The organism is Allosediminivita pacifica (assembly GCF_003054175.1).
GTDB classification, from domain to species: domain Bacteria; phylum Pseudomonadota; class Alphaproteobacteria; order Rhodobacterales; family Rhodobacteraceae; genus Allosediminivita; species Allosediminivita pacifica.
In genome coordinates this window covers 1-54809 of the sequence record NZ_QBKN01000014.1, presented here as the reverse complement: position 1 = coordinate 54809, position 54809 = coordinate 1, and the positions used below count along the sequence as shown (strand labels likewise).

56 protein-coding genes and 2 tRNA genes (1 of these 58 running past the window's edge) are annotated in these 54809 nt (G+C 66.5%); 24 read left to right on the top strand and 34 right to left on the bottom strand.

Going from position 1 to position 54809, the window contains the following annotated elements:
* Positions 1-38, bottom strand: the 5' portion of a protein-coding gene (fabD, locus tag C8N44_RS12245; protein ID WP_107976928.1) for an ACP S-malonyltransferase. Its footprint begins 904 nt before the window's first position; 38 of the gene's 942 nt are visible here — the first part of the coding sequence; the start codon lies at positions 36-38; its stop codon lies beyond the left edge, outside the window.
* Positions 39-309: 271 nt separating this feature from the next.
* Here fabD and rpsF point away from each other — a divergent pair, with 271 nt between their 5' ends.
* From rpsF to rplI, 3 genes are read left to right on the top strand one after another with little or no spacing between them, the layout of a single operon-like run.
* Positions 310-672 (top strand): 30S ribosomal protein S6, encoded by a 363-nt coding sequence (gene rpsF, locus C8N44_RS12240; protein ID WP_107976926.1) that lies wholly within the window; start codon positions 310-312, stop codon positions 670-672.
* A gap of 18 nt (positions 673-690) precedes the next feature.
* Positions 691-918, top strand: a complete 228-nt coding sequence (rpsR, locus tag C8N44_RS12235; protein ID WP_107976923.1) for a 30S ribosomal protein S18 — start codon at positions 691-693, stop codon at positions 916-918.
* A 10-nt stretch (positions 919-928) separates the two neighbouring features.
* Positions 929-1555 carry a 50S ribosomal protein L9 gene (rplI, locus tag C8N44_RS12230; protein ID WP_107976921.1) on the top strand — a complete coding sequence of 209 codons (627 nt, stop codon included), beginning with the start codon at positions 929-931 and terminating at the stop codon, positions 1553-1555.
* A 96-nt stretch (positions 1556-1651) separates the two neighbouring features.
* Here rplI and C8N44_RS12225 read toward each other — a convergent pair whose 3' ends face one another.
* On the bottom strand, positions 1652-2458 hold the full coding sequence (locus tag C8N44_RS12225; RefSeq protein WP_107976919.1) for an LEM-3-like GIY-YIG domain-containing protein: 807 nt from the start codon (positions 2456-2458) through the stop codon (positions 1652-1654).
* Between the two features lie 114 nt (positions 2459-2572).
* Positions 2573-3118 carry a DUF421 domain-containing protein gene (locus C8N44_RS12220; RefSeq protein ID WP_107976917.1) on the bottom strand — a complete coding sequence of 182 codons (546 nt, stop codon included), beginning with the start codon at positions 3116-3118 and terminating at the stop codon, positions 2573-2575.
* A 197-nt stretch (positions 3119-3315) separates the two neighbouring features.
* Here C8N44_RS12220 and C8N44_RS12215 point away from each other — a divergent pair, with 197 nt between their 5' ends.
* Both C8N44_RS12215 and C8N44_RS12210 read left to right on the top strand, forming a co-directional pair.
* Positions 3316-5274, top strand: a complete 1959-nt coding sequence (locus tag C8N44_RS12215; RefSeq protein ID WP_107976915.1) for a bifunctional 2',3'-cyclic-nucleotide 2'-phosphodiesterase/3'-nucleotidase — start codon at positions 3316-3318, stop codon at positions 5272-5274.
* Positions 5275-5426: 152 nt separating this feature from the next.
* Positions 5427-6791, top strand: a complete 1365-nt coding sequence (locus C8N44_RS12210) for a methyl-accepting chemotaxis protein (protein WP_107976913.1) — start codon at positions 5427-5429, stop codon at positions 6789-6791.
* Between the two features lie 181 nt (positions 6792-6972).
* Here C8N44_RS12210 and tig read toward each other — a convergent pair whose 3' ends face one another.
* Complete coding sequence (gene tig / locus C8N44_RS12205; RefSeq protein ID WP_107976911.1) at positions 6973-8304, bottom strand: trigger factor; 1332 nt, start codon at positions 8302-8304, stop codon at positions 6973-6975.
* A 228-nt stretch (positions 8305-8532) separates the two neighbouring features.
* Between tig and C8N44_RS12200 the strand changes: the two genes are divergently transcribed.
* Positions 8533-10086, top strand: coding sequence for an alkaline phosphatase D family protein (locus C8N44_RS12200; protein ID WP_107976909.1), 1554 nt, complete (start codon positions 8533-8535; stop codon positions 10084-10086).
* A 50-nt stretch (positions 10087-10136) separates the two neighbouring features.
* Here C8N44_RS12200 and C8N44_RS12195 read toward each other — a convergent pair whose 3' ends face one another.
* Positions 10137-10775, bottom strand: coding sequence for a TetR/AcrR family transcriptional regulator (locus C8N44_RS12195; protein ID WP_107976907.1), 639 nt, complete (start codon positions 10773-10775; stop codon positions 10137-10139).
* 241 nt (positions 10776-11016) lie between these two features.
* On the opposite strand from C8N44_RS12195, the gene C8N44_RS12190 reads away from it, so the two are divergent.
* Positions 11017-12201, top strand: a complete 1185-nt coding sequence (locus C8N44_RS12190; protein WP_107976904.1) for an MFS transporter — start codon at positions 11017-11019, stop codon at positions 12199-12201.
* A gap of 7 nt (positions 12202-12208) precedes the next feature.
* Here C8N44_RS12190 and C8N44_RS12185 read toward each other — a convergent pair whose 3' ends face one another.
* The 3 genes from C8N44_RS12185 to C8N44_RS12175 all read right to left on the bottom strand — a co-directional run bounded on the left by C8N44_RS12185 (position 12209) and on the right by C8N44_RS12175 (position 16756).
* Entirely contained in the window at positions 12209-13423 is a 1215-nt protein-coding gene (locus C8N44_RS12185; RefSeq protein ID WP_107976902.1) for an MFS transporter, read from the bottom strand.
* A complete protein-coding gene (locus tag C8N44_RS12180; protein ID WP_107976900.1) occupies positions 13423-15498 on the bottom strand; it encodes a TonB-dependent siderophore receptor in 2076 nt (691 codons plus the stop codon). Before C8N44_RS12180 ends, C8N44_RS12185 begins: the two co-directional genes overlap by 1 nt.
* Positions 15499-15760: 262 nt before the next feature.
* Positions 15761-16756, bottom strand: a complete 996-nt coding sequence (locus tag C8N44_RS12175; RefSeq protein WP_107976898.1) for a GNAT family N-acetyltransferase — start codon at positions 16754-16756, stop codon at positions 15761-15763.
* Between the two features lie 657 nt (positions 16757-17413).
* Between C8N44_RS12175 and C8N44_RS12170 the strand changes: the two genes are divergently transcribed.
* The 7 genes from C8N44_RS12170 to C8N44_RS12140 all read left to right on the top strand — a co-directional run bounded on the left by C8N44_RS12170 (position 17414) and on the right by C8N44_RS12140 (position 24813).
* Positions 17414-17599, top strand: a complete 186-nt coding sequence (locus tag C8N44_RS12170) for an ATP-binding protein (protein ID WP_107976896.1) — start codon at positions 17414-17416, stop codon at positions 17597-17599.
* A 420-nt stretch (positions 17600-18019) separates the two neighbouring features.
* Positions 18020-19045, top strand: a complete 1026-nt coding sequence (locus C8N44_RS12165; RefSeq protein WP_107976894.1) for a TRAP transporter substrate-binding protein — start codon at positions 18020-18022, stop codon at positions 19043-19045.
* Positions 19046-19126: 81 nt separating this feature from the next.
* Positions 19127-19705, top strand: a complete 579-nt coding sequence (locus C8N44_RS12160; RefSeq protein ID WP_107976892.1) for a TRAP transporter small permease subunit — start codon at positions 19127-19129, stop codon at positions 19703-19705.
* Between the two features lie 2 nt (positions 19706-19707).
* Positions 19708-21018 (top strand): TRAP transporter large permease, encoded by a 1311-nt coding sequence (locus C8N44_RS12155; RefSeq protein ID WP_107976890.1) that lies wholly within the window; start codon positions 19708-19710, stop codon positions 21016-21018.
* Between the two features lie 28 nt (positions 21019-21046).
* The gene (locus tag C8N44_RS12150; RefSeq protein WP_107976888.1) at positions 21047-21772 is read left to right on the top strand and encodes a FadR/GntR family transcriptional regulator; all 726 of its coding nucleotides are present in this window, start codon (positions 21047-21049) and stop codon (positions 21770-21772) included.
* A 108-nt stretch (positions 21773-21880) separates the two neighbouring features.
* Positions 21881-23047: a fumarylacetoacetate hydrolase family protein gene (locus C8N44_RS12145; protein WP_107976886.1), complete on the top strand. Its 1167-nt coding sequence runs from the start codon at positions 21881-21883 to the stop codon at positions 23045-23047.
* Positions 23044-24813, top strand: coding sequence for an IlvD/Edd family dehydratase (locus C8N44_RS12140; protein WP_107976884.1), 1770 nt, complete (start codon positions 23044-23046; stop codon positions 24811-24813). The genes C8N44_RS12145 and C8N44_RS12140 overlap by 4 nt, the downstream gene beginning before the upstream one ends.
* A 227-nt stretch (positions 24814-25040) precedes the next feature.
* Here the strand turns inward: C8N44_RS12140 and C8N44_RS23385 are convergent, their stop codons facing one another.
* The 4 genes from C8N44_RS23385 to C8N44_RS12125 all read right to left on the bottom strand — a co-directional run bounded on the left by C8N44_RS23385 (position 25041) and on the right by C8N44_RS12125 (position 27800).
* Positions 25041-25178 (bottom strand): hypothetical protein, encoded by a 138-nt coding sequence (locus C8N44_RS23385; RefSeq protein ID WP_158274048.1) that lies wholly within the window; start codon positions 25176-25178, stop codon positions 25041-25043.
* Between the two features lie 138 nt (positions 25179-25316).
* Entirely contained in the window at positions 25317-25520 is a 204-nt protein-coding gene (locus C8N44_RS12135) for a hypothetical protein (RefSeq protein ID WP_107976882.1), read from the bottom strand.
* A 608-nt stretch (positions 25521-26128) separates the two neighbouring features.
* Positions 26129-26212, bottom strand: a tRNA-Leu gene (locus C8N44_RS12130).
* An 88-nt stretch (positions 26213-26300) separates the two neighbouring features.
* The gene (locus C8N44_RS12125; protein ID WP_107976880.1) at positions 26301-27800 is read right to left on the bottom strand and encodes an NAD(P)H-hydrate dehydratase; all 1500 of its coding nucleotides are present in this window, start codon (positions 27798-27800) and stop codon (positions 26301-26303) included.
* Between the two features lie 169 nt (positions 27801-27969).
* On the opposite strand from C8N44_RS12125, the gene C8N44_RS12120 reads away from it, so the two are divergent.
* The 7 genes from C8N44_RS12120 (at position 27970) to C8N44_RS12090 (ending at position 35024) form a co-directional block, all read left to right on the top strand.
* Positions 27970-28308, top strand: coding sequence for a P-II family nitrogen regulator (locus C8N44_RS12120; RefSeq protein ID WP_107976877.1), 339 nt, complete (start codon positions 27970-27972; stop codon positions 28306-28308).
* A 54-nt stretch (positions 28309-28362) separates the two neighbouring features.
* Entirely contained in the window at positions 28363-29769 is a 1407-nt protein-coding gene (gene glnA, locus C8N44_RS12115; protein ID WP_107976875.1) for a type I glutamate--ammonia ligase, read from the top strand.
* Between the two features lie 495 nt (positions 29770-30264).
* Complete coding sequence (locus C8N44_RS12110; protein ID WP_146178840.1) at positions 30265-31002, top strand: hypothetical protein; 738 nt, start codon at positions 30265-30267, stop codon at positions 31000-31002.
* 314 nt (positions 31003-31316) lie between these two features.
* Entirely contained in the window at positions 31317-32414 is a 1098-nt protein-coding gene (locus C8N44_RS12105; RefSeq protein ID WP_107976871.1) for a tRNA-dihydrouridine synthase, read from the top strand.
* A gap of 210 nt (positions 32415-32624) precedes the next feature.
* The gene (locus C8N44_RS12100; RefSeq protein WP_107976869.1) at positions 32625-33125 is read left to right on the top strand and encodes a peptidase associated/transthyretin-like domain-containing protein; all 501 of its coding nucleotides are present in this window, start codon (positions 32625-32627) and stop codon (positions 33123-33125) included.
* The gene (locus C8N44_RS12095; RefSeq protein WP_107976867.1) at positions 33122-33727 is read left to right on the top strand and encodes a ferric reductase-like transmembrane domain-containing protein; all 606 of its coding nucleotides are present in this window, start codon (positions 33122-33124) and stop codon (positions 33725-33727) included. The genes C8N44_RS12100 and C8N44_RS12095 overlap by 4 nt, the downstream gene beginning before the upstream one ends.
* 136 nt (positions 33728-33863) lie before the next feature.
* Entirely contained in the window at positions 33864-35024 is a 1161-nt protein-coding gene (locus C8N44_RS12090; protein WP_107976865.1) for a benzoate/H(+) symporter BenE family transporter, read from the top strand.
* Here the strand turns inward: C8N44_RS12090 and C8N44_RS12085 are convergent.
* The 10 genes from C8N44_RS12085 to C8N44_RS12040 form a co-directional block, all read right to left on the bottom strand.
* A complete protein-coding gene (locus C8N44_RS12085) occupies positions 35011-35736 on the bottom strand; it encodes a heme-dependent oxidative N-demethylase family protein (protein ID WP_107976863.1) in 726 nt (241 codons plus the stop codon). The genes C8N44_RS12090 and C8N44_RS12085 overlap by 14 nt on opposite strands.
* A 58-nt stretch (positions 35737-35794) precedes the next feature.
* Positions 35795-36697, bottom strand: coding sequence for an endonuclease/exonuclease/phosphatase family protein (locus C8N44_RS12080; protein WP_107976861.1), 903 nt, complete (start codon positions 36695-36697; stop codon positions 35795-35797).
* Between the two features lie 24 nt (positions 36698-36721).
* A complete protein-coding gene (locus C8N44_RS12075) occupies positions 36722-37267 on the bottom strand; it encodes a DsbE family thiol:disulfide interchange protein (protein WP_107976859.1) in 546 nt (181 codons plus the stop codon).
* Positions 37260-37424 carry a heme exporter protein CcmD gene (gene ccmD / locus C8N44_RS12070; RefSeq protein ID WP_107976858.1) on the bottom strand — a complete coding sequence of 55 codons (165 nt, stop codon included), beginning with the start codon at positions 37422-37424 and terminating at the stop codon, positions 37260-37262. Before ccmD ends, C8N44_RS12075 begins: the two co-directional genes overlap by 8 nt.
* Complete coding sequence (locus C8N44_RS12065; protein WP_107976856.1) at positions 37421-38152, bottom strand: heme ABC transporter permease; 732 nt, start codon at positions 38150-38152, stop codon at positions 37421-37423. Before C8N44_RS12065 ends, ccmD begins: the two co-directional genes overlap by 4 nt.
* 84 nt (positions 38153-38236) lie before the next feature.
* On the bottom strand, positions 38237-38893 hold the full coding sequence (gene ccmB / locus C8N44_RS12060) for a heme exporter protein CcmB (protein WP_107976854.1): 657 nt from the start codon (positions 38891-38893) through the stop codon (positions 38237-38239).
* Positions 38890-39504 (bottom strand): heme ABC exporter ATP-binding protein CcmA, encoded by a 615-nt coding sequence (gene ccmA / locus C8N44_RS12055; RefSeq protein WP_107976852.1) that lies wholly within the window; start codon positions 39502-39504, stop codon positions 38890-38892. The genes ccmB and ccmA overlap by 4 nt, the downstream gene beginning before the upstream one ends.
* A 97-nt stretch (positions 39505-39601) precedes the next feature.
* A complete protein-coding gene (locus C8N44_RS12050; protein ID WP_107976850.1) occupies positions 39602-41074 on the bottom strand; it encodes a carboxypeptidase M32 in 1473 nt (490 codons plus the stop codon).
* A complete protein-coding gene (ctaA, locus tag C8N44_RS12045) occupies positions 41071-42219 on the bottom strand; it encodes a heme A synthase (RefSeq protein WP_107976848.1) in 1149 nt (382 codons plus the stop codon). Before ctaA ends, C8N44_RS12050 begins: the two co-directional genes overlap by 4 nt.
* 210 nt (positions 42220-42429) lie before the next feature.
* Positions 42430-43179: an RNA methyltransferase gene (locus tag C8N44_RS12040; RefSeq protein WP_107976846.1), complete on the bottom strand. Its 750-nt coding sequence runs from the start codon at positions 43177-43179 to the stop codon at positions 42430-42432.
* A gap of 163 nt (positions 43180-43342) precedes the next feature.
* On the opposite strand from C8N44_RS12040, the gene C8N44_RS12035 reads away from it, so the two are divergent.
* On the top strand, positions 43343-43960 hold the full coding sequence (locus tag C8N44_RS12035; protein ID WP_107976844.1) for a thiamine phosphate synthase: 618 nt from the start codon (positions 43343-43345) through the stop codon (positions 43958-43960).
* A 348-nt stretch (positions 43961-44308) separates the two neighbouring features.
* On the opposite strand, the gene C8N44_RS12030 is transcribed toward C8N44_RS12035, so the two are convergent.
* The 4 genes from C8N44_RS12030 to C8N44_RS12015 all read right to left on the bottom strand — a co-directional run bounded on the left by C8N44_RS12030 (position 44309) and on the right by C8N44_RS12015 (position 47183).
* A complete protein-coding gene (locus C8N44_RS12030; RefSeq protein ID WP_107976842.1) occupies positions 44309-45115 on the bottom strand; it encodes a transglutaminase-like domain-containing protein in 807 nt (268 codons plus the stop codon).
* Between the two features lie 157 nt (positions 45116-45272).
* Positions 45273-46106, bottom strand: coding sequence for a lyso-ornithine lipid O-acyltransferase (gene olsA / locus C8N44_RS12025; RefSeq protein WP_107976840.1), 834 nt, complete (start codon positions 46104-46106; stop codon positions 45273-45275).
* The gene (gene olsB / locus C8N44_RS12020; protein ID WP_244641074.1) at positions 46103-46879 is read right to left on the bottom strand and encodes an L-ornithine N(alpha)-acyltransferase; all 777 of its coding nucleotides are present in this window, start codon (positions 46877-46879) and stop codon (positions 46103-46105) included. Before olsB ends, olsA begins: the two co-directional genes overlap by 4 nt.
* 121 nt (positions 46880-47000) lie before the next feature.
* On the bottom strand, positions 47001-47183 hold the full coding sequence (locus tag C8N44_RS12015; protein ID WP_107976838.1) for a DUF3553 domain-containing protein: 183 nt from the start codon (positions 47181-47183) through the stop codon (positions 47001-47003).
* A gap of 11 nt (positions 47184-47194) precedes the next feature.
* On the opposite strand from C8N44_RS12015, the gene C8N44_RS12010 reads away from it, so the two are divergent.
* Positions 47195-47818: a histidine phosphotransferase family protein gene (locus C8N44_RS12010; protein ID WP_107976836.1), complete on the top strand. Its 624-nt coding sequence runs from the start codon at positions 47195-47197 to the stop codon at positions 47816-47818.
* Between the two features lie 10 nt (positions 47819-47828).
* On the opposite strand, the gene C8N44_RS12005 is transcribed toward C8N44_RS12010, so the two are convergent.
* From C8N44_RS12005 to C8N44_RS11975, 7 genes are all read right to left on the bottom strand, one after another.
* Entirely contained in the window at positions 47829-49094 is a 1266-nt protein-coding gene (locus C8N44_RS12005) for a glutamate-5-semialdehyde dehydrogenase (protein WP_107976834.1), read from the bottom strand.
* Between the two features lie 46 nt (positions 49095-49140).
* Entirely contained in the window at positions 49141-50268 is a 1128-nt protein-coding gene (gene proB / locus C8N44_RS12000; protein WP_107976832.1) for a glutamate 5-kinase, read from the bottom strand.
* Positions 50256-51296 (bottom strand): GTPase ObgE, encoded by a 1041-nt coding sequence (obgE, locus tag C8N44_RS11995; protein ID WP_107976830.1) that lies wholly within the window; start codon positions 51294-51296, stop codon positions 50256-50258. Before obgE ends, proB begins: the two co-directional genes overlap by 13 nt.
* A 119-nt stretch (positions 51297-51415) precedes the next feature.
* Positions 51416-51958 (bottom strand): GNAT family N-acetyltransferase, encoded by a 543-nt coding sequence (locus tag C8N44_RS11990; protein WP_107976828.1) that lies wholly within the window; start codon positions 51956-51958, stop codon positions 51416-51418.
* Positions 51959-52148: 190 nt separating this feature from the next.
* Positions 52149-52418, bottom strand: coding sequence for a 50S ribosomal protein L27 (gene rpmA / locus C8N44_RS11985; protein WP_107976826.1), 270 nt, complete (start codon positions 52416-52418; stop codon positions 52149-52151).
* Between the two features lie 18 nt (positions 52419-52436).
* The gene (locus tag C8N44_RS11980; protein WP_107976824.1) at positions 52437-53090 is read right to left on the bottom strand and encodes a 50S ribosomal protein L21; all 654 of its coding nucleotides are present in this window, start codon (positions 53088-53090) and stop codon (positions 52437-52439) included.
* 220 nt (positions 53091-53310) lie between these two features.
* The gene (locus tag C8N44_RS11975) at positions 53311-54123 is read right to left on the bottom strand and encodes a hypothetical protein (RefSeq protein WP_107976822.1); all 813 of its coding nucleotides are present in this window, start codon (positions 54121-54123) and stop codon (positions 53311-53313) included.
* Between the two features lie 140 nt (positions 54124-54263).
* Between C8N44_RS11975 and C8N44_RS11970 the strand changes: the two genes are divergently transcribed.
* Positions 54264-54353: transfer RNA gene (locus C8N44_RS11970), tRNA-Ser, on the top strand.
* 164 nt (positions 54354-54517) lie between these two features.
* Here C8N44_RS11970 and C8N44_RS23380 read toward each other — a convergent pair.
* Positions 54518-54809, bottom strand: a 292-nt coding sequence (locus C8N44_RS23380; protein ID WP_158274047.1) for a hypothetical protein, incomplete at its 5' end; no start/stop codon positions are given.

Below are 54809 nucleotides of genomic sequence, written 5' to 3'. Positions count from 1 at the left end.
TGGGCTCCCTGCCCGGGAAAGATGAACGCGCGGGGCATGCGGGCCTCCCTAAAAGTCCGTGACTGTCCTGCGGCAGCCCCTTACAGCCCCCGCGCGAGCGGCGCAACGGTGCGCCCCGCCCCCCACCAACCGGCAGAGATCGGCCCCGCATCGCCCGCGTCCCTTCCACCCTTGCAAATGCGCCACAGATCGTTATACCCCGCGAACCTTCCGCGGAGTATCGACAACCGCGCAGTCTCTCGTGGACCGGGGCGGAAGGCATGAACCCGCGTCCTTTGAAATGCGCCCAGACAGAAGAACGGAGATAACATGCCGCTCTATGAGCATGTTTTTATCGCGCGTCAGGACCTGTCCAACGCGCAGGCCGAAGGCCTGATCGAACACTTCTCGACCGTGCTTTCCGACAACGGCGGCCAGCTCGTGGACAGCGAGTACTGGGGCGTCAAGACGATGGCCTACAAGATCAACAAGAACCGCAAGGGGCACTACGCCTTCCTGAAGACCGACGCACCCGCGACGGCCATTCACGAGATGGAACGCCTCATGCGCCTGCACGACGACGTGATGCGCGTGCTCACCATCAAGGTGGAAGAGCACGAAGGCGGTCCGTCGATCCAGATGCAGAAGAAAGACGAGCGCGACGGCCGGCGCGAACGCCGCGACCGTAGCTGATAGAAGGAGATATAACCAATGGCAGCCAAACCGTTTTTCCGCCGCCGCAAGGTGTGTCCCTTCTCGGGTGCCAACGCGCCCAAGATCGACTACAAGGACACCAAGCTGCTGCAGCGCTACATTTCCGAGCGCGGCAAGATCGTGCCCTCGCGCATCACCGCAGTCTCTTCCAAGAAGCAGCGTGAACTGGCCCGTGCAATCAAGCGTGCCCGTTTCCTCGCCCTGCTCCCCTACGCCGTGAAGTAAGGAGAACACCATGCAGGTCATTCTTCTCGAACGCGTGGCCAAGCTGGGCCAGATGGGCGACATCGTCGATGTCAAACCCGGCTTTGCACGCAACTACCTGCTGCTGCAGGGCAAGGCGCTGACCGCGTCCAAGGAAAACGTCGACCGGTTCGAAGCCCAGAAGGCCGATCTGGAAGCCCGCAACCTCGAAACCCGCAAGGAAGCCGAGGCGCTGGCACAGAAGATCGAAGGCGAACAGTTCGTCGTGATTCGCCAGGCCTCCGACGGCGGCAACCTCTACGGCTCCGTCACCACCCGTGACGCCGCCAACGTGGCCACCGAGAACGGCTTCAGCGTCGACCGCAAGCAGGTCATCATCCGCCAGCCGATCAAGGAACTGGGCCTCCACGAGGTCGAGCTCCACCTCCACCCCGAGGTGATCGTGGCGATCACGCTGAACGTCGCACGCTCGCCCGAGGAAGCCGAGCTTCAGGCCTCCGGCAAGTCTATTCAGGACCAGCAGGCCGAGGAAGAGGCGCAGGCCGAATTCGAGGTCAGCCAGCTCTTCGACGACATCGGCGGCGCAGCCTCCGATGACGACGACGACACCCCCGCCCGGGGCGGTGACGCAGAGGAAGCCGAGCAGCAGCCCAGCTGATCCGGCCTTCGGACAAGAACAGAAGACGCCGCGCAGCCCCGCTGCGCGGCGTTTTTGTTTGGGCCCCAGCTATCGCGCGACGCTGGCCACGCATCCTTAGCAGTTATGGTAGCGTATCGGGTTCTGACCGCGATGGCGTAGCTCTTCCGGCAGTCTTCTTCCCCGTTTGCCGACGAACCTGTTCCACGTTTCATCGTCGGCAATACGTCCCTTGAACCCCGACCTGGTGGGCGAAGTCTCATCCGTGTGTATTTCGGGGAAATTCTCTGGGGTCGCCGCGAGCCAGCAATCTGGTTTGAAGATCCCTCTCACCACCCCATGGATGACCGCGAGCACGTAGTCAGCCTTTTCGGCTCTGGCACGAGAAATCCGCCAAGCATACCTGACCCGGTCAAGCAACTCGTCGGGGGAATAGTTGGAAGGGTTCAGATTGATCAGGATCAGCTTTTCCCCTCCGAGTTCCACAACAGGGAGAGAGTACTTGTCCAGGATCTGCTGAACGTGCATCGGACCACGGTCGTTGCTGTGGTGACCACTGGCGACGTTCGTCAACCCGCCATAGGCATCGATCAGGGCAGCCTCTACCTCGTAAGCTGTCCGTGCATCCTGAATCCCGTGCCGGTGCACGACATGGAGCACCCGTAGGTTCGCAAGGCGAATGTCGTTGATCCGGTGAAGCTTCAGGCTCAGTTCGTCCTCCCTGACGACCTCCCCCTCGACCTCCCGATCGGCGTCATTCTCGACCTCCTCCGGATTCGTCGCGGTGACGTGCTGGAAGATGCGGTTCCCCTTCCCCTTTCCGATGTAGAAGGTCTCGCCGTTTCTCGGATCGATAAGACGATAGACGTAGTATTTCAGGTGGTCTCCGACGCCCGCCGGGAAGGCCTGGATCTCAGTTTCCATTTTGGCATCCAGTATTGCTCTGCAGATACCAGAGGCTGGCATCAAACAGGTGCCGGCAACAAGATCATGTCGCGACGAACGAGCAGGCTCGGCTCGGCAAACCAATCGCGCGTCTCAGTCCACGTCGTAGTCCCGCACGTCCTCGAAGACCCACCGGCCCTCCACGGCATCCCGTCCGTGCCCGTGCACCACGTTGATTTTGCCGGTCCCTTCGATCACCACCGCCTGCACCTCGGAGAGGTCCAGCACGTTGTGCGCCCGAAGCTGCGAGCGCAGATCGCTCTCGGTCACGCGCGCGCGCTGCATCCCCTTCGGCTTCAGCCTACCCCCGGGACCGACCAGCAGGATCGGCGTGTTGTCGGTCGCCTCGGTCACGCGCGGATACCGGATCCGCAGCCACGAGGCCCCCAGCTGGACCGCGAACAGCGTCCCCAGAGCCACCGCGCCCTGCAGCACCGACGGCGACGGCGTCGCCACCGTTGTTGCCAACAGCGAGCCCACCGCGATGGTCACGGCGATGTCGAAGGCCGACATCTCGGCAAAACTGCGCACCCCCGCGAGCCGCGCGAAGCCCAGAAGCACGAGGTACATCGCCAGAGATCCGACCACGACCCAGAGCAGGGCCGAGGCCGAGCCGGGATAGAACCACTCCGTCCACATGGGATCTCCTTCCCTCTCCGGCCGGCCGGGGATGCGGCCCGCACGCCGCCGAGGCTGTCACCGATGTCCCCCGGCCTCAAGGCGAAGGTGACGTTGCCTCCCCCGCGTTCCGCCACATCCCCCTTGTCATGAGACCGTCACGCGGGTCTGGTGCAGAAAACGCCAAGAAACGATCCCACCCGACAAGGAGGTCCCCCATGTCCCTCAAGATCAACCGCCGCGGCTTTCTCGCCAGCACCGCCGGCTTCATCGCCCTGCACCCCTTCTCCGCCCGCGCCGCAGCCGGCCAGGCCCACCTGCGGATCATGGAGACCACGGACATCCACGTCCACGTCTACCCCTACGACTACTACGCCGACCGCGAGATCGACACCGTCGGCCTCTCGCGCACGGCAAGCCTGATCCAGGGCATCCGCAACGAGGCCACCAACTCGATCCTGCTCGACAACGGCGACTTCCTGCAGGGCAACCCCATGGGCGACTACATCGCCTACGAGCGGGGCATGAGCGAGGGCGACCCCCATCCGGTCATCACCGCCATGAACACGCTCGGCGTCGACGCCTCGACCCTCGGCAACCACGAATTCAACTACGGCCTCAGCTTCCTCGACAAGTCGCTGGCGGGGGCCGAGTATCCCATCGTCTGCGCCAACATCGTCACCCAGCGCGGCGCCTCCCCGCGCGAGGACCAGACCCTCCTGCCCCCCTACGTGATCCTCAAGCGCGAGATCACCGACGGCGCCGGCGAAAGCTACCCCATCCGCATCGGCCTCATCGGCTTCGTGCCGCCGCAGGTCATGAATTGGGACCGCAAGCACCTCGAAGGCAACGTCGAGGCCCGCGACATCGTCGAGACCGCCCGCGCCTGGGTGCCGCAGATGCGCGAGGAAGGCGCCGACATCGTGATCGCGCTGGCGCACTCGGGCATCGGCGCCGCCGACCACACCGACGGGATGGAGAACGCCGCCGTGCCGCTGGCCGGGATCGACGGCATCGACGCCGTGCTGACCGGGCACTCGCACCTCGTCTTCCCCTCCTCGACCTACGAGGGCTGGGCCGGCGTGGATGCCGCCAACGGCACCCTCATGGGCAAGCCCGCCGTCATGGCCGGCTACTGGGGCAGCCACATGGGCCTCATCGACCTGATGATCGAGCGCGACGGCAACTCCTGGCGCATCGCCTCCCACAGCGCCGAGGCCCGCCCGATCTACCAGCGCGAAGAGGACCGCTCCATCACGCCGCTGGTCGACGACCACGAGCCCATCATCGAGGCGGTCGCGCAGGAGCACGAGGCCACCCTCGCCTACGTCCGCCGCGCCGTGGGCAAGACCGACGCGCCGCTGCACAGCTACTTTGCCCTGGTGGCCGACGACCCCTCGGTCCAGATCGTGTCGAACGCCCAAGAATGGTACATCGAACAGATGATGGCCGGCACCGAGAACGAGGGCCTTCCCATCCTCTCCGCCGCCGCCCCCTTCAAGGCCGGCGGACGCGGCGGCCCGGAATACTACACCGACGTGCCGGTGGGCGATGTGGCCATCAAGAACGTGGCCGATCTCTATCTCTACCCGAACACCGTCCGCGCGGTGAAGATCAAGGGCGGCGCCGTGCGCGAATGGCTCGAACGCTCGGCGGGCATGTTCAACCGGATCGAGCCCGGTTCCGAGGATGCGCGTCTGCTGAATCCCGACTTCCCGTCCTACAACTTCGACGTGATCGACGGCGTGACCTATCAGATCGACCTCAGCCAGCCCTCGCGCTACGACAGCGAGGGCGAGCTGGTGAACCCCGACGCGCAGCGCATCGTGGACCTGCGCTACCAGGGCGAGCCCATCGACGAGGATCAGGACTTCATCGTCGCCACCAACAACTACCGCGCCTCGGGCGGCGGCAACTTCCCCGGCAACGACGGCTCCACCATCATCTTCGAGGGGCCTGACACAAACCGTGACGTGCTGGTGCGCTACATCGTCGAACAGGGCACCGTCAGCCCTTCGGCAGATGCCAACTGGACCTTCAAGCCGATGGAAGACACCACGGTGCTGTTCGAGACCGGCCCCGCCGGCGCGAAATACGCCGAGAGCATCGAAAGCGTCGACATCGCCCCCGCGGGCGAAACCGACGAGGGCTTCGCGCTCTTCCGCATGACGCTCTGATGCCCCGGGCCCGGGCGCTTGCGCCCGGGCCACGCGAAGCCACCGGCATGAAACGGGGCCTTCCTCGCAAACTGCCGGAAAATCTTCATCAACCGTAAAATTGTTGGCTCTAGGGTCCGCATCGTTGTTGCCTTCCAGCTAAGGATCGCCGGATGCCTCTTTTTGCCCGCCGGGCCCCTGCCCCAACTCAAGATGCCGCTGACGCTGCGCTCCTGCAGATGGTCATGAACACGCAGGCGGTGATCCATTTCACCCCCGACGGAACGATCCTGCAGGCGAACGACAACTTCCTCAACGCACTGGAATACACCTCCGCGGAAATCGTCGGCAAGCATCACTCGATGTTCGTCGAGGAACAGTTCCGCGACACGGACGAATATCGCCAGTTCTGGTCACGACTCGCGGCAGGCGAAAGCTTCTCCGACAACTTCCCACGCAGGACGAAATCCGGTGGGCGCATCTGGATCCAGGCGACCTACGCCCCCGTCACCGACGCCGCGGGCAATGTCACACGCGTGGTCAAGGTCGCCTCGGACGTCACCGAACGCACGACCTGCGTCTTCGGGCTTGCGCGCGGGCTCTACCACCTGCGCGAGGGTGACCTGACCCACCGTGTCCCAGGGAGCAGCCTGCCCGACATGGACAAGCTCGCCACCGCCTACAATGCCGCCGCCGAACAGATGGCCGACATGGTCGGCAACGTGAAGGCGATCACCGCCACGATCGGTGCCACCTCCGGCGCGCTCGGCCAGTCATCCGACGATCTCTCGGCGCGGACCGAAACCCAGGCCGCCACCCTCGAGGAAAGCGCCGCCGCCGTGCAGGAGCTCACCAGCAGCGCCAGCGAAGCCGCCGAGAACGCGCGCAACGTCACTGAGGTCGCCCGCCAGACCAGCGCCGCCGCGGAATCCAGCGGCGATCTCGTAGCGCAGGTCACCGCCGCCATGGAGCGGATCGAACAGTCCTCGGGCAAGATCTCGCAGATCGTCACCGTCATCGACGACATCGCCTTCCAGACCAACCTGCTCGCCCTCAACGCCGGGGTCGAGGCCGCCCGCGCGGGCGAGGCCGGACGCGGCTTCGCCGTCGTCGCCTCCGAGGTGCGCGGTCTCGCCCAGCGCTCCGCCGAATCCGCCCAGGAGATCAAGGCCCTCATCCGCGAAAGCTCCGAGCATGTGACCGAGGGCGCCGAGCTCGTGAACAACGGCAGCGCCGAACTCTCCCGCATCTTCGAGGGCGTGAGCGAGATCACGGGCCGCATCACCGAGGTCGCCCGCAGCCTCTCGGACCAGTCCGGCACCCTCAGCGAGATCAACACCGCCATCTCGCAGCTCGACAAGGTCACCCAGCAGAACGCCGCCATGGTCTCCGAGACGACGGATGCCAGCCGCTCTCTCGCCAATGACGCCCAGTCGCTCAACAACGAGGTCGCGCACTTCCGCACCTCCCCCGAGGAGCCGGGCGGCTGGAAGGTCGGCGACCCGCCGATGCAGGGGGCCGGCAAGCGCCGCGCGTGATCGGGTCGACTCCGCAGACTCGGGGACATTCCTAACAGAGGGTTAAGTAGCCTACTTAACCCATTGATTTCCCTTATCCGAAAGGATGTCCCGGCCCGGGACACCCCTGTCCCGCGTCATCCGAGCAAAGAAAAAGGGCCGCCCCGAAGGGCGGCCCTCATTACGTCCGGATCCGGCGGGATCACTCCTCGTCGAGCTGCTCGACCGCCTTTTCCAGCTCTTCCTTGGTGACCTCGGTCTCGGTCACGGTCGCCTGCTCGGCGATGTGGTCGATGACCTTGTCCTCGAAGATCGGCGCGCGCATCTGCTGCTGCATCTGCGGGTTCTGGCGCACGAAGTCGAAGAAGGCGCGCTCCTGGCCCGGGTACTGCCGTGCCTGGTTCATGATCGCCTGCGTCATCTCGGCGTCGGTCACCTCGATCTCGGCCTTCTGACCCAGCTCGGCCAGCAGCAGCCCAAGACGCACGCGGCGCTCGGCCAGCTTCTTGTGCTCGTCGGTGGGCTCGATCTCGCCGTGGTCGTGGCCGTGATCGTCCGGGTGCTCGTCGTGGTAGAGCTGGTGCGCGATCTGCTTGGCCTCGGCCTCGACAAGGCTCGGCGGCAGCTCGAAGCTCACCATCTCGTCCAGCTTGTCGAGCAGGTTGCGCTTCATCACCTGACGCGCAGCACCGGCATACTCGGCTTCCAGCCGCTCGCGGATCTGGCCCTTCAGAGACTCGAGATCCTCGGCACCGTATTTCTTGGCCAGCTCGTCGTCGACCTCGGCGGCCTTCGGCGCCTTCACGGCCTTCACGGTCACATCGAAGACCGCGTCCTTGCCGGCAAGGTTCTCGGCGCCGTATTCCTCGGGGAACTTGACCTCGACGGCCTTCTCGTCGCCGGCCTTCACACCCGTCAGCTGCTCCTCGAAACCGGGGATGAAGCTGTTGGAGCCCAGCGTCAGCGGGTAATCCTCGGCAGCGCCGCCCTCGAAGGCCTCGCCGTCGATCTTGCCGACAAAGTCGATGACCACCTGATCGCCGTCCTGGGCAGCCTCGCCCTCGGCGCGGTCCTCGAAGTCCTGCGCGTTCTCGGCAAGGCTCTTGAGCGCGTCGTCGACCGCGGCGTCATCTGCCTTCACGGTCATCTTGCCCACTTCGATCTGCGAGTAGTCGAGATCCGGCACGTCGGGCAGCGCCTCGTAGCTCATCTCGACGTGCACGTCGTCGCCGGCCTTCCATTCCTCGTTGGTCATCTTGACCTCGGGCTGGGCCGCGGGGCGGTCGCCGGTCTGCTCGAAGTGCTCGTTCATGGCACCGTCGATGGCTTCCTGCATCGACTCGCCCAGCAGGCGCTCGCCGAACTGCTTCTTCAGCAGCGCCATCGGCACCTTGCCCTTGCGAAAGCCCTTCATCTCGATCTCGGGCTGGGCTTCGGTCAGCTTTTCGTTGACCTTGGCGTCCAGCTCGTCGGCGGTGACGGTGATCGCGTAGGCCCGTTTCAGACCCTCGTTCTGCTTCTCGGTGACCTGCATTCGAGTCCTCGTGATTGCGGTTCGGCGGACATACTCGGGCCGCCCGGATGAATTTGGGGTCTTCTATGCAAGGGGTCCGGCTCGTGCAAGGCGGATTCGGGGCGCCCCGGCAGGCACCTGTCACAAAGCTTTCGTCAAACCGTCAGATATCGCACGCGCTGCCGTTACATCCGCGACGGATCTCCTGCGGGCGTTTGCAGCTTCCAGCAACATCCGAGTGAGAGATCCATGCCCCGTATGACCCTGTCCCGCCGCCGCTTCCTTGCCAGCGGCACCGCCATGACCGCAGCACTGGCAACGCCCTCCATCCTGCGCGCCCAGTCCGCCCCGATCTTCGAACACGGGGTGCAGTCCGGCGATGTGCGCACCGGCTCGGGCATGATCTGGACCCGCACCGACCGCCCGGCCAAGGTGATGATGGAAGTCTCCACCACCGAAGACTTCGCCAACGCCCGCCGCCTGCCCCCGATGGACGCACTGCCGCAAAGCGACTTCGCCGTGAAGCGCCTGGTCGACGGCCTGCCCTCCGACCAGGACATCTTCTACCGCTTCACCGCGCAGGATCTGTCGGACGTCAACGCCATCTCCGATCCCGTCACCGGCCACTTCCGCACCGCGCCGACCGCGCGCCGCGACGTGCGCTTCGTCTGGTCCGGCGACACCGCGGGCCAGGGCTACGGCATCGACGAGGCCGGCATGCGCACCTACGCGACGATGCACCAGCACGAGCCCGATTTCTTCATCCACTCCGGCGACACCATCTATGCCGACGGCCCGCTGCACGAGGACGAGGTGACCGCCGCCGACGGCGCCACCTTCAAGAACACCGTGCTGACCGAGGCCAAGTCCAAGGTGGCCGAGACTCTCGACGAATTCCGCGGCCAGTGGAAGTACAACATGATGGACGAACACGTGCGCGCCCTCAGCGCCGCCGTGCCGACCTTCTACCAGTGGGACGACCACGAGGTGACCAACAACTGGTCCGCCTCCAAGGTGCTGGGCGACGCCTATACCGAAAAGAACATCGCCCTGCTGGCCGCCCGCTCGGCCCGCGCCTTTCACGAACTGACGCCGATTTCCTACACCCCCGCCGAGCCGGGCCGGATCTACCGCAAGATCAACTACGGCCCCATGCTCGACATCTTCTTCCTCGACCTGCGCAGCTACCGCGGGCCCAACAACGACGGCATGTCGGGCGAGATCACCGAGGAAAGCCGTGTGCTCGGCGCTGAGCAGCTCGCCTGGCTCAAGCGCGAACTCGCCAATTCCACCGCCACCTGGAAGGTCATCGCCTGCGACATGCCCATCGGTGTGGTGGTCTGGGACAACTGGGCCGACCAGTCCGGCGTCGAGGCCGTGGCCAATGGTGACGGCGGCGCCCCCAAGGGCCGCGAGCTGGAATTCGCAGAGCTGCTGCGGTTCATCAAGGTGGCCAACATCCGCAACACCGTCTGGCTCACCGCCGACGTGCACTACACCGCGGCGCACTACTACAACCCCGAAAAGGCGCAATTCCAGGATTTCGAACCGTTCTGGGAATTCGTCTCGGGCCCGCTGCACGCGGGCACCTTCGGGCCCAACGCGCTCGACATGACCTTCGGCCCCGAGGAACGCTTCGTGAAGGCCCCTGCCGAGGGTCAGGCCAACCTGCCGCCCTCGTCCGGCCTCCAGTTCTTCGGCCTCGTCGACATCGACGGCGATACCGAGCAGATGACCGTGCGGCTGATGGATGTGGCCGATACCGAGCTCTGGTCGATCACTCTGGATCCGCAGCGCGCCTGACGGCGCGCTGACCCTGCGCAAAAGTAGCCGCCCCGGCCCGGGCTTCCGGCTCAGGCCGAGGCGGCGAACCGTCCGACACCGGTGGGCGACGGCGTGGCCTGCCCCGCCTCACGCGACATGCCGTCAAGCACATGCGCCAGGATCCGGCGCAGCCGCGGGGTCCGGTCCTCGCCGATTGTCTCGACGACAAGCTTCGGGTGGTGAAAGGCCGCCATCGCGTCGAGCAGGAAATCCGCCGCCGCGGCAGGCTCCGCGCCGCCGAGCCCCGCCTCGACAAGCAGGTCGGCAAGCTGATCGCGAAGACGCTCCAGATAGCCAGCCACCACAGGGCTGCGCCGGGCGGTCGCGGCATCGAAGGTGCGGTAAAGCTCTGCGTCCAGCGCCGCCCGTTCGGAGATCATCGCGTAGCGCCTCAGGAACCAGCGCTCGATGCGGTCGCGCGGCGCGCCGGCGCCCTGCGCCTCGGCGGTCAGCATCGCTTCGGCCTCGGCAAACCAGCGCGCCTTGACCGCATCCTTGAGCGCCGCCTTGCAGGTGAAATGCGCGTAGAGCGCGGCATGGCTGATGTCGAGCTCGCGCGCCACCTCGGTCAGGTGCAGCTTGCCGAAGCCGTCGCGGCGGACCTTTTCCAGCGTGATGCCGATCGCCTTTTCGCGCAGTTCGTCCGCGGACAGTCCGGTACGGGGCATGAATGACCTCCTTGACGAAAGGGGAGTTACAAGTTACACAGTGATGTAAGTTGTAAGTTTCAGCCCCGCAAGCCCGCAGCGATGCCGTGACGTCGCAGGGCCGGGACATCGCCAAAGCACGCCGCCCGGGTACCGGACGGCGTGCTTCGTTCGTCTGTGCCCGCCGGGCTTCGCCGGCGGCCTCCTTCCGGAATACCGGGGCCACCCGCCGTGTCCCCGCTCATCGAGAAAGCCCTCCGAGATGCTCTCTTTGTTCAAGGATGCACGGGTCGTGGCGCTGCTGCTCGCCGCCACCCTGACGATCCTGTCCAATTCCATCATTTCACCCGCCCTGCCCGGGATCGAAGCGGCCTTCGATGGCACGCCCAACGCCGCTCTAATCGTACGGCTCCTTGTGACAGCGCCGGCCCTGCTGGTCGCGGCAGTCGCCCCCTTCGCCGGCGCCCTCGCCGACCGCTTCGGCAAGCGCCGGCAACTCCTGATCGGCGTGGTGCTCTTCGCGCTGACCGGCAGCGCCGGGCTCTGGCTGGACTCGCTCCCCGCCATCCTCGTCAGCCGCATGATGCTCGGCATCGCCGTGGCCTTCATCATGACCGCCCAGACCGCACTCATCGGCGACTACTTCGACGGCCCGATGCGCGGCCGCTTCATGGGCATCCAGATCGCTGCCACCAACCTCGGCGGCTTCGTCTTCCTGCTGATCGCCGGTGCGCTGGCCGACCGGTCGCCATTCTTTCCCTTCGCCATCTACCTTATCGCGCTGGTCTACCTGCCCGTCTTCTGGATCTCGCTGACCGAACCGAGGCGCCCGACCGCGGAAGAGCGCGCCCAGATGCCTGCGGACGACGGCGAAGAAGGCTGGATGGCCAAGCTGATCGCCGTTGTCACCCTGGGCGGCCTGACCTTCGTCTGCTTCTACCTGATCCCGACGCAGGCGCCCTACTTCCTGGCCACGATCGGGCATCCCGAGCCCACGGCCGCGGCGCTCTTGCTGGCAGTGATGATGCTTTCCGGCGGGATCTTCTCGCTGCTCTACGGCCGTGTCCGCATGCGGCTCGGTCGAGCCATGACGCCCGCGCTCGGGTATCTCGGCTACGCCGCAGCCTTTGGCGTGCTCGCGATCTCCGGCAACCTTGCCATGGCGCTTGTCGGCGCACTGCTGCTGGGGCTGGCCGTGGGCTTCGTCATGCCGGCACTGATCTCGATCGTCCTGGACGTCGCGCCCGCGCACCGGCGCGGCTTTGCCTCCGGTGCGGTCGCCACGAGCATCTTCCTCGGCCAGTTCCTCTCGCCGCTGGCCAGCGCACCGATCATCGCGGCGGTGGGATACTCCGAGACCTTCGCGATTGTCGCGGTCCTGATGGTGTGCCTCAGCGCCATGACCGTGGCCTTTTTCCGCGAACGCCGCTACCCGGCCTACGCCTGAGACCCGGTCAGGCCCGCGCGTGCTGCGCGGGCCGGCTCACCCGCATCACCAGCGGGATCGCGCCCAGCGCCAGCGCGGCCGCCACGGCGAAGAAGACGCCGTAGCCGAAGTGCTCGGCCACGAAGCCCGCCGCACTCCCCGAGACCATGCTGACGCCCCCGTCCATGCACTGGAACAGGGTAAAGTCGACGCCCGCCTGCCGCGGGTCCGACCACTTCATGAAAAGCGCGTAAAGCGCCACGAAGCCCAGTGCCATGATCGCCGGGCTGATGACCACGGCGACGGGCGCGATCACCTGCGGCGTCAGCCACGCGGCGAGCGAGGACAGCGCCACCAGCGCCAGCAGGCAGACCTGAACGGCGATCGCCCCAACGAGCACCACCCGGCTCCCGAAACGCCGCACCAATGCGCCGCCGCAGAGCGCCCCTGCAAGGCCAAGCCCCAATGACCCCGCGCCGCCCAGCACGCCCAGCGCCGACAGGCTGAAGCCCGCGTCCACAAAGAACGGCCCGACCATGCCCATCGCGGTCTTCTGCGCAACGACGTAAAGCGCCGCCAGCAGCAACCCGCTGCGCACCTCGGGCCGCGCAAGCGCACTGCGCAGCCGCGGCATGTGGCTGCGCTCCTCGGCGACGTCCGACCGCGCCATCAGCACGAAGGGCAGCCCCAGCAGGCAGACCGCCCCTGCCATTGTCCAGACGCCCAGACCCCAGCCGAAGTGATCCACCAGCACCAGGAACACCCCGCCGCCCAGCGCCGAGCCCACGTAGGCCCCGCCCACCTGCGCCGCGTTGCCCCAGCCGTACTGCGTACCCTGCAAAGCGCCAACGGCGTAGCCGTCGCAGGCGATGTCCACCGTGGCCGTCGACAGCGCCACGCCGAACAACAGCGCCAAAACCGCCACGACCGGCACCGGCCCCACCAGCCCCGCCAGCGTCAGCCCGCAGACCGACACCAGCCCGCCGATCAGCACCACCTCGGCCGAGCGGTTGCGCCCCGAGGCGGGCAGCCGGTAGCGCTCCACCGCCGGCGCCCAGAGGAACTTCAGCGCCCAGGGCAGCACCAGCAACGACAGGAGGCCAATCCGGTCCAGCGGCAGCCCCTGCGCCCGCAGAACGCCCGGAAGGCCCGACCACGTCAGCCCCCCGATCACGCTTTGCGCGACGTAGACCCCGCCGATGGCCCCAACCACCGGCAGCGTGCCCCGGGCCGTCCCCGCCATCAGAAGCGGTACCGCAGGCTGGCCGTCGCCGTCCGGCCCTCATAGCGATAGCAGTAGTCCGCCGTGCAGGTCTGGCTGGTGTCGTCGAAGACGTTCTTCACGTTCACCTGCAACTGCATCCCGTCGAACCCGTGCCGCCCGAAGTCGTAGGACGCCGCGAGATCCGCAAACACCCTGTCGTCGTTGCGATAGGTGTTCGCATCATCACCCCAGCTTTCGCCGACATAGCGTAGCCCGCCACCGAACCCGATGCCCTTCAGAGGACCGCTCTCGGGCGCGTAGAAGGCCCAGACCGAGGCCTGGTTCTCCGGGATCGATGACAGGAAGTTGCCCTCTGTCCCCTCGGCACCTTCCTCGATCTCGACGAAGGTCCGGGTAAAGCTGCCCGTCAAATTCAGCCCGCTGGCATAGCTCGCCTGCGCCTCGATCTCGAAGCCCCGCGAATGCATGTCCTGCTGCACCTGCCGGTTTTCCCCTGCCGAAGCATCCAGCACCACGCCGTCTTCCTGCCGGATGTCGAAGAGCGAGGCGGTGATCAGGCTTTCGGTGCCCGGAAGGCGGTACTTCACGCCGACCTCGGCCTGCCGCGCCAGCGTAGGCTCGGCCGGGCTGCTCTCATCGACAGCCGGATCCTCGTAGACGCGCCCGATGTTCGGCGAGAAGGAGGTGGCGTAGTTGGCGAAGGGCGTCACGCCATTCCCGAACTCGTAGGACAGCGCGACACGCCCCGAGAAGGCCTCGTCATCCGTGTCGGTTTCACTGCGGTCCGCCGCGATCGACGTCGTCTCCACCCAGTCGTAGCGCGCGCTCAGGAAGGCCTTCAGCGGCCCGCGCGTCACCTGGTCGTGCAGGTAGATGCCCCATTGCTCCGTCTCCTGCCCGCCGGCGTAGGGCGGATCCATGGCGTCGGTGGCTGCAGCCGACACGTATTGCGTCCCGGTCGAATAGGCATCGTAGATCGCCTCGGTATAGTCGAGCCCGACAACGACCTCGTGAGACACACTCCCCGTGGCCAACTGGAACTCGGCGGTGTTGTCGACGGTAAACACCTCGAGATCCTCGAGGTAGTGCCCCCAGTACCGGAAGAAGCCGGGCGTATCGGTGACCTCGTAGAACCCGGAATACTCCAGATCCGCTTCAACTTCGGCATAGCGCAGCTTCTGGCGCAGTGTGACGCTATCGGTCAGCTCGTGCGCCAGTTCGTATCCCACGCGCCACTGGGTCTGATCGAAATCGTTGTAGTCGGGATCGCCGTTGTAGCGCCGCGACACCGATCCTGGCCCGTCATTGTAGTAGGATGCGGTGCCACCCACCGTCGCCTCGGTGTATTCGCCCAGGAAAGTGAAGGTGGTCCGGTCCGTCAGTTCGTAGGTGAAGCTCGGCGCGATCATCACCTTGTCATCGGGATAGCCCTCGAGCGGCGTGCCCGAATTGCGCACGAGCCCCGTCAGGCGGTACTTGAAGCGCCCCTCTTCATCCACCGGCCCGGAAAAGTCGAAGGCCATTTCCTTGCGGTCATCGGTGCCCGTGGTCACCTTGATCTCGCGGAAGGTGTACTCCAGCGGGCGCTTGCTGACCACGTTCACGAGGCCACCGGGCCCGCTCACACCGTAGAGCGACGACGACGGGCCCTTGAGCAGCGCGACCCCCTCGTAGCTGTAGGGATCGTTGCGGAACCATGCGGACGGCCCGTTGTACTGGCGCAGTCCGTCTCGGAAGAGACCGGTGTAGTAGGCCGGAAATCCGCGCAGGTAGATCGCATCGTAGCGGGTGTCGAAGGCAAAGTTCGACACGGTGGTGCCGCTGGAATAGCCCACGGTTTCCAGCAGCGTGCGCGGCGCCTGATCCTCGATCTGGTCCTGCGTCACGACGCTGATGTTCTGCGGGATCAGCTTCACGTCGGTATCCACCTTGGTGGCCTGGCGGCCGCTTTGGGCGACGTAGCCTTCCTGCACGAGCGTGGTGTTGCTCTCCGATTCAAGCACGAGCGTGCCCAGATCGACCGCGCCCCCCTCCTGCGCGGCCGCAGGCAGCCCCACACCGATCGCCGCGGCGATCACAAAACCTCGTTTCATCACGACTGGCAACTCCTGTCTGCTCCGGCGTGGGGCCGCGAGGACGCAGCACGCGGCAGACGGAAGGCGCCCCCAGGCAAGGCCAACACGCACCGCGGGCGCCGCCGCCTGCGGGCCCGATCACCGGAATTCGATATGTGTTGGCTGGCCTGGAAAGCTTGCTTCGACAATACCGCTGACAGAAACAGTCGGGTTACGCAAGGCGGCCTGCACGGCAAGCGCAACGCGGCTTCCGCACCGTTGCCTGCATGTCAGACCGCGGTCAGCGGCGGATGCGCCAGACCAGCACAACCCCATGCCCGAGGCGTTCCAGCATGGCCCGCTTGGACTGCCAGGCCGCCGGGCAGACGATCAGCATCGCCGCGTTGCCCCGCGCGTTCAGCGCCGTCTCGCCCCTCACGAAAAGCCCATCAGCCGCGCTGGCAATGCCGGGGTCTGCACCGGGGTCGGACAGGGCAACGTGATAGAAGTCATCGACGAAACCGGTCGTTGCGATGTCATGGGCGTAGGGGAAATGCAGCGGCGTCGCAGGCTGCGTGACCAGGTAGCCGTCGACTTCCACGCCGCGCGCGGCGACGAACATGTCGCGATCAGCCAGCGTCAAACTTTTCTTCATCCACGCCCCGAAGCGCGCATCCGCATCCGGGTGCGTTTCCCAGAAATCTTCCAGACCATGCAGGATGTCGCGATGCTCGGCGCTGCGCGCCACGATGCCCGGGATGTCCGCCTCCGTAGCGCGACGCACGCCCTCCGGCGCCTCGGACTCGCGCAGGCTGCTCCGGGCGAGATAGAGCGTCAGCGGCGCGTAGCCCGCGGTCTCGTGCACCCTCTCCCAGTCGCCACCCGGTACCGAAGAGGCCAGGAGCACCTCGGCCCCCGCCTCGTGCAGGTCGCGCTCGGCCGCTTCCAGCAAGGCCTGTGGCGTGTCTTCCGGTGCGTTGTCCGAAACCGCGCTGTCTTCCATGATCAGCCCCGGCGGTCCGAACCGCCCGGCATAGATTGGCGGCACGGGCAGGAGGATGCTGTGTACCACCCCCACGACCGAGCCATCGTTCTCGGCCAGAAGCCATTGCTGTCGGAATGGTGGCGCCTCGGCCTCCATTGCAGCACGCAGGGCTGCGCCCACAGCACCGGCGGGGTCGGCCTTGAGTTTCCAAAGCACCGGCTCGCGACCGGCGCGGATCCGGGCGTCGCCCACCATGAGTTCGGTCATGGCTTCAATATCGTCGGGATTTGCAGGGCGAATCGAGACGGTCATGGCAGTCCTCCGGGGCACCTTCCCCGAGACACACTGGCACGCCCCGAATGGCTGCAAAAGGAGGCCCTGTCCCGGGACTAGCCTAACAAGCGGTTAAAGTGTCCCCTGTAAGTCATTGATTTATATGATGCACAAAGATGTCCCGGCCCGGGACACCCTCCCGGGGACCGGTCCGAAGGCGGCGAGGGCCCGAGCACGCCGCCAAGCTTCGAGGCGACGCTCAGGGAGGACCGGAGCCCGTTCGCGAGATCGGCAACTATGTCCGCGGCCTCGTGCGTGTCCTAGGCGGTCTGCAGGACGCCGATGCCCGCATCGACAGATGCGTCGCACGTGTCGCCGTGCGGTCAAATCGCTGCCGAGGTGGCGCAGGCCTTTGGCGCTTCCGTCCGCAAGGTGCGCAGGTGGCTGGCTCGGCTCCGCGAGGGCTAACCTGCGGCGCTTCAGAACCGTTCGAGCTTACAACGCCGGGTCAGCGCACCGGCTGCCACAGCGCGTACTCGTTCTGATCGGCTGGCTGCGTCAGCGGTTGCGACTGACTGGCGCGGTCATTGCCCGCAAGCTGGACCCGCCGCACTCGACGATAGCGCGCTGGCTGACCCGGTCCGGGCTCGGTGGGCCGACAGACCATGAGCCCCCAGCCCGTGCGGCGCTACCAGCGTGATCATCAACACGAACCTCAGGTTCGGCGAGTGGACCACAGTGTTCGGTGACGCCAAGATGACCATCGTGCTCGTCAATCGGCTGACCCATCGCTGCCAATTCTTCGAAACCGGAAACGACAGATTCCGCGTCAATAACAGCGCGACTGCAGCAACGCATAAAGGAAGGGAAGCCGAGTCTTGACCCAAACATGACCCGCTCAGCGTAGTCCAAGGTGGGTCAGCTCTCGATCCCGGTTCACACGCGATTCCGCTTAACTCATCGCGAACCAAGCCTTTCGGCTACGCTTCTGTAAAGATCCCCAGAAACTGCGAAAAAGGAAAACGACTATTCGCGCCGCGGATGGCCGAAAGCATTCATATTGTAGGGCCAGAATCGAGTACCCCCCTCGCCGTCCCGTGCCCGAGCTGGAGACTGCGAGATAGTCTCGTGAATTATCCTTTGTTTACGGTTTTTGCAGAGGAAATCTGCTCTCCGCAAGTATCGAAGATTGATCTTGATCTCGACCCATGCCTTATTTGTCCTACCAGAGGGGCGGACAGCCCCGCCTGGTTCTCTGGAGGAGATGAACCGGGCCTGGATTTGGATCTGAGGGAGGACACCATGACTTTCATCAAGAGGTTTGCCGGCTTGGCGGCAGTGTCGTTTGCGGCTTTCGGCCTTGCCAGCGCCGCCGTGGCGCAAGACTACAACTGGACATTCCAGACATCGGAAACCGCGGGCGAGCCCGGGTTCGTCAACAAGCAGAAATGGGCTGACAATGTCGGCACGCTGTCCGAGGGCAGGATCGAGATCGAGATCCTGCCCATCGGCGCCGTCGTGCCCCATACCGACACGCTCGAGGCGGTCGGGGCTGGGATCCTGCAGGGTCACTTGACCGATCCCAGCTATTTCGCGGGCAAGGATCCAGCTTTCGCGATGATGGGCAACCTCGTCGGTGCATGGAGCGATCCGTTCGAGCTTCTGGGCTTCATGGAAAGCGGCGGCGGCAACGAGCTTTATGCCGAACTGGTCGAGCCCTACGGCGTGCAGTTCATCGGCGCCGCGGCGACCGAGCCGGAGGCCTTCGTCTCGCGCGTGCCGATCCGGTCGGTAGAGGACCTGGAGGGCGTGAAGCTGCGGGCCCCCGAGGGCATGGTCTACGAGATCTTCTCGAAGGCCGGGGCCTCGCCGGTGTCGCTGCCAGGGTCCGAGATCTTCTCTGCGCTCGACAAGGGCGTGGTGGATGCCGCGGACAACACCGTCTTTGCCACGAACCAGTCGCTGGGCATGAACGACATCGCGCCCTATCCGCTCTACCCCGGGTTCCACTCGCTGCCGCTCATCGACATTTCGATGAACAAGGCGACCTGGGATGGCCTGCCGGACGACCTGAAGGGGATTCTGAAGGTCTCGGTCACGCAGTTCGCCTTCGATCACATCTACTCTGTCCGGGAACTCGACGCGGCCGCCGTCGAGGAGGCCCGGGAGAACCCGGAGATCGAGATCATCAACTGGTCGGGTGACGAGCGCGCCAAGTTCCGCCGCATCGCGCAGGAGGAATGGCAGAACTGGGCCGAGAAGAGCGAGATGACGCAACGCTACTACGATGCCGTGACCTCCTACCTCAAGGGGCGAAATCTGCTCTGATCCGCTGAGGGAAAAGGCAGCCTACCGCGCCCGGCTGGCCATCGGCCGGGCGCGACCACGACAGGCAGGAGGAGCGCCAAAATGGCCGGCCAAGGCGGCACTACAGACACAGTGGAAGGCGAGAACGACGAGATCCGCACCGGGCTGGATCGTGCAGTTTCCAGATCCACCAAGATCCTGGCCTGGGGGATCTTCGTGGCCTTCCTGATCACCGTCATCGAGGTTTTCGCGCGGTACGTCTTCAACAGTCCGACATTCTGGGCGCACGAGACGACGGGGTTCCTGATTGCCGCGATTTTCCTGATCGGCGGCCCGGTTGCGCTGGCGCGCGACAAGCACATCCGGGTGCGGATGATCTACGATTCCGTCAGGCCGCGGCGGAAGCGTGTGCTCGATATCATCAACTCTGTGATCGCGCTGATCTTCTTCGCGGGCCTGACCTACGCGAGCTGGGTCATGGTGGGCAAATCCTGGTTCACGCCGGGCGGCGAGCTGCATCTGGAAGGGACGGGGACCTCGTGGAACCCGCCGACACCGGCGCTGCTGAAGCTGCTGGTACTGATCTGCGTGGCGGTGATGTTCGTGCAGACCTGCTTTCACCTGATCGCGGCCCTGAGGCGCGATACCTCCGACGACCGTGCAACCAACGGGGAGCGGTGACCATGGATCTCAGTGCAATCGGTATCGAATACGGGTCCTACCTGCTTGTCGGGGCGATCTTCGTCCTGCTTCTGACCGGGCAGCCGCTGGCATGGGTGACGGGCCTTGTCGCGCTCATCTTCACCTTCGGCTGGTTCGGCCCCATGGCCCTGCCGCTGGTGACCTCGCGGATCTTCGGCTTCATTACGGAATACTCCCTTATCGCCATCCCGATGTTCATCCTGATGGCCGCGCTGCTGGACCGGTCGGGCATTGCGAAGTCGCTGTTCAACGGGATGCGCATCCTGGCCGGGCGCCTGCCCGGGGGCGTCGCCGTCCAGACACTGATCGTCGCGATCCTGATGGCGGCCATGTCGGGCGTGATCGGCGGCGAGATTGTCTTGCTGGGCATCCTGGCGCTGCCGCAGATGTTGCGGCTGGGCTATGACCGCAAGCTGTCCATCGGGGTGGTCTGTGCCGGCGGGTCGCTGGGGACGATGATGCCGCCCTCCATCGTGCTCATCATCTACGGGCTGGTGGCCAACACCTCCATCGCCGACCTTTTCATAGCCGCGATCGCGCCTGCGCTGCTGCTGCTGGGGTTCTACGTGGCCTATGTCCTGTTCCTGTGTTGGCGCAACCCGCAGCTTGGCCCGCCGATGTCGCGCGAGGAAGCGGCGGAGGAATCCGTCTTTTCGGCGCTTCGCGCGTTAGCGGCCCCGCTGTTCATCGTCTTTGTCGTGCTGGGCTCGATCTACGGCGGCATCGCCTCGATCACCGAGGCGGCGGCCATGGGCGTCTCGGCAGTGCTGATCATCGCGATCCTGCGGCGTGAGCTGACGTTCAAGATGTTGCAGGACAGCCTCGTACATACCTTGGAAACCTGCGGCATGATCATCTGGATCGGCATCGCCGCGGCCGTGCTGGTGGGGGTCTACAACCTGATGGGCGGCAACCGCTTCGTCGCGCAGACGATCCTGGGGATCGACGCGGCACCAGTGGTGATCATCATGGTCATGATGCTGATCCTGCTGGTGCTGGGCATGTTCCTCGACTGGATCGGGATCGCGCTGCTGACCCTGCCGATCTTCGTGCCCATCGTCGTGCAACTTGGCTACGACCCGATCTGGTTCGGCATCCTTTTCGCGGTGAACATGCAGGTGTCCTACCTGACACCGCCCTTCGGGCCCGCCGCCTTCTACCTCAAGAGTGTCGCGCCGAAGGAGATCACGCTGAAGCACATCTACATGGCGCTTCTTCCCTTCATCGCCCTTCAGATGATCGTGCTGGCGACGATACTGTTCTTCCCGCCGATCGCCACCTGGCCGGTATGAGGGGTATCGTGACGAGAAGAGTCGGGGCGTGACATTGGACGATATAACCGAAGATGCTGGTGGCGGATCGGCTGTCGATCAGGTGGTGGATCAGATCCGCGCCCTGATCGATGCCGACGGGCTGACCGTGGGCGACAGGCTTCCGACCGAGCGCGAACTTTGCGATCGGTTCGCGATCAGCCGCAACACCGTGCGCGAGGCGATGCGGATGCTGAAAGCCTATGGCATCGTGGACGTGCGGCCCAAGGTAGGTGCAACGATCATCGACCAGCGGATGAACCGCGCACTGGACATCTTCTCGTTCAACGTGGCCGAGATCTCGCGCCAAACCTTCCAGGATATCCAGGGGTTTCGCGAACTAATCGAGATGGGCATCGCGCTCTCCGTATTCCATGCCGTCGAAGCGGAGGATCTGGCCGAGCTGCGCGAGATCAACCAGCGGATGGTGCGGGCGGACAGCATCGTCGAGGCATCTGAGTTCGATTTCGAGTTCCACACCAAGCTGATCTCGCTGACCGGGAACCGGTCGATCCTGGATGTCTACGGGATCATGAAACCGGTGATCCTGCGGATCATGCAGCACGGCAAGACGCTCAGGATCATCGAGGGGGAAACCTCCATGGAGCACGATGCGATCGTGCGGGCAGTCGAGGCCGCGGACCATCTGGCCTTTCAATACCTCATGCGCACGCATCTCAAACAGGGGCTTGCGACGTTTCCCAAGGCCTCGGGCGTGGCCGAGGCGGGGCACTGAAACGGCCGGGCCAAGGCACGTCCGGCCCGTGCGGAAGACGGCGCCTTCGGGCGCAACTGGCGGCGGGAGGTCGCGCGGCCGACTTTGAACAAGAGTGAGAGACTTACGATGACGAAGCCAGTGGCACTGACCGCCAATGACATCCTGCCCGAGGACGCGGGCGCCATCCTCCTTGGCCGGGTCTGGTCGAATGCCGCGAACGGGCCCTGTCCGGTGCTGATCCGGGAGGGGCAAGTTCTGGACCTCACGCACGTGGCCCCGACGATGTCGGAGCTTCTGGAGATCGAGGATCTGGCTGGGGCGCTGCGCGACGGCGGGCCGTCCCTCGGGGCGCTCGACGATTATCTCGACGCGGATGGCAGGGGCCGGTTCGGGGCCTTGCTGGCGCCTTGCGATCTGCAGGCGATCAAGGCGGCGGGCGTGACCTTTGCCGGCTCCATGGTCGAACGGGTGATCGAGGAACGCGCCAAGGGCGATCCGGCGCTGGCCGAGTCGATCCGGGACGAGCTTGCCGAAATCCTTGGCGGAAGCCTCCGCGGGCTGGTGCCGGGTTCTGACAAGGCGGCGGAGGTGAAGGCGCACCTGCAGGAGGCAGGGCTTTGGTCCCAGTACCTGGAGGTGGGCATCGGCCCGGATGCCGAGTTATTCACCAAGGCGCAGCCGATGTCGGCTGTCGGGTGCGGCGCGCAGATCGGCGTGCATCCCCGGTCGCAATGGAACAACCCCGAACCCGAGGTCGCGCTTGCGATCAATTCGCGCGGACAAATCCGTGGCGCGATGCTTGGCAACGACGTGAACCTGCGGGATTTCGAGGGGCGCTCCGCGCTGCTTCTGGGCAAGGCCAAGGACAACAACGCCTCGGCGTCGCTGGGGCCGTTCATCCGTATCTTCGACGAAGCCTTCACGCTCGAGGGGCTTAGCACCCTGCGCGTGGGGCTGGAGGTCACCGGAGAGGACGGTTTCGAACTCTCCGATCATTCCGACATGAGCCAGATTTCGCGCCAGCCCGCCGATCTGGCGGGGCAGCTTCTGAACGACACGCACCAGTATCCGGACGGCGCGGTGCTTTATCTTGGCACGATGTTCGCGCCGACGCAGGACCGTGACGGGGCAGGGATGGGCTTTACCCACAAGGCGGGGGATGTGGTCTCGGTGTTCTCGGCCGGGCTCGGGCGGCTTGTGAACCGGGTGCAGCCCTGTGACGAGGTGGCGCCCTGGACCTTCGGAACCGGCGCCTTGATGCGCAATCTCGCGGCAAGGGGAGTGCTGAAATGAGCAAGCGGCGTCTGAGAAGCCAGGATTGGTTCGACAACCCGGATCACGCCGACATGACGGCGCTCTACCTCGAGCGCTTCATGAACTACGGGCTGACGCCCGAGGAGCTGACCGAGGGGCGCCCGATCATCGGCATCGCGCAGTCGGGCAGCGACCTGTCGCCCTGCAACCGCCATCACATCGACCTGGCCAAGCGGGTGCGGGACGGGATCCGCGATGCGGGTGGAATTCCCATCGAGTTTCCCACCCATCCGATCTTTGAAAACTGCCGCCGTCCCACGGCGGCGCTGGACCGCAACCTGGCGTATCTCGGGCTGGTGGAACTGCTGCACGGCTATCCGCTGGACGGGGTCGTGCTGACCACCGGCTGTGACAAGACCACGCCGGCGGCGATCATGGCGGCGGCGACGGTCGATATCCCGGCCATTGTGCTGTCTGGTGGCGCCATGCTCGACTCGGTCCACGAGGGGCGGCTGTCGGGCTCTGGCACGGTCATCTGGAAATCGCGCCGCCGCTATGCCGCGGGCGAAATCGACCGGGCGCAATTCCTGGAGGCGGCGCTCGAATCCGCGCCCTCCATCGGCCATTGCAACACCATGGGCACCGCCTCGACGCTGAACGCCCTGGCCGAGGCCATAGGACTGTCGCTCACCGGGTGCGCGGCCATTCCCGCCGCCTACCGCGAGCGCGGCCAGATGGCCTATCGTACCGGCAAGCGTGCGGTGGAGCTTGTCGAGGAAGACCTGCTGCCGTCGAAGATCCTGACGCGCGACGCGATCCTGAACGCGGTTCGGGTGAATGCGGCAATCGGCGGGTCGACCAACGCGCAGCCGCATCTTGCCGCCATCGCCGAGGCTGCGGGCGTTGAGTTGCGCCACGAGGACTGGCAGATCCACGGCTACGACATCCCGCTTCTGGCGGACGTGCAGCCCGCCGGGCGCTTCCTGTCGGAGCGGTTCCACCGCGCGGGCGGCGTGCCCGCGATCATGTGGGAGCTTGCCGAGGCAGGCGTGCTGGAGACAGGCTGTGCGACCGTCACCGGTCAGACCATCGGCGAGAACCTGAAGGGCCGCGAGGCCAGGGACCGGGAGGTCATCCGGGCCTACAACACGCCACTGATGGAGCGCGCGGGGTTCAGGGTGCTTTCGGGGAATCTCTTCGATTTCGCGATCATGAAGACCAGCGTGATTTCCGAGGACTTCCGCCGCCGGTTCCTGTCGGAGCCCGGCCAGGAGAACTGCTTCGAGGGGCAAGCGGTGGTCTTCGACGGTTCCGAGGATTACCACGCCCGGATCAACGATCCCGCGCTGGAGATCGACGAGCGCTCGATCCTGGTCATTCGCGGATCGGGTCCGCTTGGCTGGCCCGGCGCCGCGGAGGTGGTGAACATGCAGCCACCCGACCGGCTGATCCGCGCCGGGATTTCCAGCCTGCCGACCATCGGTGACGGTCGGCAGTCGGGCACCTCGGACAGCCCTTCGATTGTCCACGCCTCGCCCGAAAGTGCGGATGGCGGCGGGCTTGCCGTCCTGCAGACCGGCGACACGATCCGAATCGATCTCAATTCCGGGCGCTGCGACATGCTCCTCGACGAGGCAGAGTTGAACCGACGCAGGCAGGAGACGCAGCCGCAGGTTCCCGTCTCGCAGACGCCCTGGCAGAAGATCTTCCGGCAGGAGGCCTCGCAGCTCAGTGACGGGGCGGGGCTGCGGTCGGCCAAGGGCTTCCACCGGATCGCGCGGACCCTTCCAAGGCACAACCACTGAGGGTTTGGGCGAGCACCCCCCGCCCTTCAGATCACGGTGCATGTTGGCCATGCCGCCGCGGAAGGATAGGTCGCGAATTTATTTGGACAGTTTTCTCATTCCGGCTGGGCGTCGGGGCCAGCACCATCTCTCCCACCCATGTCCGACGGATCATCTGGGTGTAGATCGGATCCGGGGGAAGGCAGCAAGTCGCGCCTCATGCGTGACCTGCGGCTTCCCGCCTCCCGTCACTGGTTGCGCGCGCCGTAGACGTGCAGGGTGCTCTTGGCGGTATAACCGGTCAGCGCGGCGGCCGCGTGGAGCTCCATGGCAGGCTTTGCCGGCCTCACGAAGGAATGCCGGAAGGCGTAGAGTTTCAGTTTCATGCCCTCAAAGCGCTCATCGAAGCTGGCACGTTGGGATGTCCTTGAGTATCTGCATCCGCCAGTCGGCATTGCGGTTGGAGTTCGGGTTCTTGGTCTTGGAGTTGCGGATAGCCAGATCGCTTGGGGCACCGCTCTTGTTCAAGGCGTTCCAGACCGCCACGCCGACGGAATCCCCCGTGATGGCCGCGCCTGATCTACCGGCATCAGCACGTTTTCGTTCACCGCCATGACCGGGTTGCGCTCGGTCATCCAAATCAGCCAGGGGCTGCATGTGATGTCGACCAGCGCGACCATCAGGAACCAGTTCCAGACCTCGGCCTGACACATGCCGGTGAACCACATGACGTTGGTTAAGAGGCGCAGGGTGCCCTTGAGCCTTTCAGTCCCGTTTTAATCTTCAGGTTGTTCTGGTTGTTGGCCGTGTCATTGTAGCTCCGGGCCATCTCGAGGCCGTCAGGTCGCGCTCAGTCAGCTAGCGCTGAACCTGCTAATCGGTCCGCGCACTGTTCCCGCTTCGTAAGCCCGCTTCACCCAGGGTCGCACCACCACCCCAGTTGTCCAGACAAAGCGTCCGTCGACGTTGTCGGCCGTGGCGAAGACCTTCTTCAGCCTCGCGAGGCGTTGTTGCAGAACCTGGGCCTATGAGGATTCACAGCGTCCTCTCCGGGAAGGATCGTCTAGTGCCTGATGGGTTGCGATACACCGCGGCGACCCAGCTGGCCGACGCGGGCGTTGATATGCGCGACTCCAAGCCGTGAATGACCATTAGACACTCTCGATAGTTCAGAAATCTACCGCCTAGGCGAACCGGAAAGCGACCTCCTCCAAGAGGGCAAAGACCATCTGGAACATAGCGAAAACGAGATGGGAAAGTGCTAACGAAGTGCGAAACTCGACCGATCGGTCGGGGTACGAGATCGCTGCTTTAGGAGTTTTCCTTGAAATCAACATGGTGCGGGTGGAGGGACTTGAACCCCCACGCCTGAGGCGCCAGAACCTAAATCTGGTGCGTCTACCAATTCCGCCACACCCGCACACGGCCGGGTGCGAGGCACCCGGCTCGAACGGCTCTCTAGCAAAGCCTCGGGGCCAGCGGTAGGGGAAAAATCCCCTCTCCGCGCGTCACAGGCCCAGCTCGAAGAAGACCTCCGGCAGCATCTCGGGCAGGTCCGTGGCGATCAGGCCCGGCCCGAACATGAGCGCCGCCTCGACGTGCAGCCAGGCCGCCGCCTGCGCCGCCTCGAAGCCCTCCATGCCGCGCGCCATGAGCCCGCAGATGAGACCCGCGAGGACATCCCCGGCGCCCGCTGTCGCGAGCCAGGGCGCGGCCCTTTCGCCTGTCGCGGCATGCACCGCCACGCGGCCGTCGGGCGCCGCGATCACCGTGTCGGGGCCTTTCAGCAGCACAACCGCCCCGGCCCGCGCCGCCGCGATCCGCGCCGCATCGATGCGCGAAAATCCCGGGCCTTCCTTCAGCGGGCCATTCAGGCGCTCGCCGAGGTCCGGGAACACACGCGCAAATTCTCCGTCGTGTGGGGTCAGCACGCAGTTGTCGTGCAGCAGCTTGAAAAGCTCCTCGGGCGTCTCCGAGAACCCCGTGATGCCGTCGGCATCAAGCACCAGCGCCCGGCCCGCCTTGGCCGCAACCGGCACCAGCTCTGCCGCCCGTTCGGCGCCCAGGCCCGGGCCGATGCAGAGCGCGTTGAGCCTGTCATCCTCGAGCACCGACTCGAGGTCGGCGGCCCCGTCCACGCGCCACAGCATCTCGGCCGTAACCTGGCAGGCGATCTCCTGCTGTGCGGATCCGGGCACGCCGAGCGTGACCAGCCCTGCCCCGCTTCGCAGCGCAGCCCGCGCGGCCATCCGGGCCGCGCCGGTCCGCCCGGATCCGCCGGTCAGGACAAGCGCGTGCCCACTGACATACTTGTGCCCCCCGGCCTTGCCGAGCGCGCCCTCGGGAAGATCGACCAGCGTGACATGGCCGTCGGAGGGCGCCTCAGTGTCCTCGAGGCCGATATCGACGATGTCGATCACCCCGCAGTGCGCCGGCCCCTCGGCCAACACGTGCCCGGGTTTGAGGCTGTGGAACGTCACGGTGAGATCGGCGGCCATGGCCAGATCGCCGATCACACGCCCGCTGTCGCTGCAGAGGCCCGAGGGCATGTCGACGGCGACCACGCGGGGCGCCTCGTAGCTGTCGAGCGGCAGGTCTACCGGCCGCGTCAGCCCGGTCCCGAAGAGCGCATCGACCAGCAGGTCCGCCTCGCCCGGCTCCGTCTTGCCGGTCAGGGGAAATACCTCGCCCAAGGCGGCCCAGAGATCGTGGTTCGCGCGAGCATCGGGCGGGAGCTTGTCGGCATCGCCGTAGAGATAGAGATCCACGGCCCATCCGCGCGCATGCATGAGCCGCGCCACCACGAACCCGTCGCCGCCGTTGTTTCCGGGGCCGCACAGGACAACGGCCCGGCGCACGCCGTTCTCGAGCTCGGGCCAGGCCTCGGCCACGGCGCCGACCACGCCCTGGCCGGCCCGCATCATCAGCATCGCCCCCGAAACCTCGCCGGTCCGGATCGCGCTACCCTCTGTCGATCGCATCTGCTCGGCGGTCAGAAGTTCGGTCATGAAGCCCCTCGATTCAGTTCTGCACACATTTTGCCCGCACTGCCCAATTTTTGAACTCGCCTAATTTTCCGGCAAGGCCTGCACGGCTTGGCCGACCCTATCGGATTGTGGCTCCAACGCAGAAGTGTTCTCCAAGGGTCCAACGATCCGGATGAGGAGGGACTGGGGCATGAAAAAGATCGAAGCGATCATCAAGCCATTCAAGCTCGACGAAGTGAAAGAGGGGCTGCAAGAAGCCGGCATTCAAGGTCTTTCCGTCGTGGAGGTGAAGGGTTTCGGCCGCCAGAAAGGGCACACCGAGTTGTATCGGGGTGCAGAATACGTTGTCGATTTCCTTCCAAAGGTGAAGATCGAGGTCGTGCTTGACGACGATCAGGTCGAGGCCGCAGTCGAGGCTATCGTGGCCGCAGCCAAGACCGACAAGATCGGTGACGGCAAGATTTTCGTGAGCCCCGTCGAGCAGGCCATCCGAATTCGTACCGGCGAGACGGGCTCGGACGCTCTCTGAGCCAAGGCCGCCGCAAAGTTACGCCCTAACAATATGCAGAAAGGGAAGTAGAGAATGAGCAAGGACGCAGTTCTCAAATTGATCAAGGACGAGGACGTCGCCTACGTCGACATCCGCTTCACGGACCCGCGCGGCAAGCTGCAGCACGTGACGGTGATGGCGGACCAAGTCGACGAGGATTTCCTTGACGAAGGTTTCATGTTCGACGGCTCCTCGATCGCCGGCTGGAAATCGATCGAGGCTTCCGACATGAAGCTTCTTCCGGACACCGAGAGTGTCTACATCGACCCCTTCTACGCCGAGAAGACCATCTGCCTGCACTGCACCGTGGTCGAGCCCGATACCAACGAGCCCTACAACCGCGACCCGCGCGGCACGGCGCTGCTGGCCGAGGCCTACCTGAAGTCCTCCGGCATCGGTGACGCGGCCTTCTTCGGCCCCGAGGCCGAGTTCTTCATCTTCGACGATGTCCGCTACTCGAACACCATGAACAAGGTGTCCTACGAGGTTGACGCGCTCGACGCGGCTTGGAACACTGACACTGAGTACGAAGTCGGCAACACCGGCCACCGTCCCGGCATCAAGGGCGGCTACTTCCCGGTGAACCCGGTCGACCACGGCCAGGATATTCGCTCGGAAATGCTGTCGACCATGAAGCGCATGGGCATGAAGGTCGACAAACACCACCACGAGGTGGCGTCGTGCCAGCACGAGCTTGGCCTGATTTTCTCGAGCCTCACCGATCAGGGTGACCAGCTGCAGAAGTACAAGTACGTCATCCATAACGTGGCCGAGGCCTACGGTAAGTCGGCGACCTTCATGCCGAAGCCGATCTACGGCGACAACGGCACCGGCATGCACGTGAACATGTCGATCTGGAAGGACGGCAAGCCGCTCTTCGCCGGCGACAAGTACGCCGACCTCAGCGACGAGGCCCTGTGGTTCATCGGCGGCATCCTGAAGCACGCCAAGACCCTCAACGCCTTCACCAACCCGTCCACCAACTCCTACAAGCGCCTGATCCCCGGCTTCGAAGCCCCGGTCCTGCGCGCCTACTCGGCCCGCAACCGCTCGGGCTGCGTGCGTATTCCGTGGACGGAGAGCCCCAAGGCCAAGCGCGTCGAGGCCCGCTTCCCCGATCCGTCGGCAAACCCCTACCTGTGCTTCGCCGCACTCCTGATGGCCGGTCTCGACGGCATCAAGAACAAGATCGACCCGGGCGAGGCGATGGACAAGAACCTCTACGACCTTCCGCCGGAAGAGCTCGAAGGGATCCCGACCGTCTGCGGCTCGCTGCGCGAAGCCATGGACAGCCTGAAGGCCGACCACGAGTTCCTTCTGGCCGGCGACGTGTTCACGAAAGACCAGATCGAAGGCTACATCGATCTGAAAATGGAAGAGATCGAACTCTTCGAACACACGCCGCACCCGGTCGAGTTCGGCATGTACTACAGCTGCTGATCTTTCCCATCGGGACAGTGAAGAGAGGGGCGCCTTCGGGCGTCCCTTTTTTCGTGGGATTGGCCCCTGACCCGCGGGACAATCGGATGTCCCGGGCCGGGACATCCTCGCACTCTATATGAATCAATGGGTTAGTAAGCTGGCGTTAACCAACTGTTAAGAGTGTCCCGCGGCGCGCGGGCTATTGGCGCGAAGCTGCTCTGGGCGCGCAGCAGGTGCTGACTGTCGAATGCCAATCTAGATCTCGGGCCAATTTCGCACCATCGTCCGCGGGGAAGCTCTGGTGAGAGCGCCGCCAGTATCCGGCTGCGATACATTGGTCCTTCTTGTGCCAACCACCGATCTGGGTCACCTTTCTCCCGATACCACGATTGAAGTGGATCGATGCGCGTTGGATCCCGAATGACCGAAGAGCACTCACATGGAGGTGAAGCTCGGCGCGGCCTCTGGCGCATGATGGGCCGGTGCAGCATCTCGAACTTTGCGGTCCTCCTGATGGCCACCTTGATCCCCGGATTCGGCCCCGCCCTCGCCGGCTCTTCTCAACAGGGCCTACACTGGCAGCAGGGGCACTGGTTCAGCTACCCGCTCGAATATCGTACGCCGTGGATCCCAGAGGTGGACGTGCCTTTGATTACCTCGCGCCCGGCCATGGAGCGCGCCTTGGCCGCGGCGCCGGGGCGAACTGGCTACGTGGCCGATGGGGCCTACGACCCTACGCTTGTGACCGGGACCGAGGCGACGATGGCTTTCGCATTCCACGTCGACGACCTTCGCCCCGTGGATCGGAATCTCTTCTTCGATCCTGACTTCGTCACCGGCGGGCCAGTCGTGCAAGCGGAGATCCTGTGGGCAGGCCCCCTTGTCCCGTCACCGGATTCCATCCGTCGGTTCGAGGTCGCGGAGGCGCGTGGCCTACAGCCTGCCCCTATGGGTGAGGGACGGCTCGCTCCCTACGGGAATGTCCCATTCGAGGGCGATCCGGCCCATGCCGACTATCGCCTCCTTGAGCAAGCGGGAGCGCTCCGCGCAATGCTGCGCTGCAATGTCGCCAACGAGGATACCGGAGGCCCTGTGATCCAGCCGATCTGTGACGGCCCGGTCTGGAACACGGAGACGAACACGGTGCTCTACCTGACCTTTCCCGCCCACCTTGCCACCGCTTCTGACGGCTGGGCGAAGCCAGCAAACCAGGCCCTGAAACTCATCGATAGCTGGCGTCTGGACGACTGACGAAACGGGGAATTGATCTAGGCCGGTGATCACATCGGCACCACGCGGCTGTTCGCCGCTTGTGGCTTGAACGGCAGTCTTCCCTTCGGCGGGAAAAGCTTTCAGACCCTTGCCACCTGCCCTCTTGGCGACACCGGTCCCTCGTCCTGGGAGGATCAGCCTGCGCGAGCAACGCGCCCGCTTGCCCATCTTTACATCAAAACGCGGCGCCTTTTGTGCCTTTTGCACCTCGGCTGACTGCGGGCTCAGAGAATTATTGACTAAATGGTCAAAAAAGTCGGTGCTGGTTTCCACAGCAGCAGGAGGGATGCGCCATGACGATAGACTTGACGACACAGTTCACCGGACTCGACTTTGTTAACCCCTTCATCCTGGCCTCCGCGCCGCCGACGGAGAGCAAGCGTAAGATCCTCAAGGCCTTCGAGGCGGGCTGGGGCGGCGTGGTCACCAAGACCATCGGCCTGCACCCGGTGGAGAACGTCGCGGGGCCCAAGACGATCTACCAGCGCACCAGCGAGACGAAGCCCTACGTCTCGCGCGAGAAGCGGCCCGACACGGTGTCGCATTCCTCGTGGAACTGGGAGCTTATCTCGGACCAACCGCTGGAGCAGTGGCTGCCGGACCTGAAAGAGATCAAGGAGACCTACCCCGACCGGATGGTGATCGCCTCGATCATGGCGGGCGCGGGCAGCGAGGAGGAGATGCAGAACTGGCAGACGCTGGCGAAAGCCTGCGTCGGCGTCGGCTGCGACGCGCTGGAACTGAACCTGTCGTGCCCGCACATGGACCGCAAGGACATGGGGGCGCATATCGCCAACGACGAAGAGATCATCCAGTCGGTGCTGAAGGCGGTGAAGGCCGCGGTGGACGTGCCGATCTGGGTCAAGCTCACGCCGTCGTCCTCGTCGCTGATCGACGGGGCGGGCGCGGCCTATGCGGCGGGGGCGTCGTCGATCTCGCTCTGCAACACCTTCCCGTCGCTGCCGCTGATGGACCCCGAGACAATGAAGTTCGAGGTCGAGGTGGACGGGCTGGTGACGTCCGGCGGCCAGGGCGGCCTTGCCATCCTGCACCAGGCGCTGGACCGGGTGTCGTCGCTGTCGCGCGCCTACCCGGACAAGTCGATCTCGGGGATCGGCGGGATCAAGGGCTTTCGCGAGGCCTTCAACTTCATCGTGCACGGGGCGGGCAACCTTCAGATCTGCACCGCGGCGATGGAGGAAAAGGGCAGCGGCGGCGTGGGCGTGAAGCTCATCAAGGAGCTGACGGACGACCTTGCCGACTATCTCGAGCGGAAGGGCTATTCCTCGATCGAGGAGTTCCGGGGCGTCGCGCGCGAGCGGATCGTGGAGCATTCGCAGATCCGCCGGAAGAGCGAGGATTACAACGGCGGCTACGCGCAGTCGGCCTGAGGCCAGGGGGTGCGGGCATGCCCGCACCCTTTGCATCGCGCTCCGGACGCTCTCAGCCCTTTCCGGGAAGGTTTGCCAAAGACCGTCACTCACGTGCTGGCGCCGCGCATCGGCAGCGCCGTCTCACGATTTCTTGCGCTACGTTCCTTTGCGCATCGGGCAATCTAGGTCATCATCCTATTTGGGAATTCGAAGCGAAGGAGACCCGACATGACACTTATCGCCTCCCGCCGCATGATGATCGCAGGCGCCGCAGCCGCGAGTGCGGGCCTTTTCGCGCCCGCCATATTCCGCCCGGCCCGGGCACAAGGTTTGGCCCCCACTCCGACGATGCGGGGCGGGGCCAACAACTATCGACCCGGTGCGCCGATCGTTGACCGGATCGGCAGCGGCGGCTTCCGGATGACCGGTACCGTGCGCCGCGCCGGGGACGGCGCACCCATCGAAGGCGCCCGCATCCAGATCTGGGCCCACACGACCGAGGGCTACGAGAGCGACCCCGAGAGCCACGGCGCCACACTGACAGATGCCACCGGGGCGTTCCTGATGGACATGCCACAGATCGTGCCCACCTTCGGGCAGCCGCACGGGCACCTGGCCTATGACGCCGAGTTCGCCGGCGGCGGCTTCAAGACAGTGTTCCTGCGTCCGGTGATGTCGTCGGCCCGCGACACGCGCCTCGAGGCGCACTTCGTGCTTGCCGAGGCTTGACCCTTAGCCGGACGATCCTCGCCTGGGGCGCGCTGGCGTTGTTCGTCGCGGTTCCGGTCCTCGTCGCGGCCCTGAGCCCACTTCACGCCTATCGCCCGCCCTCCTATGTCGCGGCAAGCCTTGCGGGGGTGCTGGCGCTCGGGGTGCTTCTGATCCAGCCGCTGCTGAAGACGCGGCCACCGGGCGTGGCGCCTGCACGGTTGCGCCGCTGGCACCGGCGCACGGGCTTTGTGCTGGTCGTCCTGGTCGCCGTGCATGTCGGCGGGCTGCTGATCGCGAGCCCCCCGGATGCCATCGACGCCCTGCTTTTGCGCTCGCCCACGCCGTTCTCGGTCTGGGGCGTGACCTCCATGTGGGCCGTGGTGCTGAGCGCGGTCCTGGTGGCGCTGCGGCGCAAGATGCGGCTCAGGCCCGCGACATGGGCCGCGATCCACAACGTGCTCGCTCTGGTTGTGGTTCTGGGGACCGTGATCCACGCGGTGCAGATCGAAGGCACGATGGGCACGGTCAGCAAGTGGGCGCTTTGCCTTGCTGCCCTGGCTGCCGCGATCGCCGCCGTGGCGCGTGCCCGGTTTCCGGGAATTTCACGCCGAGGGACGTGAGCCTCTTTCACGCGGCCTGCACGTGCGGGTGCACAGTGGCGCGCATTCGCCTCGCCTGCCCCGGCGGCTTGCTGTAGTCAAACCGCGACACCCGGGCCAACCCGGGGGAACGGGGCAGCGAGAGGGGATCGGCGCGATGGTCCGGCAGGTATCTTTTTCAGCAATCTACATGGGTGTTCTGGCGGCCTTCGTGGGCTATGCCGCGTCCTTTGCCATCGTGCTGTCGGGGATCTCGGCCGTGGGGGCGAGCGAGGCGCAGGTGGCCACGGGGCTCTTCTTTGCCACGCTGGCCATGGGGCTTTGCAGCATCGTGCTGCCCGCGTTGTCGCGCATCCCGGCGGCGGTGGCGTGGTCGACGCCGGGCGCGGCCTTCCTTGCCTCGGCCCACGTCCTGCCCGGCGGCTTTGCCGAGGCGGTGGGCGCGCTGGCGGTCTGTGCGGCGCTGATCGTGCTGACGGGTTTCGTGCCCGCGCTGGGGCGGCTGGTGGCGGCGATCCCCAAGCCGCTGGCCAACGCGCTGCTGGCGGGGGTTCTGCTGCGGCTTTGCCTTGCGCCCGCGCAGGCGCTTGGCACGGCGCCGGCACTGATCCTGCCGCTGGTACTGGCCTGGGGCGCGGGGCTGGCGTGGCACCGGATGGCGGCCATGCCGTTGACGATCCTTGCCTTTCTGGTCGTGACCTTCCTTTCGGTGGACGTCACGGCGGGCATGGCGGCGGGTGGCTTCGGCCTGCCCGCGCTCGAGGCCGTCATGCCGGTCTTCAGCCTGCAGGGGGCGATCTCCGTGGGCCTGCCGCTGTACCTGGTGACCATGGCGGGGCAGAACATCCCCGGCTTTGCCGTGCTGGAGCTGAACGGCTACGCGGTCGAGCGGCAGCCGATGATCCGGCGCACGGGGCTGGCTAGCCTGCTGATCGCGCCCTTCGGCGGCATCCCGGTGAACATGTCGGCGATCACGGCGGCCATGATGGCGGGCGAGGACGCGGGCCGCGATCCGGCGCAGCGCTACTGGGCGGCGATCACCTCGGGCGTGACCTATGTCGCCATCGCCTTCTGCTCGGAGCCGATCGTGGCGCTGGCGGGCGTGGCGCCGCCGGAGCTGATCACCGCCGTTGCGGGGCTGGCGCTGGTGCCGGCGCTGGTCTCGGCGCTGTCGGGGGCGTTCAGCGTGGCTGACCGGCTGGAGGCACCGGCGCTGACCTTCCTGTTTGCCGCCAGCGGCATGACCCTGCTGGGGATCAGCGGGGCCTTCTGGGGGACACTCGCGGGCGTGCTGGTCTGGGTCGTCAAGCGTCGCTGACGCGGACCACGAAGGTGTGGATGGAGAAGACCACCGCGCCGGTTTGCGGCAGGCGCAGGATGCATTGGCGTTCGGAGCGCAGGAAGGGCGCGTCGTCGGGGTGGTCGAGCGCCTTGGGCGCGCTCTCAGTGCGCGGGTGGTGGAGCGAGGGGTCGTCGTAGCGCAGCGCGTTGAAGCGCCAGAGCGGGCGGCCGGGTTTCACCCCGTCGAAGAGCCGCTGCACCCGGCGGGCGATGTCGGCATCGTATTCGGGCACGGGCACGTGGATCGCGGTGAGGGGCTTGAGGACCTTCTCGGAAAGCGTCCAGCTGGCGGGGAAGCAGAGCACGGCCCCGGTGAGCACGTGTTCCTCGCCGCGTTTTTCCAGCAGGCAGAGGTCCTCCTGTACGAGGTGGCCAAGGGTGCCCATCGGGTCGGTCCGGTCGAGGGTGACGCGGGCGCAGTCGGGGCGGGTGATGGCGGTGTCTGTGGCGTGGAAGTCCTCGGGCAGCGCGGCAATGACCGTGTCGAGCAGCTCCAGCGCGGCGGGCATGGCGGCGGGGTCGAGGCGGAGGACATCGTCGCGACGGTCCCGCAGGAGGGTTTCGCGCAGGGCCATCTGGTCGGCGAAGGCCTCGTCAACCATGAGCCAGTCGGCGGGATCGAGCGGCGCGATGCCCGGCAGCTTGCGGGCGGCGTCGATGTCGTAGGGAAGGCGCGATTGCAGGATCATGCCCCTGCCCTAGCCCGCCGCGCGGCGCTTGGACAGAGGGCTGGTGTGACGCGGCCTGCTACTGTGGCGCGCGATCCAGCCACGCGAGCACCCCGCGGTGATCCGAGCCGAGCCGCGACATCACCTTTGCACCGCCGTCGAAGCCTTCCGGCGCAAGGATGTGGTCGATGGTGACCGGCAGGTGGATGAACGGCAGGACAAAGCTGGCGCGGCCGGGACCGGCGCGGCGGGCCCCTGCGGCGCGGCCCATCCGGCGCACGGCGTGCGACCAGGGCACAGCGTTGAAATCGCCCGCCAGAAGCACCGCCCCCTCGAGCCCCTCGAGAACCGGCAGGAGCTCGTCCACCTCGATCGCCTGACCGCGCGGCCAGGGCCAGTTGAGGTGCACAGAACCGATCCACATTGGCCCGGCCCCGGTCCGGACGCGCAGCAGGGCGAGACCGCCGTCCGGCAGGCACTCGACGCTGCCCTCCTCGACCGGCAGGCGCGTAAGCACGGCCTCGCCGAACCTGTCGCCCACGGGACAGAAATGCTGGTGCGGATAGAGGTCGGAAAGCGCATCGATGATCGCGACGTTCTGCTTGGAGACCTCCTGCAGGGTGATGACGTCGGGCGCCTGCCTGCGGATCTCGGCCAGGAAGGCCTCGTGGTCGGTTCGGGAATAGAGCAGGTTCTGCTGGTAGAGTGTCAGCATGGGCTCTGCAGGTTCCTCCGGCGCAAGCCCCGGCAGGTGCGGAATGAGAGCCGCCGCGGCGATGAGCGCAGCCGGCACCGTCGCGGTCAGCGGGCGCCAGAGCAGCAGCGCGCCCGCAATCGTAACCACGGCCAAGGGGATACGGAAGACACCGATGGTGTCGCCCGCCGGGTGCAGCCGCGCGCCGAAGCCCGCCAGCAACAGCAGGAAGGCAAGCGCCGTGACGACCACCAGGACGCGCCGCAGGGCGCCCCCCTCAGGCGGCACGATCTGTCCCGGAATGACGTGGCATCAGGAGCCCGAAAGCGCCGCGTTCAGGGCCGGGACAAAGCGCTGCTCGTAGTCCGTGCCCACGAGCGGCCCGGCAAAGCGAAAGAGCACCTCGCCCTCGCCGTTCACGATGAAGGTCTCGGGCGGGGCGGTCACACCCCAGTCGATGGCGGTGCGCCCGCGCGGATCGAAAGGCACGGCCATGAAGGGATTTTCATATTCTTCAAGGTACTGGCGGGCGTTCCCCTCCTGATCCTTGAAGTTCACGCCGACGATGCGCAGGCCCTCGTCCTCGGCCATCTCCATCAGGCGCGGATGCTCGGCCCGGCAGGGCGGGCACCAGCTGGCCCAGAAGTTCACAAGCGTGAGCTCGCCCGAGCGGAGGTCCTCGGCCGTGACGCCCGGGTAGCCCGGCAAGGCGGTCTCGGTGATCGGCGGGGCCTCCTGCCCGACGCGGGTCGAGGGCAGCCCGTCGGGGTCCTCGCGCAGCATGCCGAAGTAGACCAGCGCCGCGAAGCCCGCGAAGATCACCGGCGGCAGCGCCATGAGCGGCGAAATCCTAGCCATGATGCTGTCTCCCCTGCCGGTCCTCGACGCGCGCAAGCTGCGCCTTCACGCGGCGGGCGCGGGCCACGCTGAGCCCCACGAGCACCGCCAGAAGCCCCAGCGAGACGCCGTAGGCGCTGAGCACGGAAACCGCGTATTTGCCAAGTTCGGGCATCAGTAAGCCCCTTCCCTTGCGATGAGCGCGCGCATCCGGCGGGCCCGGATCTCGGTCTGGGTGCGCAGGAAGACGAGCGCGACGAACAGCAGGATGAAGCCCGCCATGCAGACGAGCAGCGGGTACCAGAAGACGTCAGCCACGTTCTCCTCGGCGTCCATCGACAGCGACGCGCCCTGGTGCAGGCCCTGGTTCCAGAACAGCACCGCGTAGCGCGACAGCAGCGCGAAAACCGACCCGACAAGGCAGAGGATCGCGGTCAGGTCGGCGGCGGTGTCGTCATTCTCGATCGCCTCCCAGAGCGCCATGTAGCCGAGGTAGAACAGGAACAGGATCAGGAAGGAGGTCAGCCGCGGGTCCCAAGCCCACCAGGTGCCCCACATGGGCTGGCCCCAGATGGCGCCGGTGGCCAGCGCGATGAGCGTCATGACCGCGCCCACGGGGGCGGCGGCACGTGCGGCCAGCGCGCTCACGTGGTGGCGGCGCACGATCCAGACGAGCGAGGCCACGAGCATCATAAGCCACGCGTTGATCGCCATGAGAGCGGCGGGCACGTGCAGGTAGATGATCTTGACGGTTGAACCCTGACGATAGTCCTCGGGCGTGAAGAAGAATCCCCAGACCAGCCCCACGGCAAGACAGGCCACCGCCGCCACCGAGATCCACGGCAGCAGGCGGTCCGTCGTGCGGATGAACTTTACCGGATTGGCGTATTCCCAGATCGATGCCATGCCTCGGCCCTGTCGTTTGGTCCCCCGGTTACACCTCAAATCGCGGCCCGAGGCAACGGCACCGGGCTGCGACTGAAAGGCCCTTCAGCGCAGGTTGATGCGCAGCACCGCCGCGCTGGCGAAGGGCAAAAGCGCCAGCGTGCCGAAGCTGATCCCAGCCAACATCAAAAGCGGCGCCTCGACCTCCAGCCCCGCGGCGCCGCGGCGGGCCAGTTCGGCGCCGAAGATCAGGGTCGGCACGTAGAGCGGCAGCACCAGCAGCGACAGCAGCAGCCCGCCACGCTTCAGCCCCACGGTGAGCGCCGCGCCGAAGGTGCCGATGACCGACAGCGCCGGGGTGCCGAGCGCGAGGCTCACCAGCACCCAGAGGTAGGCGCCCTGCGGCAGGCTCAGCAGCACGCCGAGCGCAGGCGCGGCCAGAACCAGCGGTAGCCCGGTGGTGAGCCAATGCGCGGCGGCCTTGATCGTCACGATGGCCTCGAGCGGCAGGGGCGCCGTGGCCAGCAGGTCGAGCGATCCGTCCTCCCAGTCGAGCGCGAAGATCCGGTCGAGCGAGAGCAGGCAGGCCAGCAGCGCCCCGATCCAGAGCACGCCGGGCGCGATACGCGACAGAAGCTCGGTCTCGGGGCCGACGCCGAAGGGGATGAGGACGGTGACGATCAGGAAGAAGGCGAGGCCCAGGCCAAAGCCCCCGCCCGCCCGCACGGCGAGCTTGAGGTCCCGAGACAGTAGCGCGATCACAGGAAGGCCTCGTCCTGCACGGCGGCGCGGGGACGCGCGCGCAGGGACGTGACGTCGAAGATCCCGGCCTCCGGGATGCCGAGGTCGATGTGCGTGGCCATGAGCGCCGAGCCCCCCTGCCCGAGATGCGCGCGCACGGCGTCGGCAAACAGCGCGACCGAGGCCGCGTCGAGCGACACGGTCGGCTCGTCCAGCACCCAGAGCGGCCGCCCCGTCACCATGAGCCGCGCCAGCCCCAGCCGGCGCTTCTGCCCGGCCGAGAGGTTCCCCGCCAGCCGATCCTCCAGCCGTTCGAGGTCGAAGGCCGCGAGCGCCGCGCCAATCTCGCTCAGCCCAAAGACCCGCGCCCAGAAGCGCAGGTTTTCGCCCACGCTGAGCATAGCCTTCAGCCCGTCGGCATGGGCGGCATAGGCCACCCGCTCGCCCGCGCCCTCGATCGTGCCTGAAAGCTCGGGTTGCAGCCCCGCCACCGTGCGCAGAAGCGTGGTCTTGCCCGACCCATTCGGCCCGCGCAGCACCAGCGCCCGGCCGGGCGCGAGCGAGAAGCTCACCCCCTCCAGCACCGGCACGCCGCCGCGCGCCACGGTCACGTCCGCAAGCGTCAGGTCCAAGACAGCCCCCTGCGCTTCTTCTCGCTGAAAATACCTCGGGGGAGTCGCGGCGCAGCCGCGGCGGGGGCAGAGCCCCCTTGCCCTCCCCGAAAAGCCATCACAGCCCGTAGATCCCCGCGAACTTCGCCTCGAGGTAATCCAGCAGCGGCCCCTCGCTGGGCGCCGCACCACAGGCGCGGGTCACGACCTCGCGCGGCTCGTAAAGCCCGCCGTGGCGTTGCAGGTTCTCGCGCAGCCAGCCGGTGGCGCCGGAGGTGTCACCGCGGGCCAGCTGGTCGTCGAGATCGGGCACCGCGCCGCGCAGCGCCTCGTTCAGGCAACCGGCGTAGACGTTGCCGAGGCTGTAGGTCGGGAAATAGCCGATGAGGCCGAGCGACCAGTGCACGTCCTGCAGCACCCCGTCCGAGGCCTTTTCGACGGGGTAGCCGAAGTCCGCGAGGAAGCGCGCGTTCCAGGCCTCCTCGAGGTCGTCCACGTCGAGCGTGCCGGCGATGAGCTGGCGTTCGAGATCGAAGCGCAGGAAGATGTGCAGGTTGTACTGCACCTCGTCGGACTCCGTCCGGATGTAGCCGTTCTGCACGCGGTTCACGGCGGCGTAGAAGGCCTCCGGATCCATGCCGAGATCGCCGAAGCTCTCGGTCATCATGCCGTGCAGGTGGCCGCAGAAGGCTCGGCCGCGGCCGAGCTGGTTCTCGTAGATGCGCGACTGGCTTTCGTGCACGCCCATGGAGACGCCCTGCCCCAGCGGCGTGAGGCGATAGGCCGGGTCGATGCCCTGCTCGTAGGAGGCGTGGCCGGTCTCGTGAATGGTCGAGAAGATGCAGTTGAACGGGTCGAGCGGGTTGGTGCGCGTGGTGATGCGCACGTCGTCGCCGCTGCCCGAGCTGAAGGGGTGCACCGCCTTGTCGACGCGGCCGCGGCTGAAGTCGTAGCCGAAGGTGGCCGCGATCCTCCGGGTGAGCTCCATCTGGGCGTCGTCGTCGTAGGTGCCCTCGAGGCCCCGCGGCATGGGCTTGCCAAGCACCTTCTCGCGCAGCGCCACGAGGCGCGGGCGCAGGGCGCCGAACATGGCCTCGAGGTCGGCGGCGGTGGCGCCGGGCTCATAATCGTCCATGAGCGCGTCGTAGGGATCGCCACCATCGGCCAGCGCCGCACCCTCCTCGCGCTTGAGGCGCACGACCTCTTTCAGCATGGGGGCGAAGGCGGCGAAATCGTCTTCGGCGCGGGCCTGTGCCCAGACCGCGTGGCTGCGCGAGGTGGTGCGCGCGATCTCGGCGGCGAGCTTGACCGGCAAGCGGCGGGTGCGCTCGTAGCTGCGGCGGATGTGGCGCAGGTTGGCGCGGCCGACCTCGTCGAGGCTCGCCTCGTCGATGGCGGCAAGCCAGTCGCCGATGCGCGGCTCGGTCTTGCGGGCGTGCAGGACGTGCTCCATCGCGGCGAGCTCGTCGCTGCGCTGGTCGCCGGCGCCCTTGGGCATCACCGTTTCCATGTCCCAGTGCAGCCGCCCGGCCACCTGTCCCAGCGCCTCGGTGTCGCGCTGGTATTCCATCAACTCGTCGTAGGCACTCATGCGCGGGCTCCGCGGATCGTCGTTTGAATGGGGTAGCGCGCGGCGAAACGCGCGCGCAGGATCAGCGCCCAGAGCACGACCGCACCGAGCTGGTGCAGGATCGCGATCTGAAGGGGCGCCATGTAGAGGACGGTCACGATGCCGAGCAGCATCTGCACCACCATCATGGCCGCGACGGCGTTGAAGCGGAAGCGCGTGTCGGGGTGCGAGGACTTGCGCCCGCGCAGCCAGACGACGACGCCGAAGACGAACAGCAGGTAGCCCGCCATGCGGTGCATGAACTGCACGGTGCCGTCATTTTCAAAGAAGTTGCGCCAGAGGGGTTCGATCTGGAGCGGATCGGGCGGCAGGAAGCCCCCAGCCATGAGCGGCCAGTCGGAGTAGTTCCGCCCAGCGTCGATGCCCGCCACCAGCGCGCCCAGCAGGATCTGCAGGAAGGCGAAGTGCAGAAGCCCCGTCGACATCGAGAAGAGCTTGGGCTCGGCAAGCCTGCGGGCCTGCATGAGCTGGCGCTCCTCGCGGCCCAGAGCGTAGACATACCACGCGATGAAGCCGAGGATCACGAAGGCCAGCCCCAGGTGCGAGGCCAGCCGGTAGGAGGCGACCGAGACCATCTCGCCCGAGAGGCCCGAGTAGACCATCCACCAGCCGATGGCCCCCTGCAGCCCGCCGAGCACGCCGATGCCGAGCAGGCGTCCGGTCCACCCCGGGGGGATCTTCCGGGTCACGAGGAAGCCCAGGAAGCCGAGCGCCCAGACCAGACCGATGGCGCGGCCAAGCTGCCGGTGGCCCCATTCCCACCAGTAGATGAACTGGAACTCGGTCAGGGTCATGCCCTTGTTGAGCAGTTCGTACTGCGGGATCTGGCGGTATTTCTCGAACTCCGTTTCCCAGTCGGCGGCATTCATGGGGGGCAGCGCGCCGGTGACCGGGCGCCATTCGGTGATCGAGAGGCCGGATTCGGTGAGACGGGTCAGCCCTCCGACGGCGATCATGACGACCACCATGGCGAAAAGCACCATCAGCCAGACGCGCACCGCCCCGCGTGCGCCGCGCCGTCCGGCGTCGATCATGCCGCCCTTGGGTACCTCGCGCGAGGCGCCGGTTTCCGTCACATCCTCGAAAAGCTTGCGTTTTTCCGCCATCCGACCCTCCGGTTTGCGGCGGACACTAGACCCCGGCCCCTGCCGCTTCAAGCGGGACGGGTTGGCGCAGGGAGGGGGCAGAAACGTCAGGCAAACCTTACTATCGCTAATGGCGAGTTCCGCGCTATACTTTCATGGAAAGCGCGTTTCAGCAGTCCGAGTTTCCACGGTCCTCCCTGTGCCTTGACCGGCACCACCTCCGGGCAGAGTTCACTCTGCCCGGTCTTTTCTTCTGCGCACCATCTGCCGAAGCATGCCGTGCAGCATCCGCACGTCGGCCTGTGTCAGTGGCATCCGCGACCACATGTTGCGCAGGTTGACCTTCATGCCCTCTGCCTTGGTCTCGGGGAAGAAGAAGCCGGCCTCGTCCAGCACCTCTTCGTAGTGCGTGGACAGGTGGTCGCGCTCGACGGCACTGGCCCATTCCGTGCCGCCCATCTCGGTCACCATGTCGGGGGCCTCGGCGCTGGCGCGGCGCCATTCGTAGGCCACCAGCAGCACGCACTGGGCGAGGTTCAGCGAAGGGAACTCGGGGTTCACGGGCACCGAGATGATCGCGTTGGCCTGGGCGATGTCGGCATTCTCGAGCCCGGCGCGTTCGGGGCCGAACATGACCGAGACCCGGCCGCCTTGGGCGATGTGCTCCTGCGCGGCGCGCATGGCGGCCTCGGGCGAGTAGACGGGTTTCGTCATGCCGCGGGGCCGCGCGGTGGTGGCGAAGGTGAGCGTGCTGTCGTCGAGCGCCTCGGGCAGCGTACCGCTGAGGATCGCGTTGTCGAGCAGCCGCCCCGCCCCACTGGCCATGGCGGTCGCCTTGGGATTGGGCCAGCCGTCGCGGGGGCTCACCAGCCGCATCCGGTCGAGCCCGAAGTTCCACATGGCGCGCGACGCCGCGCCGATGTTCTCGCCCATCTGGGGGCGCACCAGCACGAAGGCCGGGCCTGCCTGTTGCGTGTACATGACACCCCTCCGGTTCTGCGTGCGCCCCTCTAGGCCGCGCGGTGGCGTGGTGCAAGGCTTGGCGGTGGCAGGACGACGGCGGGGCGCAGAAACCCGATGGTCAAAGCCCGAAGGGCGCGGTATGAGACCGGCCCAAAGAATGATAGAGCCTTACGGAGCCTTCATGCCCGAGCAGGACGCCCCCCAGATCTACCTCATCACGCCGACCGAGATCGATCTCGGCAGCTTTCCCGACACGCTTGCACGCGTGCTCGACCGGGTGGAGGTCGCCTGCCTGCGCCTCGCGCTGGCAAGCCACGACGAGGACGTGCTGGTGCGCGCCGCCGACGCGGTGCGCGAGGTGGCGCATCAGCGCGACATCGCCACGGTGATCGACACGCACGTGGTGTTGGCCGAACGGCTGGGGCTGGACGGGGTGCACCTGTCGGGATCGCGGGGCGTGCGCGCGGCGCGCAAGACGTTGGGCAATGACGCTATCGTGGGTTGTCATTGCGGCCAGTCGAGCCACGACGGGATGAGCGCGGGCGAGGCCGGCGCGGATTACGTGGCCTTTGGCCCGGTGGTCGAGACCGGACTGGGCGACGGGGCCGTGGCCGAGCGGGACCTGTTCCAGTGGTGGTCTGAGATGATCGAGGTGCCGGTGGTGGCCGAGGGTGGGCTGACCGTCGAGAAGGTGGCCGAGCTGGCGCCCTTCACCGATTTCTTCGGCATCGGCCCGGAGATCTGGCGCGAGGACGATCCCGCCGCGGCGCTGGAGCGGCTTCGGGCGGCGATGGGCTGAGGCGCGGGCCTCGGGTCAGCGACGCCGCGCCCGGTCGGGCGGTTTCGCTTGCTAACTTGAACAAGATGCGAGCCATGCCCTGAAACGCCCGGAACAAGGGGCTTCAGCCCCGCCGGGCCAGCGCCGGACCGTCCGGTCGCACCAGAGGTGCGCCGATTATCCGTCGGCACGCCTCCGGCGTGACGGTCTGGCGCTTTTGCAATTGGAGGGCATCGTTCAGAGGTCATCCGGGCTTGGCCGGGATAAAGCGCCTACCTCAAAGGGCGCTGCGCCACACCACGGTCCTGCGCTGGCCCGGCTGGCGTTGCACTTGCGCCAGCAGGCACCCTGTGCGGCAAGCAGACTGCATCAGTCCTCTACTTTCTCCGTCCAGACGGTGAACTCGGCGAGGTCGTGCAGGCCGAAGCTGTGGGTGAGCGGCACGTCCGCCGCGTCGCGCCCGCGCGAGATCAGCACACGGCCGTAGCGCGTGTCGTTGTTGCGGGGATCGAAGGTCCACCAGCGGCCACCGAGGTAGACCTCCATCCAGGCCGCGAAATCGGGCACCGGGGCGGGCGCGTTGCCGATGTCGCTGACGTAGCCGTTGCAGTAGCGCGTGGGGATGTTGAGCGCGCGACAGAGCGCGACGGCGAGGTGCGCGAAGTCACGGCAGACGCCCACGCGGTCCTCGAGCGCGCCGACAGCGGTGCGGGTGTCGCGGGCCTGTTCGTAGTCGAAGGTGACGTGGTTGTGCACGAAGTCGCAGACCGCCTGCACCCGGGGCCAGCCCTCGGGCGTGTTGCCGAAGCGTTGCCAGGCGAAGTCCGACAGCACATCGGATTCGCAGTAGCGCGAGGGCAGCAGGAAGCCGAGCGTGTCGCTGGGCAGCAGCTCGACCGGGACCTGCGCCGCGTCGGGGGCGACCGGATCGGGGGTGCCGTCGTCCTGTAGGTAGGCGTCGGTCGAGACGGTGAAACGCCCGGCGGGGGCCACCAGGCGGTTGCACCAGTTGCCGAAGCTGTCGCGGTAGCCTTCCACCGGGACCGTGGGCTCGGTCACGAGGTGATCGGGGCGTTCCAGATCGCTTGCCCGTGAATAGTGCACGTTGACCAGCAGGATCATCGGCGTCGGCGCCGGTATGTCGTAGCTCATCCGGCATCCTACACGCATGCGCATGTCGTCACTCCCTCGTCCTCGTCCTGACCCTGTTGTCGTCCGTCGCGGCCCGGCCGTTCACCCCGACGCATCCGAACGTTGCTTCTATCACGAAGGTTGCATGGCTGCCATGGCGTGACCACCCGAAGGCGAAGGTCACACCGGCTACGGCTCAATTTTACACCGAACCGGCGCCCCGTTCATGGCCGTCGCGCACCTGCGTCTCGAGCCGGGCGGCGAGCGTCTTGCGGTTGGGAAAGTCGTCGACGCGCAACGGCGGGTGGTAGCGCAGTTCGACGCGGCCCTGCTGGCGTTGTGCCAGCACGCGCAGAAGGCTGGGGCCGAAGTCCATGTCACCCCACCAGCCGTAGAAGCGCGGGTCCTCGCCCGTCGGCGCGTGGTAGACGACGCTGACCGCCTGCACCTGCATGGAATGCCGCAGCGGCTCGGCGAAGAAGGCGGCGAACAGCGTGGTCCGGAAGGGCAGCACGCGCATGCCGTCGGTCGATGTACCCTCGGGGAAGAACAGCAGTCGCTGGCCCTGCAGGAGGCGTTCTTCGAAGGCGCGGGTCTGGGCCGTTGCCTCGCGCCGGTCGCGCGCGATGAAAAGCGTGCCGGTGGCCCGCGCCAGCCAGCCGATGCCGGGCCAGCCCGCCACCTCGGCCTTGGAGACGAAGTAGACGTTGCGCCGGCTGTTGAGCGCGAAGATGTCGAGCCAGCTGGTGTGGTTGGCGACGATGGCGCCGGGCCCGGTCATCCGGGGGCCGCGGGCCGAGATCGGCAGCCGCAGGATGACGAAGGCCATGCGGCAGACGAACTGGGTGATCCAGGGCGTCACCGGGCGGCGCACACCGCACAGCGGACGTTCCACCAGGCGGACAAGCAGCAGGAGCGCGAGGCATCCGAAGGTAACGGTGCCGAGCGCCCCGCCCCGCCAGATCACGCGCAGCCAGTCGCCTGCGCCAAGCGGCGGTCGGGCGGGCGGCTCTCCGCCCTCCCAGGTGAGGCTCATGCGCCCCCGGCGCGGGTGTAGAGCCCCGCCTGCCGCGCGTTGAGGCGCGCGCTGTCCATGACAAGACAGATGTCGGTGGTGTTGAAGTCGTGGTCGACGTAGGCGCCCTCGCCCACGAAGCCGCCGAGACGAAGGTAGCCCTTGATCAGCGCCGGCACCTCGAGCATGGCCGCGCGGCGGTCGAGATCGGCCTCGGGGATAAGATCCATGGACTGGAAGGCGCGGGAGCGCACGCGCAGCTCCTCCGGCGCAAGGTGCCTGTGATGCAGCAGCGAGAGCGGCGCGGCGAGCGCCTGCGGGTCGGTGCCGTGGAAGCTGGCGACGCCGAAGAGCACCTCGATCCCGTGCTGGCGCACGTAGTCGGCCAGCCCCTGCCAGAGCAGGAACATCGCCGGGCCGCCGCGGTAATCGGGGTGCAGGCAGGACCGGCCGAGCTCCATCAGCCGGCGTCCGCTGTTGCGGAGCTGAGAGAGGTCGTATTCGTCCTCGGAGTAGAACTGGCCGGCGCGGGCCGCCTGGTCGTCGCGCAGGAGGCGGTAGACGCCGACCACCTCGCCGCGATTCGTGTCGGTGGCGATCAGGTGGTCGAAATAGGGATCGAAGCGGTCGCGTTCGAGGCGATTTTCGTGATCCACCAGCGGGCCGTCGCCCCCAAGCTCCTCGACAAAGACGTCGTACCGCAGGCGCTGCGCGGCCGCGATCTCGTCTTCGGAGCCCGCAAGGCGCACGTCGAAGCCCTGCGCGGCCGCCATCCTCTGCCCCACAACCGTCATAGGGCTGCTTCTAGTCGATCACTTTCAAGCCAACAAGCCTCGACAGGGGAGACCGGGGAGAGGTGTGCGCGACGGAGATGAAAGGCTATGTTAACCTTCCTTAAACCATCTGGCCGTTAACCTAATCTCCGAAGTACGGGACAAGTGTGATCAGGCGACCATCCAGAACCAGCTTGCCTTCATCGGGAAAGTTCACCGTGATCTTCCCGCCGATGTTGGACTGCACCTGTCCGACGCCCCAGTCGGGACGGTCGGGATTCTGGACGAGCATGCCTGGCTCGAGCATCTGGTTCAGGTCACTCATGACTCCCTCCCATGGTGGAGTACGATATGTCGGACGATAGGGCGGCGCTCGCCGCATTGGTAGGGTCGCGCCTCTGCCACGATCTCATCAGCCCGATTTCAGCCATCCAGAACGGGCTGGAGCTGATCGCGCTGGAACAGGCCAGCGCCGCCCCTGCCCCGGAAATGCAGCTGATCCAGGACAGCTGCACCAATGCCACCGCGCGGATCCGGCTTTTCCGCGTGGCCTTCGGGTCGGCAGGGTCCGAGCAGGTCATGTCCAGCCGGGACATGACCGATATCCTGGCCGGTGTCACGCAGGGCGGGCGGATCGCTGCAAAGTGGACGCTTACCGAGGATCTGCCCCGGTTCGAGGCGCAATTGCTCAGCCTCGCCTTTCTGTGCTGCGAAAGCGCCCTCTCCGCGGGTGGCGAAGTCAGCTTCGCGCGGGTGGACGGGATCTGGCAGATCGTGGCGAGCGGGCCGCGGATGCGGATCGAACCCGAGATCTGGGCCTGTCTCGGCGGGCCGGCGGTCGTGGAGGAGATCTCACCATCGCGGGTGCAGTTCGCGCTGCTGTCGCTTTTCGCCCGCGAAAGCGGCATGGGCCTTCTGGCCCGCACCGAAGAGACGCGCATCGACATCCGGATCGGCTAGACCCCCGGGCCTAGCCGCGCACCGTTCCGTTTCCGGTTACGAGGTACTTGAAGCTGGTGAGTTGTTCCGCCCCGACCGGGCCGCGGGCGTGCATCTTGCCTGTGGCGATGCCGATCTCGGCGCCCATGCCGAATTCGCCGCCGTCGGCAAACTGCGTCGAGGCGTTGCGCATGAGGATGGCGCTGTCGAGCCGCTGGAAGAAACGGTCGGCGCAAGCGTCGTCCTCGGTGAGGATGCAGTCGGTGTGGTTGGAGCCGTACTGGCGGATATGGGCGATGGCGGCGTCCACGTCGGGCACGACCTTGGCCGCGACGATCATGTCGAGGTATTCGCGGCCCCAGTCGTCGTCCTGCGCCGGTGTGATGCCCTCGATGCCCTGAAGCGTCGCGTCGCCGCGCACCTCGACCCCGGCCTCGGCCAGCGCACCGAGGATGTCGCGGCCGAGGGTCCCGGCGACGTCCTCGTGGATCAGCAGGCATTCGGCGGCGCCGCAGATGCCGGTGCGGCGGGTCTTGGCATTCAGCACCACCTCGAGCGCCTTGGCCGGGTCGGCGGCCTTGTCGATGTAGATGTGCACGATGCCTTCGAGGTGGGCGAAGACGGGCACGCGGGCCTCGCGCTGTACGAGGCCGACGAGGCCCTTGCCGCCGCGCGGCACGATCACGTCGATGGTGTCGGTCATGGTGAGCATCTCGCTCACCGCGGCGCGGTCGCGGGTGGGGACAAGCTGGATCGCGTCCTCGGGCAGGCCCGCAGCGCGCAGCCCCTCGACGAGGCAGGCGTGGATGGCGCCGGAGGAATGGAAGCTTTCCGAGCCGCCGCGCAGGATGACGGCGTTGCCGGCCTTGAGGCAGAGCGCGCCCGCGTCGGCGGTCACGTTGGGGCGCGATTCGTAGATCACGCCGACAACGCCGAGCGGCGTGCGCACGCGCTGGATGTGCAACCCGCTGGGGCGGTCCCATTCGGTCATGACGGCGCCCACGGGATCGGCCTGGGCGGCGACGGCGCGCAGGCCGTCGCAGATGCCCTTGATGCGGTCCTCGTCGAGCTTGAGCCGGTCCATCATGGCGTCGCTCAGGCCCTTGTCGCGGCCGAAGGCGATGTCCTTGGCGTTTTCCTCGACGATCTCGGCGCGGCGGGCCCAGACGGCGTCGGCGGCGGCCTCGAGGGCTGCGCGTTTCACCTCGGCTGGGGCAAAGGCAAGCTCCGCAGCGGCCGTTTTCGCGCGCTGGCCGATTTCGGCCATCAGGGCGGGAATGTCGGTCATGTCCTTCATGTCGGAGCCTCCTGAACCTTTTGCAGGATGGGGATTGGACCCTTGGTTAACCGGTTTTCGCCGATGTCTGAAGGGCCATGTCGTCCCGGTGGATGAGCACGGCGCGACCGGGGTAGCCCAGAAGCTCCTCGATCTCGGCGCTGCGGTGGCCGGCGATGAGGCCGGCCTCTTCGGCGGTGTAGCGGGCGAGGCCGTGGCCCAGCACGTGGCCCTCGGGATCGCGGATGGCAACCGGGTCGCCGCGGCCGAAGTTGCCCTCGATGCGGGACAGCCCCGCGGGCAGGAGCGACTTGCCCTGCCCCAGCGCGCGGACGGCGCCCGCGTCGACAAAGACGGCTCCGCGCGGCTTCATGGCCGAGATCCAGCGCTTGCGGGCGATATGGGGATCGGTCTGCGGCGTGAAGAGGGTGCATTTCGCGCCCTCTTCGAGCGCGCGCAGGGCGTGGGCGGAAGCGCCCTGCCCGATCAGCATGGCGCAACCGGCAGCGGTGGCGGTCTTGGCGGCGAGCACCTTGGTCTTCATGCCGCCCTTGGACAGGCCCGAGCCCGCGTCGCCGGCCATGTCCTCGATCGCGGGGGTGATTTCGGCCACTTCGGCCAAGTGCCGGGCGTCGGGGTCGCTGTTGGGGTTGCCGGTGTAGAGCCCGTCGACGTCCGACAGCAGCACAAGCATGTCGGCGCCCACGGTGACGGCCACCTGCGCGGCGAGCCGGTCATTGTCGCCGTAGCGGATCTCGTCCGTGGCGACGGTGTCGTTCTCGTTCACGATGGGGACCGTGCCGAGGTTGACCAGCGTGCCCAGCGTGGCGCGGGTGTTGAGGTAGCGGCGGCGCGAGGTGGTGTCCTCGAGCGTGACCAGCACCTGCGCGGTGGTGATGTCGTGAGGCGCGAGCGCCTCTTCGTAGGCGCGGGCGAGGCGGATCTGGCCGACGGCGGCGGCGGCCTGGCTTTGTTCAAGCGGCAGCGTGCCTTCGGCCAGCTTCAGCACGCCGCGCCCCAGCGCGATGGAACCCGACGAGACAAGGATCACGTCCGCGCCGCGCGCCTTGAGGCGGGCGACGTCCTCGGCCAATGCCTTGAGCCAGTCGGCGCGCAGCGCGCCGGTGTCGCGGTCGACCAGAAGCGCCGAGCCGATCTTGACGACGATCCGCCGTGCCGAACTCAGGGTTCCCAAGGACCTTCCTCCTCGAGGTGGTCGCCGCGTTCGAAGGCGCGCTTCTCGGAGACGTGGGGCCGCAGGGCGCGGAGCACCTCCTGCACGCCTTCACCGCTGGCGCCGGACATGAGGCGCACGTCCTCGGCCCCGGCGGCTTCCAGCTCCTCCTTGAGGAAGGCGCGTTCCTCGTCGTCGAGCGCGTCGATCTTGTTCAGCACGGTCACGCGCGGCTTGTCGGCGAGGCCCGCACCGTAGGCGTCGAGCTCGTTGCAGATGGTCTGCCAGTCCTCGATGAGCGAGCCGCTGGTGCCGTCGAGCAGGTGCAGCAGCACCGCCGAGCGTTCGACGTGACCGAGGAAGATGTCGCCCAGACCGCGCCCCTCGTGTGCGCCCTCGATGAGGCCGGGAATGTCGGCCACGACGATCTCGGTATCGTCGACACCAACCACGCCGAGATTCGGGTGCAGCGTGGTGAAGGGATAGTCGGCGATCTTGGGCCGCGCGTTGGAGGTCGCGGCGAGGAAGGTGGACTTGCCCGCGTTGGGCAGCCCGACAAGGCCGACATCCGCGATGAGCTTCAGTCGCAGCCAGAGCGTGCGCTCGACACCCGGTTGGCCGGGGTTGGCGCGGCGCGGGGCCTGGTTGGTCGAGGTCTTGAAGCGCAGGTTGCCCCAGCCGCCGTTGCCTCCGCGTGCGAGCTGCACGCGCTGGCCCAGTTCGGTCAGGTCGGCCACGACCGTTTCGCCGTCCTCGTCGAGGATCTCGGTGCCCACGGGCACGCGGAGGGTAATTTCCTCGCCGTCGCGGCCGGTGCGGTTGCTGCCCATGCCGCCCTGCCCGTTCTGGGCGAACCAGTGCTGCTGGTAGCGGAAGTCGATGAGCGTGTTGAGACCGTCCACGGCCTCGGCCCAGACGCTGCCGCCGTCGCCGCCGTCACCGCCGTCCGGGCCGCCGTATTCGATGAATTTTTCGCGGCGGAAGCTGATGCAGCCGTTCCCGCCCCCGCCCGAGCGGATGTAGACCTTGCAGAGATCGAGGAACTTCATGGGATGGGCTTTCGCGTATGGCCTTTGGCGGGGGTGTATCCCCTGCGCCCTGCCGCCTCAAGCGGCGTGGTGGCACCCCCGGGACCGTCCCCGGGGGCATGAGGGATGCGCCCGACCTGTCAGCCGAGACGCTTGAGATAGGTCCAGGTCGGCACGGTGGCACCGCGGGCGACGGAATAGGCCTCGGCATCGCCGATGTAGTCGAAGCCGCAGTGCACCAGCACCCGCGCCGAGGCGGGGTTGTCCTGAAAGACGCTGGCGAACATCGTCTCGCTTCCCAGAGGGTTGGCATCGACCAGCGCCTGCACCGCCTCGGAGGCGAGGCCGGTGTTCCAGTAGGGCGGCGCAACCCAGAAGCCGATCTCGGACTGGTTGCGATCCATGCGTTCGAGCGCGATCACGCCCATGAGCTCGGACCCGCCGGTCTTGGTCGAATCCATGACCCAGATGTCCTCGTCGCGGCCGTCCTTGGTGGCACGGGTCACGAAGGCCTCGGACGCGCCGGGCGGCAGCGGGTGGGGAATCGACGTGGTCATGCGCGCAAGACGCTTGTCCGAGGTGTAGAGCTCCAGAAGGCCCATGTCGGACCGGCGCACCGGGCGCAGGTCGAAACGTTCCGTGGAGATCACCTGCTGGTCCTGGACCGGGGTCTCGATGTTCATGTCGCTCCTCCTCTGAACGGCACGTGGCGCGGGCTCTCCGCACCTTGTTGAACCGCGGGGTCTTGCGGTCCTGCTAAACCTGCCAGCCCCCCGGCCGTTCCGCCGGTCCGTGACACGGGCATGCGGAAACGAAGAAGGGGACCGGCGCCTTGCCGATCCCCTTCATGTGTTCGTTGCGCCGGGGTTCGGCTTATTCGGCAGCCTCCGCTGCCGGCAGCACGGAAATGAAGGTACGACCCTTCAGGCCCTTGCTGAAGGACACGTTGCCCTCCGTCGTGGCGAAGATCGTGTGATCCTTGCCCATGCCGACGCCTTCACCGGGCCAGAACTTCGTGCCGCGCTGGCGCACGATGATGTTGCCCGGGATTGCGAGTTCACCGCCGTAGAGCTTCACGCCCAGTCGACGGCCGGCAGAGTCGCGTCCGTTACGGGAGGAACCGCCTGCTTTCTTGTGTGCCATGTGTCTCTCTCCTTAGGCTCAGGCCAGCGTCTTCGCCTGCTCGACCCACTCGGGCTTCACCTTGGTCGCCTCGAAGGTGTCGGCGTCCAGGGCTGCGAGCTGGGCAAAGGTGGTGATGCCGGCTTCGTACAGCTTCTTGGCGGCGGCGGGGCCGACACCGTTGATCTTGGTCAGGTCGTCGCCTGCGCCCTCGGCCGTGCCGGCCGCGGAGGCGGGTTCGGCCTTGGCTTCGTTGTTCTTGACGCGGGCGACCATGTCGTCCTGTTCGTCCGCGTTCGAGGTGTAACGGTCGACGCCGAGACCAAGAGCCCCGGCAACGCCGGCACCCATGGCGGCCTTCACGCCGGTCTTGTCGCCACCCTCGGACAGGATCTCGGTGATCCGGACGGTGGTGAGCTGCTGGCGGTGACCCTTGGTCCGCTTGGAGCTGTGCTTCCGGCGGCGGCGGGTGTAGTGGATGACCTTCTCACCCTTGATCTGGTCGACCACTTCGGCCTGTACCGCGGCGCCGGCCACGAAGGGCGCGCCCACGACGGTGCTGTCGCCGCCGAGCATCAGGATGTCGTTGAACTGGACGGTTTCGCCCGCATCGGCGGCCAGCTTCTCGATCCGGAGCGTGTCGCCCGACTGGACCTTGTACTGTTTGCCACCGGTTTTCATAACCGCGAACATCTATCGCGTTCCTCTTCTTCTCTGCCGCGTCCTGTGGCCCCCGGATCGGGCGTTTCGCGGAAGGGCCCCTGCCCTGCCAGCCTCGGACGGCGTGCCCCGCGGTGCGGGACAATGTTGACAAAAACGAAAGGCGGGGCCGAAGCCCCGTCTCTGCGTAGCGCGCATATGGTCCGCGACGGCCCCTCTTGTCAAGCGCGCAGGCTGCCTCGCGCGCGTCTTTTCAGAGGTCCTCGCCCTGCATTTCCCGCGCCGCGGCGAGACCGAGCGCGTAGGAGATCGAATCGTACATGGTGTTGAAGCCGGTGAAGAGCGCGCGGTTCATCAGGCGCCCTTCGTCGGTGGCCGAAAGCTCCACGTAGTCCTCGAGCCGGGCCTGCTCGAGCGGCGTGTAGGCCATGAGCATGAAGCCGTAGAGCCAGTCGCGGGTGTCTGCGCGGGTTTCCTCCTCGGTGGCCCAGACCTCGGAGAGGATCTCGCCCTCGGTGATCTCGATCGCGCCGCCGTCGGCGAGGCCCTGGTAGAACTGGAACGAGGCGTTCAGGGCACCGGCGACGTTGGCCTCGACAAGGTCGTTGGCCTCGACGAAGCGCTCCACCTCCAGCAGCACCGGGTCGTCACTGCCCTCGATGGCACGGAAGCGCTCGCGCGCGGCGGCCTCGGTGCCCTCGTCGATCATCGCCTCGCGCGCTACGAGTTCCAGCGCGACCACGTGCTGCCCCTCCTGGCTTTCGAGGAAGTCAAGGATCGCGGGAACCTCCTGTCCTTCGAGCCCCTCTTCGACGCCCTCGCGGACGATCTCGCGCATGCGATCGGTGTCGTAGATCTCGGACACGACCTCTTCCCAGCGCGCGCTGGCGGGGCGTCCGAACATGTCGGTCGAAAGATCGCGACCGTAGTCCATCCCCTCGTCGCGCATGATCCGGAGCATGTCGTCGATGCGCAGCGCCTCGAGCAGATCGTCGGCGGGCGCTGCCCGAAGCGGCACGGATGTCACGATGAGCGCGGCAAGCGCACTGGCGAGAAGACGGGGCATGATCGATCCTCAATGAAGGCCGTATCCAGCTTAGGGCGCGGCCCGCATCTTTCCAATGGCCTCACCCTGGGTCAGGTCGGGAAATTCCCTGTTGCACGCCCCGGGACGATTTACTAGATGGCTCTCCACACGACCCCCGCGGAGAGGTGCCGGAGTGGTCGAACGGGGCGGTCTCGAAAACCGTTGACCCTTCACGGGGTCCCAGGGTTCGAATCCCTGTCTCTCCGCCACTACTCCCTGATTTTATTAGGGAAATCTGCGTTTCGAGGCGGCTACCCGCCAAAGACCCCGCCATTGAGGAAAAGCTTGCCAACGGACGCCTGACAGATGCCCGCATCTCGCTGGCCTCTCCCACACCTAGAGCGCCAGCGCTAGATCAGGCGCCAGCGCTAGATCAGGCCCGCGCCGCCGCTTCTTTAATCGCAAGCTGCACATCCAGCTCGGCGACCCCCTGCAAGACCTCTCCGTTACTTGCGAGCTGGAAGCCTGAGAACTTCTTCAGAACCGTCTGCTCAATGTCCTGGGCGGTTTGAGCGTCGGCGACCTTGTGCGTGAAAGTCAGCTTCCACTCCAGCTTTGTTACTTCCGTCGGCTCTGTTGCGCAAATCGCCTGATAGCCGAGGCTCCCCTTTCCCCGGACGCACTTATCCCATGGGCTCGGTGACAGGTATTCCGAGCGCGGTGTA

Bases quoted from the DNA above. Each gene is read 5' to 3' on its own strand.
- rpsF (WP_107976926.1), top strand. From the start codon at position 310: ATGCCGCTCTATGAGCATGTTTTTATCGCGCGTCAGGACCTGTCCAAC.
- rpsR (WP_107976923.1), top strand. From the start codon at position 691: ATGGCAGCCAAACCGTTTTTCCGCCGCCGCAAGGTGTGTCCCTTCTCG.
- rplI (WP_107976921.1), top strand. From the start codon at position 929: ATGCAGGTCATTCTTCTCGAACGCGTGGCCAAGCTGGGCCAGATGGGC.
- C8N44_RS12225 (WP_107976919.1), bottom strand. From the start codon at position 2,458: ATGGAAACTGAGATCCAGGCCTTCCCGGCGGGCGTCGGAGACCACCTG.
- C8N44_RS12220 (WP_107976917.1), bottom strand. From the start codon at position 3,118: ATGTGGACGGAGTGGTTCTATCCCGGCTCGGCCTCGGCCCTGCTCTGG.
- C8N44_RS12215 (WP_107976915.1), top strand. From the start codon at position 3,316: ATGTCCCTCAAGATCAACCGCCGCGGCTTTCTCGCCAGCACCGCCGGC.
- C8N44_RS12210 (WP_107976913.1), top strand. From the start codon at position 5,427: ATGCCTCTTTTTGCCCGCCGGGCCCCTGCCCCAACTCAAGATGCCGCT.
- tig (WP_107976911.1), bottom strand. From the start codon at position 8,304: ATGCAGGTCACCGAGAAGCAGAACGAGGGTCTGAAACGGGCCTACGCG.
- C8N44_RS12200 (WP_107976909.1), top strand. From the start codon at position 8,533: ATGCCCCGTATGACCCTGTCCCGCCGCCGCTTCCTTGCCAGCGGCACC.
- C8N44_RS12195 (WP_107976907.1), bottom strand. From the start codon at position 10,775: ATGCCCCGTACCGGACTGTCCGCGGACGAACTGCGCGAAAAGGCGATC.
- C8N44_RS12190 (WP_107976904.1), top strand. From the start codon at position 11,017: ATGCTCTCTTTGTTCAAGGATGCACGGGTCGTGGCGCTGCTGCTCGCC.
- C8N44_RS12185 (WP_107976902.1), bottom strand. From the start codon at position 13,423: ATGGCGGGGACGGCCCGGGGCACGCTGCCGGTGGTTGGGGCCATCGGC.
- C8N44_RS12180 (WP_107976900.1), bottom strand. From the start codon at position 15,498: ATGAAACGAGGTTTTGTGATCGCCGCGGCGATCGGTGTGGGGCTGCCT.
- C8N44_RS12175 (WP_107976898.1), bottom strand. From the start codon at position 16,756: ATGACCGTCTCGATTCGCCCTGCAAATCCCGACGATATTGAAGCCATG.
- C8N44_RS12165 (WP_107976894.1), top strand. From the start codon at position 18,020: ATGACTTTCATCAAGAGGTTTGCCGGCTTGGCGGCAGTGTCGTTTGCG.
- C8N44_RS12160 (WP_107976892.1), top strand. From the start codon at position 19,127: ATGGCCGGCCAAGGCGGCACTACAGACACAGTGGAAGGCGAGAACGAC.
- C8N44_RS12155 (WP_107976890.1), top strand. From the start codon at position 19,708: ATGGATCTCAGTGCAATCGGTATCGAATACGGGTCCTACCTGCTTGTC.
- C8N44_RS12145 (WP_107976886.1), top strand. From the start codon at position 21,881: ATGACGAAGCCAGTGGCACTGACCGCCAATGACATCCTGCCCGAGGAC.
- C8N44_RS12140 (WP_107976884.1), top strand. From the start codon at position 23,044: ATGAGCAAGCGGCGTCTGAGAAGCCAGGATTGGTTCGACAACCCGGAT.
- C8N44_RS23385 (WP_158274048.1), bottom strand. From the start codon at position 25,178: ATGAAACTGAAACTCTACGCCTTCCGGCATTCCTTCGTGAGGCCGGCA.
- C8N44_RS12135 (WP_107976882.1), bottom strand. From the start codon at position 25,520: ATGTGGTTCACCGGCATGTGTCAGGCCGAGGTCTGGAACTGGTTCCTG.
- C8N44_RS12125 (WP_107976880.1), bottom strand. From the start codon at position 27,800: ATGACCGAACTTCTGACCGCCGAGCAGATGCGATCGACAGAGGGTAGC.
- C8N44_RS12120 (WP_107976877.1), top strand. From the start codon at position 27,970: ATGAAAAAGATCGAAGCGATCATCAAGCCATTCAAGCTCGACGAAGTG.
- glnA (WP_107976875.1), top strand. From the start codon at position 28,363: ATGAGCAAGGACGCAGTTCTCAAATTGATCAAGGACGAGGACGTCGCC.
- C8N44_RS12110 (WP_146178840.1), top strand. From the start codon at position 30,265: ATGGCCACCTTGATCCCCGGATTCGGCCCCGCCCTCGCCGGCTCTTCT.
- C8N44_RS12105 (WP_107976871.1), top strand. From the start codon at position 31,317: ATGACGATAGACTTGACGACACAGTTCACCGGACTCGACTTTGTTAAC.
- C8N44_RS12100 (WP_107976869.1), top strand. From the start codon at position 32,625: ATGACACTTATCGCCTCCCGCCGCATGATGATCGCAGGCGCCGCAGCC.
- C8N44_RS12090 (WP_107976865.1), top strand. From the start codon at position 33,864: ATGGTCCGGCAGGTATCTTTTTCAGCAATCTACATGGGTGTTCTGGCG.
- C8N44_RS12085 (WP_107976863.1), bottom strand. From the start codon at position 35,736: ATGATCCTGCAATCGCGCCTTCCCTACGACATCGACGCCGCCCGCAAG.
- C8N44_RS12075 (WP_107976859.1), bottom strand. From the start codon at position 37,267: ATGGCTAGGATTTCGCCGCTCATGGCGCTGCCGCCGGTGATCTTCGCG.
- C8N44_RS12065 (WP_107976856.1), bottom strand. From the start codon at position 38,152: ATGGCATCGATCTGGGAATACGCCAATCCGGTAAAGTTCATCCGCACG.
- C8N44_RS12050 (WP_107976850.1), bottom strand. From the start codon at position 41,074: ATGAGTGCCTACGACGAGTTGATGGAATACCAGCGCGACACCGAGGCG.
- ctaA (WP_107976848.1), bottom strand. From the start codon at position 42,219: ATGGCGGAAAAACGCAAGCTTTTCGAGGATGTGACGGAAACCGGCGCC.
- C8N44_RS12040 (WP_107976846.1), bottom strand. From the start codon at position 43,179: ATGTACACGCAACAGGCAGGCCCGGCCTTCGTGCTGGTGCGCCCCCAG.
- C8N44_RS12035 (WP_107976844.1), top strand. From the start codon at position 43,343: ATGCCCGAGCAGGACGCCCCCCAGATCTACCTCATCACGCCGACCGAG.
- C8N44_RS12030 (WP_107976842.1), bottom strand. From the start codon at position 45,115: ATGCGCATGCGTGTAGGATGCCGGATGAGCTACGACATACCGGCGCCG.
- olsA (WP_107976840.1), bottom strand. From the start codon at position 46,106: ATGAGCCTCACCTGGGAGGGCGGAGAGCCGCCCGCCCGACCGCCGCTT.
- olsB (WP_244641074.1), bottom strand. From the start codon at position 46,879: ATGACGGTTGTGGGGCAGAGGATGGCGGCCGCGCAGGGCTTCGACGTG.
- C8N44_RS12015 (WP_107976838.1), bottom strand. From the start codon at position 47,183: ATGAGTGACCTGAACCAGATGCTCGAGCCAGGCATGCTCGTCCAGAAT.
- C8N44_RS12010 (WP_107976836.1), top strand. From the start codon at position 47,195: ATGGTGGAGTACGATATGTCGGACGATAGGGCGGCGCTCGCCGCATTG.
- C8N44_RS12005 (WP_107976834.1), bottom strand. From the start codon at position 49,094: ATGAAGGACATGACCGACATTCCCGCCCTGATGGCCGAAATCGGCCAG.
- obgE (WP_107976830.1), bottom strand. From the start codon at position 51,296: ATGAAGTTCCTCGATCTCTGCAAGGTCTACATCCGCTCGGGCGGGGGC.
- C8N44_RS11990 (WP_107976828.1), bottom strand. From the start codon at position 51,958: ATGAACATCGAGACCCCGGTCCAGGACCAGCAGGTGATCTCCACGGAA.
- rpmA (WP_107976826.1), bottom strand. From the start codon at position 52,418: ATGGCACACAAGAAAGCAGGCGGTTCCTCCCGTAACGGACGCGACTCT.
- C8N44_RS11980 (WP_107976824.1), bottom strand. From the start codon at position 53,090: ATGTTCGCGGTTATGAAAACCGGTGGCAAACAGTACAAGGTCCAGTCG.
- C8N44_RS11975 (WP_107976822.1), bottom strand. From the start codon at position 54,123: ATGCCCCGTCTTCTCGCCAGTGCGCTTGCCGCGCTCATCGTGACATCC.